Here is a 55,905-nt window from a genome sequence, read left to right as displayed (position 1 = left end):
CGGGCATGGAGGTGTGGGGGCAGGTGAGCGGGGGTGCGTGCACCCTGCTCTCGCAACTAAGCTCCCGGAGATGGTATGAGAGGCATCGCCGTCCGTTGCTGTGGCTCGACGCCTTCCGGGTGCGTGGGGCTGCGCCTTGCAGCTGAGACAGGCCTTCGGCGAAGAGATCCCGGCCGACCTCCAGGGCTCGGCCGACGGGGAGGTCGGGTAAGCTGCCCGCACGCTCTCCTCATGCGTCGCTGTCCGGCATGAGCTCGAAGCCGATCCCCGCGTGCTCCACGACACGGTTGCGCAGCAGCGCGCCCATCGCTGCCGCCGGGGTCCAGAAGCCGCCGTCCACGGTGAGGTCGTCCTCGGCCAGACAGAGCGCTGCTTCGGTCAACATCAGCGTAGTCGACCGCACCCCGGGATCGCCCTGCCCTGTGACACGCGCTTTTAGGATGGTGCCGTCGGGCGTCTCTCCCACCAGCACCAACTCGTAGGAACCCGACTCGCGCACCTCTTTGCTCGGTCCTTCGCCCGACTTGGGCAGCACGTGGCGTTGGAGCAGGCCGCGCGTGGCCGGGATTGCCATGACGGTCAAGAACGAGCGCCCGACGACCGACTGCCGCAGCGCCGCCCACCAGCCGCCGACGCCGCCCCGGGTCAGCGCGGTCTCCTGGTAGCGGAAGGCGCGCCCGTACGGATACCCTAGGATCGCGTTGGTGCGGCGCACGACCTTGGCGTTCATCGGCCCCATGAAGTAGGGCGTCGTCCAGGCCCGCAGATCACGGTCCCAGGTCACCTCGATGGGCATCATGCGGTCCGGCCCATCCGGCCCCGGCGGTTTGCCCTCGGGGCAGAGCGCGTAGGGGTCTTCGGAGAGCCGACCGAAGTCCGGGTCGGTCTCGCGCAGCCGCATGGCGTTCACGAAGCTCGCCGCGGTGCCACCGCTGAAGCCGCCTTTCATCCGCGTCACCCGGGTTGCGACGCGCGCACACGGCGTTCCGAAGCGAGCCAGCGCAGCGTCTTGCAGGAACTGCACGCCGAGGTCGGACGGGATCGAGTCGTGCCCGCAGGCATGCACGATCCGCGCGCCCGTCTCCCGCGCCCGCTGCTGGTGCGCATCGATCATGGCCCGCATCCATTGGGCCTCCGCCGCCAGGTCGCAGTAGTGCGTGCCGTGCTCCACGCAGGCCGCGACGAGGTTGCTGCCATACAGCGCGAACGGCCCGACCGTCGACACGACCACCCGCGCCTGTGCAGCCAGTTCGCCCATGAACGCTGCGTCGTGGCTGTCGCCCACCAGGATCGCGACCGGGCGCCCCGCATCGGCCAGGTCGTTCGCCTCGGATAGACGGCCACGCACCGCTTCCAGTTTGACGCGGTTTCGACCGCCGATGGCAAGCTGCAGGTCGACTTCTCCGCACCGCCTCGCCAGGTGATGCGCGGCGCGGCGCCCGGTGGCCCCGGTCGCCCCCCACAGCACGATATCGAATGCTCGTTCCGCCATGAGCTTGAACGCTTCAGCTTTCCCTCTTTCCCGAGCGTGGCATGCCTAGCACGGCTCGGTCGCGGCCCACGCTGAGGATGCTGCCGCGGCACTTCACGCTCAGGATCGAGCCGACGCTGCCCGTGCTCAGGATCGAGCCGACGCTCGCGAAGCTGAGGATCGAGCCCACGCTCGCGATGCTCAGGATCGAGCCCACGCTGGCCGCGCAGAGCAGGCAGCCTATCGAGAGCGCGCTTCGGCGACTGCGGAAGCTGCACCAGTTCTGCGACGATGAGGAGGTAGGACGAGGTATGCGCATGACTCTAGGGGAAGTAGTGGACACGGGGGAAAGGAGGGCGGGGCACGCAATGGGGACAAAGCACGGGTGTTCGGAGCGCCGCTATGGGCTACGGAAGCGTCTGTTTGCTACTGCATAGACCTGTCGAGTGAACCAGCTGAGTCCACAACTTCTCACCGCACACCTCATCATGCATGGCCTTGTCAGGCTTCTCGACCCGCTGGCCTAGCTTGAACAGGGCCCCATTGATCTCGCGCCGATCCCGATGGGAAAGCATCAGGTCCGCAATGGGCTCCCCCGCAATAGCAGGGGGCTTCGCGAACAACACCGTCATCATGCGCCAGAGGAGGCCTCGCAACCCAGAGGGCCACCGCTGTGCCAAGGTGGGGTCTGTTTTGTCGATCACGTACGTTGGATCAAAGGCGACGGACGAAATCCTTCCGGCATATCGCCGCGCCAACTCTCCAGCGATGACGCGATTGCAGGTCTTGGTCCGGTTGAAGGCCTTCATCGACCTGTGCTTCTCGATGCTCTCCAAATCGTCCCAGTCTATCGTTTCGCTGAAGGGGGCAATCACGTGGAGCACCAGTCCGCCTGACGCTTCCATCCGCTCCAACAGCAGCTGCGTGAAGAGGAACGGGCCCATCACGTTGGTGGCGAACATCACCTCGTGCCCACTGGGGAGCACGGTGGGTCCCCCCTGGAGATAGGCACCGACAGACAAGACTAGACCGGTGATGGTCGGGAACCGGCCGAGCACCTCTGACGCCGCGGCTCTCACCGACTCCATGTCCGCGAAGTCCACGACCAACGTGGCGACGGTTGGATCTCCACCACTCGTAGGCTCCTCAGAGAGGGCCTTCCGGATGTAGTCGGCCTTCGCGTTCAGTCTGTCGGAGCGCCGCCCTAGCAGGACGACGTGGGCCCCACGCTGTGCCAGCGCCAGCGCCGCGCCGCCGCCGATAGACCCGGTCGCGCCGGCGATCAGGATCGTCTGTGTGTCGGTCATGCCGGTATCCCTCTGATGCCTAAAGCTTGTTAGTAATCTCACAGGCACGTAGCCCCGTGTCGGCTCAGCCGTGCCGTTCACCTGGGTGACCTGCGCAGCGGTGAGCTACCCCATGAGCTTGGCGAACTCCTTCGGGGCGATGCTGGCGGCGGCGAGCATCCCTCCCCAGAGCGCGCCGGGGACGCCGGGGCTGGCGACATCCTGCCCGGCGAGGTAGAGCCCTGGGATCGGCGTCTTAGCGCGGAGGGCGTCGCTCATGACCCGCTCGGGCGTCACTTCGAGGCCGTAGAAGGCCCCCTTGTGGTGGCCCGTGTAGGTGACCGTCGTCAGCGGCGTCGCCAGTTCGTGGAAGACGATGAGGTCGGCAACAGCCGGGAAGGTCTCTGCGAACTGCGCGATCAGCGTCTCCTCGGCCCGGCGCTTGAACGCTTTGTAGTCGTCGGGGCGCTTGCCGGGGCGGGTGTCGGCCCAGCGGGCGACCGTCGACCAGTCGGCCCAGACATACATCTCGCCTGCGTGCCGCTGCCGAGGCCCGGGGTCGTGCGTAGGGTCCTTGAGCGACTCGAAGGACACGAACATCCCAGGGGGGACCCCATCGGGCGCATCCGTCCACAGCGCATCGACCTCCCCGCTGGGGTAGACCCAGTGGTTCGACCTCGTCGCCCCCGCGGCCTCGATGTCGCCTTCGAAGCCGAGGAACAGGTTGAAGTGCGCGATGCTCGAAGACAGACCGCGCACCTCGCTGATCCAGTCCTCATGCCCGCAGTCTGCGGGGAGGAGGGTGTCGATGGTCTCGCGCGCGCCGATGTCCGAGATCACAGCGTCGGCGTAGAACTCGGTGCCATCCTCGGTGCGGACCCCGACCACGGCGTTGCCGTCGAAGAGAAGGCCGTCCACCCGGACCCCGGTCCGCGCTTCGCCCCCGTGCTTAGTGATCGTGGGGATCATGTGCTCGGCGATGGCGACCCCGCCGCCCACGGGATACCACGCGCCGCAGTCGAGATAGCCCCCGGCGGTCACCGCGTGCATCGCGAAGCTCCCCCTGCTCGGACGGCCGCCGTGATCGGGCCACTGCGCGGCGAATACCGCCGCGAGCTCCGGGTGGTCCGTGATGTCGCCGATGACCTCTTCGGTCGTCCGGCCGCACCATTCGGCGATCGTCCGGTGGTTCCACCACTGCACCACCTCGCCGGCCAGCTTGGGCATCGCGCGGGTCGGGAAGACCTTGTCCATCGCCGTCCGTCCTTCGCGGAGCGCGGCGGTCCACGCCTCGATGGCCTCGGCCTCGTCGGGGAAGCGGTCCTTCAGGTCCCGCTCCTGCGCCTCGTAGGGGCGCGAGAGCGGCAGCGGCGCGGCCGACCCGATGTGCAGGGTGTCGTAGACGGCTCCCATCGACGCGAACTCGATCGGGGTGTCCGCCAGCCAGTCGAGGAGCTCTCGGATGGGCTCGCCGGGGGCCACGTAGTTCAGGTAGTGGATGCCGACATCCCACGTGAATCCGTCGCGGGAGAAGCTGTTTGTCAGCCCGCCGAAGGCTTGGTGCTGTTCGAGGAGCAGCACCCTGCGCCCCATCTTGGACAGGGCCGTGGCTGCCGCCATGCCGCCCATCCCTGAGCCGATGACGATGGCATCCCAGTGCGCTCCGTTCTGATCGATCATGACATCTCCCCTTTGTTTGGTGCACCATTTTGGGTGTTTCACCTCCAAAGTCGAAGCGGGCCCTATTTCTTGATGAAGGGTCGGATCGCCTCCCCCTGTGGGGGTTTCACGGCAGCGGAACGGGTCCGCAACGGGTGCCTGCCAAACGACGCCTCGGCAACCCCAGCTAGGCCGACGCCAGCTCTGCGACGCCGATTGGCGCGCGCGTATGCAGGCCCGGCTTGGGCGGGATGCGGCTCATCGCCAGTTCGGCCATCGCGGTGATAGTCAGGCTCGGGTTCACGCCTGGGTTGGCTGGCACCATCGCGCCGTCCACGACGAAGAGGCCAGGATAGCCGTGCACCTGCGCGTCCATACCGAGGACGCCCTCGGCAGCGTCGCGGCCGTAGGGGCAGCCGCCAAGGATGTGCGCCGTCATGGGCATGTCGAGCAGCCCCTCGTTGATCGTGCCGTTCGGGATGCCGTCGGTCTTCGCGGCGAAGCGGCGGGTGACCTCGTGCGCGATGGGCAGGTGTACCGGTATTGGCTGGCTGGGGTCGGCCTCGGAGACAAGGTCGCGCCGCCCGCCCGTCCAGAGGCTCCGGCCGAAGCGCATCCGAATACGGTTGTCCTCGGTCTGCATGACCAGCAGGATCGTCGTGCGTTCGGCCCAGCGCGGCAGGACGTGCGTGCGCAGGAAGTCGTTCGGGCGGCGCGCGATGTCGGCGACGGACTTGGCAAGGCGTGCGGCGAAGCTACGGGCCACCACGGGCGGCCCCGCGAGCAGCCGCATCAGCGACGACCCCGCCGGGTAGCGCACCGGCTCGACCGTCGTGACGTCGTCGGCATAGAAGATGGACGTGATCGCGACGCCCTCAGAGTAGTCGGGCGTGGGCGCGCGGCTGACCGAGCCCATGAGCGCCTCGCTGTTGGTGCGGACGCCCTCGCCGAGCCGTGGCGAGACGGCCGACAGCGAGCCCGTGACATCGCGGCAGCGGAAGAGCAGCCGCTGCGTGCCGAGGGCCCCGGCGGCGAGCACCACGTGGCGGGTCCGCGTCCGCTGCACGTCGCGGCGCAGTGGGCGCGTCGAGCGGCGGTGGACGACCTCGTAGCGCGCGCCGTCGGGCTGGCCTGGGGGGAGCGGGCGCACGTCGCGCACGAGCCGCTCCGGCGTGACCTCCACGCCCAGGCCCTCGGCCAGGAAGAGGTAGTTCTTGACGAGGGTGTTCTTGGCGTTGTGGCGGCAGCCCACCATGCACCCGCCGCAGTGCGTGCAGCCTGTGCGCGGCGGCCCGGCCCCGCCGAAGAACGGGTCGGGCACCGTCTCGCCCTCCTCGCCGAAGTAGACCCCGACGGAGGTCGGCTCGAACGTGTCCGCGCGACCGAGCTCCTCGGCGATCTCGCGCATCACCTCGTCGGCGGGGCAGGTGCGCGGGTTGCGCGCCACGCCGAGCATGCGGCGGGCGGTATCGTAGTGCGGCCGGAGCGCCTCGCCCCAGGCGATGGGAGTGGTCCAAGCCTCCGTTGCAAACGCCTCGTCGGCAGGCTGCGCGAGCACGCCGCCATAGCCGAGGCTCCCGCCGCCGACGCCCGCGCCGTGGAGCACCACGACGTCCTTGAACGGGCTCACCTGGAGGATGCCGAAGCAGCGCGCCAGCGGGGCCCAGACGTAGCGCCGCGCGTTCCAGGTCGTTCGCGGGAAGTCGTGGTCGCGGAAGCGCCGGCCGCGTTCGAGCACGCGCACGCGGTAGCCTTTCTCGGCCAGCCGTAGCGCCGCGACGCTCCCGCCGAAGCCAGAGCCGACGATGACGTAGTCGTAGCACGCCGCCGAGTCAGGGGACGACGAACTGCCAGACGCCGAAAAGCGAGGGAGTTCCATACAGCAAACGCGGAGGTACGCAGAGAGTGGAGGAGGCGCCTCAACATCGCGGCTGCGCCCGGCCCCAACGAGAGCCGACGGCGGGCCGCGCTGTGGGACCACCCGCGCCCAGGTTGTGGGGGCGCCGACTACAACGCAGCGGCACCCTCCAGCCATCGTCCCTCTCGTTGCCCTATCGCCCAGCCCTCTCGCTGCCGGACCGCGAAGGAAACGCGAACACCCAGTCCCCTCCCCGCCGAGCGTGGGTGACGACCCCTGCCTGCACCAGCGCCTCGAACCCGTAACCGCCGTCCACCAGCACCAGGTCTGCGCCTCGACCAGACGCCACCTCCAGCGCCACGTCGAGATCATCGACTACGATGCGCGCTGTCCCCCCTTCTGCTCGTGGCTCCGCCTTCAGTGGCTGCGCCTTCAGTGGCTGCGCCTTCAGTGGCTGCGCCTTCAGTGGCTGCGAGGCGGTCTCGCGGACCGTAACGAGGTCCACCGAGGCGCGCTGCTGAGCAGCCAGGGCACCCACCAGGTCGCCGACAAGTGAGGTCGCCGCCGCTTCGGGCCGTACCAGCACGAGGTGCCGGAGCGCCGTGGGGACGCGCGGCGACTCGGCGCGGTACACAGCCAGCACGCCGCGCCCACTCCGCTCCACGACCTGGGCGACTTTGCAGGAGAACGACTGCACCTCATGGCGCCCGAGGCACGGCGCCCCCATCACCACAAGATCCGCCTCGACGTCAGCCGCCGCCTCGGCGATCCCGGCGGGCACATCGACCCGGCGAATCACATCGACTTCGACGGAGAGCCCCGCGTAGTAGAGCCGCTGCGCCGCGGCGACGAGCCGGTCCACCCGCCGCTCGTCGGCATGCCGCGAGGTGGCGGCGGCCCGTGCGTCTTCGGGCTCCCACAAGGACCAGTCTTCCGGCACCGCCGCGACGCGCACGAGCACCACCCGGCTACCGCCTTGCCGGGCCAGCCAGGCTGCCGTGCGCAACGCGGCGTCTTCCGACGGGTGCGTTGAAGGGGAGTCCGACCCCACCGGCACCATGAGCGTACCGAGGTCGCTCGCCGTGTTCGTTTGCGGAAGGGGGACGGGGTCGGTCATGGCAACTCCGGAGGGTGAGGAGCAGGCTGTCGTACGGCGGCCGCGCGTGCCTCCTGCGCTACACGCTTCTCGCGCAACGGGTTGAAGCAATATGGGAGGGATGGATCGGATGCAGGAGCAGGCCGCTGCCGCATGGACCGCCGGGGCCACTGCCCAGCTGCTGTCGGGGTTTTTCTCACGCGACAGCTGGGACTTGCGCTCACGTCGCGCCCTCGCCTTCCACCCAGCGGATGGCGTGCTTGATCAGCTCCGTGCCACTCTCGTAGCCTAGCTTGCCCTTGATGCGCGTGCGGTAGCTCTCGACCGTCTTCATCGACAGGTGCAGCCGGTCGGCAATCTCACGGGTGGGTAGGCCACGGCCAGTCATCTCGAACACCTCCAGTTCACGGTCGGAGAGCGACTCGAAGAAGGAGGCCGGGCCGGAGGCACCGGTGGCAGCACGGAGGAGGAGGTGGTCCTTGAGCGCCTCGGAGAGGTAGATCCCGCCGTCGAGCACTCGCCGGACGGCGCGCACGATCTCGTCGATGGCGTTGAGCTTCGAGACATAGCCCCGCGCGCCCGCGCGAAGGGCGCGCTCGGCGTAGAGCGCCTCGTCGTGCCGCGACACGATCAGCACGAGCAGGCCGGGGCGCAGGTGGGCGAACTGCTTCACCAGTTCGAGGCCGTTCATGCCCGGCAGCGAGACGTCGACAACGGCGAGGTCCGGGGCGAGCTCGTCGAGGCGGGCGACGGCCGCTTCGGCGTCGGCGGTCTGCCCCACCACCTCCAGGTCTGGATCGTCTTCGAGCGCGTAGACGAGCCCCCTGCGCATGACCGGGTGGTCGTCCACGATGAGAATGCGAGTAGGCATGGTCCTCGGCGTTGATGAGAAGGAGCTACGGGTCTAGCGGGACGGTGCAGGACACCACGGTGCCGCCCTCGTTGCCGGGACGGATCTCGAAGCGCCCACCGAGCAGATGGGCGCGGTAGCGCATGATGCGGACGCCCATGCCCCGGTTGTCGAACGGCGGATCCGAGGGCGGCCCCGAGGACTGCGGCACGCTCGCGGGGTAGCCGCGCCCATCGTCCGTGACCTGGAGCGTGACCCGGCTTGGCTCGTAGCCCAAGTCGATGGTGACCTGGTCGGCCTTGCCGTGACGGACCGCGTTCGACACCGCCTCCTGGGCGATCCGGAAGACGTGGATCGGCACCGTCTCGGGAAGCGAGGTGGGCAGCGTGCCTCGGCACGTCATCGTGCACGCCACCTCGAAGAAGTGCGTGGCGTTGGCCGCGAGCCGCTGCAGGGCGGCCTGGAGGCCGTTCGCCTCCAAATCGACGGGCACCAGACCGCGGGCGAGGGCGCGGGCCTGCGCGTCGGCTTGGCGCAGGAGCGCCACGACCTCTTCGGCCTGTCCGGCCTCTGGGCGGTCGTCCCGGTTCAGCTTGCGGGCCACGCTCTGCGCGATCATCGCTGTGCCGGTGAGCAGTTGCCCGAGACCGTCGTGAAGGTCTTGCCCGATGCGGAGGCGCTCCTCGTCGGCGATGCGGAGCACCTCCCGTTCGAGCGTACGCTGCTCGGTGACATCGCGCACGAAGCCGGTGTAGAGCGTCCCGGTCGGCTGCGCAATCTGGCTCAGCGAAAGCCGCATCGGGAACGTCGTCCCGTCGGCGCGGCATCCCACGGCTTCCTCGGCCAGCCAGTCCAGCGGACGCACCTCGCCTGCGGCACTGCGGGCTGCGCGGTCCGACGGCGAGGGCAGCAGCGCATGGATGGACAGACCGAGCAGCGTCCCGGCCTCGTAGCCAAACATCCGCTCGGCGGCCGGGTTGGCCGACTCGATAGCGCCGTCCTCGTCGAAGGTGAGGAGGCCGTCGGCGGAGCCTTTGAGGATGGCGCGCATCCGGGCTTCGCTCTCCCGCAGGGCGGCCTCCGTGTGGGCCTGTTCCAGCGCCCGGGCAAGCACCTGAGCGACGGCGTCGAGAAACTCTGGTACCTCATCGTCGACGCCGCTGCGGTCCAGTTTGTAGGTACCCAGCACACCGAGCGGCGCATCGGCGTCCCCGACCCGCACCGACAGGCCGCTCTCGATCCCGGCACGCGACAGACCGCGGGGAACGACATCCGGAAGCGACACGGGCTCGTCTGCAGCCAGGATCTTGGCGAGGTGCGGGTCGTCGTTGCAGACAATCGCCTGCACGGCGAGGTAGGGCGGCCACCCTACGCCTGCCAGGAGGTGGAGCGCTCCTTCCCGGAGTTCGAAGACGCCTACCAGCGAAGCCCGGCACGCATCCGCGACGGCGTGTGCCGTGTGGTCGGCCAGCGCCTCGACGCCCTCCTTCGTCGCCGCACGCAGCCCTAACTCCGTGAGGATGACTTGCCGCAGCAAGCGCTGGATGGAGGAAGGACGTGACATGAGCAGGGGGTGGGGAGCTGCCCGCCACCAACCGGCGTTGGCGCAGGTGCTCGGCGTTGGCGCAGGTGCTCGGCGTTGGCGCAGGTGCTCGGCGTTGGCGCAGGTGCTCCCAATAGAACAGAGGTCGCTGGGCTGTATGCTATCACGCGCCGCTATCAGGAGCATGCGGACGGCGTAGCCCCAATTCTAGGTAGGTCACGCCGTCCGCGGTTGCTGTGCTCGTCTCCACGCAGCGGGCGTCAGGGCGTACGGAGCGCGCTGCGTAGGCACCGCCCCCACACCCGCTGGGCACTCACTGTTGGAGGGCCAGCCGCAGGGTCTCTGCCCGGCCTGGCGTTTCGAGGCGGACCACGTAGAGCCCGCTCGGCAGCGTGCGCGCGTCGAGCCGGAGGGTGTGCAGCCCTGCCTCCATCGGCGCCTGGGCCAGCACGGCGACCTCGCGCCCGAGCATGTCGTAGACCGCGACGCGCACCGGCGTGGCTTCCGCCAGCCCGAAGCGAACGTCGGCCGAGGCGTGCGCCGGGTTGGGATAGGCCGCGGACGGGAGCCTCGACTTCGGCAAGGTCGGCCTGGGCCGCAGCGCTACTCCCGGCTCGGCCCTCCAGGAACACCTTCGCGAGCGGCGTCACGGGGTCGCTCGACGCGATCTCAATGCGGGACCGCGCCTTCCGGCGGACCGGTATGTAATGCGCCCTCAGGTCCACCGATGCGCCCGGCACGAGCACGAACGGAGTCGACGGAGCACCGAGACTAAACTGCGGGGGCACGAGGTTCTGCCGAAGCCGGACGTCGTCAACGGTCAGGAAGACGCCGCCGGTGTTGGTGAGCGTGATCGTCTCTGGGTCGGAGAGGGTGAAGCGGGGCACCGCGCCGAAGTCCACGCGGCCGGGCGAAGCGGTGAGAACCGGGGGGTCGGTCTCGAAGAGGAAGGCCGCGCCGACGGAAGAGAACGGCGCTACGTCGACGGTAGGTGCTCCGACCAACAGGTCGGGAACGCGGTCCCCGTTGAGGTCACCTACGTCCTCGATGCGGCTACCAAACTGCCCCGAGACTGGTGCCTCCAGCGTCGTCAGCAGCGCGCCGTCGGCCCCGCTGAAGAGGTAGACCCGGTTCGCGCTTAGGTCGCCGATGGCGTGGTCCTGGATTCCGTCCCCGGAGAGGTCCCCGATGGTCGTGGCATCCTTGCCCAGGAACGCCGTCGTCAGATCCGCCCCGTACGTTCGCAGGACGGCGCCATCGGCCCCCGAGAAAATGTAGGCTCGGCGCTCTGAGCGGGCGCCGATTAGCACGTCCGTAACCCCGTCGCCATTGATGTCGCCTGCGTCGTCCAGCGCATTGCCGAACCGCCCTGGCGTCCTCGGCGAGGGCGAAACGAGCGTCCTGATGAGCCGACCGCTCGCGCCCGAGAAGATGTGGACGCGTCCAGCATCCGGCGTGCCCACGGCGTCTTCGATCGTGGCCCCCACCACGATGTCGGGGACGCCGTCGTTGCTCAGGTCGCCCACCCCGGCGAGGAACTCGCCGAAGAACCCTTCATCTTGCGGGTCGGGCGACTCCAGGGTGTAAAGCAGCCGCCCCTCGGCCCCGGAATACACATACGCGCGCCCTGCATTGGGCACACCGTTCGGGCACTCGCCACGCGCGCCGATCATGAAGTCCGGGGTGCCATCCCCATTGATGTCGCCGATGCTCCCGACGCCCAGCCCATAGAGCGGGTTTATCCAGGGACAGAGCGGATCGTCGGCGTTGGGCGTTACGAGGGTGCGCAGCGGGATGATCGCTCCCGTGGCGCCCGAGTACACGAGCGCGCGCTCTGGCGGAGTCCCCACGAGGAGATCATCAACCTCGTCGCCGTCGATATCGCCTACGTTGGCGATGTCCGATGCGCTCCCCGGCGTTGCGGTTCGGATGAGGCTATGGTCGCTGCCGGAGTAGAAGTAGACGCGCTCCCGGTTGGTGATCGCGAAGTCAGGGACCCCGTCGGCGTTGATGTCGCCGAGCCCTGCAGCAGTCCGCCCAAAGTTGCTAGAGGAAAACTGATTCGGCGCTTCGATCAACGTGGGGTCGAACGACTGCGCCTGTGCTGGCAGAGCCAAGAGCGCGGCTAGAAGCAGGACGGCTACGCGTCCGGCGAGTCTGTTGCACGTGTGCATGGCGTACCTCGTGTGTTTGGTGTCCGGAAACCGACTGCCTGCCGCAGTGCCCGTGTCTCGGTGCAATCCTACCACGAAGCGTCGCCGGGCGAGCGCCTACTGCGGCGGGCCTGACTCATCCTACCTTTGTTCTGGGTGCATTACTGCCGTCCTCCTGCGGCAGGGGGTGCGCGGATAGGCAGGCGGCCTATGCCGGGGATCGCCGTACGCTGTCCGTCGCACCAGCGCACGTTGCTGTGCGAACACGTGGCCAATGGCTGCATGCTGTTTCGGCCGCACGCTCTACCCCAGGCTCTGCCTTACGGCCATCGCCGCGACGCCCTGGCTTGGGAAGGGGCAGGAGGCGTACAGCCGCGCCGTGGCCGCTGGGCTACCCTGTGGCTGTCCGCTCTTCCTCTCTACCGGTTTCTGTCATGACGATTCGCGACCTAATGACCCGCACCGTCGAGACCGCTTCGCCCGACGAAACGGTGCTCGACGCCCGCGACCGCTTCCGCGAGAGCGGCTTCCACCACCTCCCCATCATCGACGACCGAGGGCGGCTCGTCGGGCTTGTCTCCGACCGCGACGTGCTGCGCGCGGCCGGGCCGTCCCTCGGCGCCCACCGCTACGACAGCGACGCAGGGCCAGGCATCGACCGCGCCTTGCGCGAGATCATGGCACGGGACGTCGTCACGGCTGACCCGCTGATGTCTATCGAGGAGGCTGTCGACACCATGCTCACCGACGACATCTCGTCGCTGCCCGTCGTCGACAACGAGGCCCTGGTCGGGATCGTCACAACGGCCGACCTGCTGCGCTACGCCGCCGGCCAGGAACGCGCGCTGTCGCCGTGACCAGACTACGTCGATCAGGGGAATGTTGTCTGTCGAGAAATAGAGGCACTTGGAGGCACAACGAGGCAACGGTCCCGGCTGAGCGGTGACCGGCTGAGCGGTGACCGGCTGAGATCACCAGGCTCGACCCTACATCCAATGTGGGCGTTGGCTGTCAGCCCCAATTCCTGGGGCTTCCGATCCTGCTTTCCATACTCGCCATGCCCCTGGGATGTCGCTGTCCACAGCCCCTGCCAACCCCGTTCAACGCACCCCTTCTGGTGACCGCTCGGCTGTCTTCAGCGCGCGTGGCGTCACGAAGGTGTATGGGCGCGGCGACGTAGAGGTGCACGCGCTGCGAGGGGTCGACCTTGACCTCTTCGAGGGCGAGTTCGTCGTGCTGCTCGGCGCCTCAGGCAGCGGCAAGTCCACGCTGCTCAACATCCTCGGGGGCCTCGACCGCGCCACCGCCGGGACCGTACGCTACCGCGACCAGGACCTCACCGGCGCCTCCGAGCGCGCGCTCACGGCCTACCGCCGCGACCACGTCGGCTTCGTCTTTCAGTTCTACAACCTCATCCCGAGCCTGACCGCGCGCGAGAACGTGGCCGTCGTCACCGAGATCGCGCAGGACCCCATGCCGCCCGAGGAGGCGCTCGGCCTCGTCGAGCTCGGCGACCGGCTCGACCACTTCCCGGCGCAGCTCTCCGGCGGCGAGCAGCAGCGCGTCGCCATCGCCCGGGCCATCGCCAAGCAGCCCGCCGTGCTACTCTGCGACGAGCCCACGGGGGCGCTGGACTCCCAGACGGGCATCCTCGTGCTGGAGGCGCTCGCGCATGTGAATGCCGAGCTCGGCACGACGACGGCCGTCATCACACACAACGTCGTCATCGGCGAGATGGCCGACCGCATCATCCGGCTGAGCGACGGCCAGATTGCGTCGGTGGAGGCCAACCCGCACCGCCGCGCCCCCCACGAGCTCACCTGGTAGGCTGCTTCCATGCGCGCCCTGGCCAAGAAACGCTGGCGCGACCTCTGGTCGCTGCGCGGCCCTGCCGCCGCCATCGCGCTCGTGCTCGCCTGCGGCGTGGTCGTGTTCGTGGCCTCGGCAGGCATGCTCGACGCGCTGCGGACTTCGCAGGCGGCGTTCTACCGCGCCGAGCGCTTTGCCGACGTGTTTGCCTCGGCCGCCCGTGCTCCGGAGGCGGTGCGCACCCGCATCGAGGCCATTCCCGGCGTGAGCGTCGTGGACACGCGCGTCAAGGCGATGGCCAAGCTGGAGGTGCCAGGCTACACGGAGCCGGTCTCGGGGCTGTTCGTCTCCCTGCCCGAGACAGGCCGTCCCGCGCTCAACGGCGTTCACCTACGCGCCGGACGGCTGCCCGACCCGCTGCGCGCCGACGAGGTCGTGGTGAGCGACGCCTTCGCCGAGGCGCAGGGCCTGCGGACCGGGAGCACGATCGCGGCCATCCTCAACGGGCGGCGGCAGCCGTTGACTATCGTCGGGCTAGCGCTCGCGCCCGAATTTGTCTATCAGATCACGCCGGGGGCGGTCTTTCCGGACGTCGAGCGCTTCGCCATCGTGTGGATGCGCCGCCCCGCCTTGGCGGCGGCCTACGACTACGTGGGCGCCTTCAACGACGTCGCGCTCACGCTAGCCCCCGGGGCCGACGCCGAGGCGGTGCTCGCCCGCCTCGACGCGCTCCTCGACCCCTATGGCGGCACGAACGCCATCGCACGCGAGGACCAGCCCTCACACTACTTCCTCTCCGAGGAATTCCGGCAGCTCGAACAGTCGGCGACCATCCTCCCTGCGCTCTTCCTCGCCGTGGCCGCGTTCCTGCTCAGCGTCGTCGTGACGCGGCTCGTGCAAACGCAGCGCGAGGAGATCGCCACGCTCAAGGCATTCGGCTACAGCACGGCCGAGGTCGGGCGACACTACGCTGGGCTCGTGCTCGTGATCGCGCTCCTGGGCGCGCTCGTGGGCGTCGTCGTTGGGCTGTGGGCCGGGCGCGGCCTCGGCGAGATGTACCTAGAGTTCTACCGCTTTCCGACGCTCATCTACGAAGCACGGCTCGGGACGGCGCTCTTCGCTGCCGTGCTGACGGTGGCCATCGCCCTGGCCGGCACGGCGCGGGCCGTCGCGCAGGCCGTCCGGCTGCCGCCCGCCGAGGCGATGCGTCCGCCCCCACCGCCGCGCTACCATACCTCGTTCGTGGAGCGCCTCGGGCTGGGCCGCTGGCTCGGCGCGCAGGACCGCATGATTCTCCGCTCGCTCGAACGCCGCCCTGGCCGTGCGCTCCTCTCAGCGATCGGCATCGCCATGGCCTGCGCGATCGTGCTCCTCGGCCGCACCTCTGGCGACGCCATCGACCTCATCCTGGACGTACAGTTCGACCGCGCACACCGTGAGGACGTGCAGGTAATGTTCGTGGAGCCGCGTGCCGCCCGCGCCGGACTCGAGTTGGAGCGACTGCCCGGGGTGCGCCATGTGGAGCCCTTCCGGATGGTGAGCGCGGAGCTGCGCCGGGCCCACCGCACCTACGACGCTGGGATCACCGGCATGGCCGCCCGCAGCGACCTCGCCCGCGTGCTCGACGCCGAGCTTGTGCCCGTCGCGCTGCCGCCCGAAGGCCTCGTCCTCTCCGCCTTCATCGCCGACTACTTCAGCGTGGCCGTGGGTGACACGCTCACGGTCGCCGTGCAGGAGGGAGCACAGCCCGTGTGGACGGTCCCTGTCGGGCGCGTCGTCCACGAGTTCATCGGGGCGGGCGTCTACATGGAGCGGCGCGCGCTGAACCGACTCCTCGGCGAGGGCGACGTGCTCTCTGGGGCCTGGCTTGCCGCCGACGCCGAGGCCCTGCCCGCGCTCTACGACGCGCTCCGCGAGCGCCCCGTTGTCCTCAGCGCCACCGCGCTCTACGACGCCCGCGCCTCGCTCGAAGAGACGTTCGCCGAGAACCTGCTCGTCTTCACCCTCATCCTGAGCGGCTTCGCGGCCGCGATCGCCTTTGGCGTGGTCTACAACACCGCGCGGCTGTCGCTGGCCGAGCGGGGCCGCGAACTCGCCAGCCTCCGCGTGCTGGGCTTCACGCGCGGCGAAGTGGCCTACCTCTTCTTCGGCGAACTCGCCGTGCTCGTGCTTATGTCGCTCCCGCTTGGCCTCGCGCTTGGGACGGGCTTCTGCACCCTTTATATCGACGCGCTCCAGACGGAGTTCTTCCGCATGCCGTTCGTGCTCACCCGAGGGAGCTACGCCTTCGTGGCGCTCGTGATCGTGGGCGCAGCAGCCGTCTCGGCACTCGTGGTGAGCCGCAAGCTGCACCGCCTTGACCTGATCGCCGTCCTCAAGACTCGCGAATAGCGCGCCTCAACAAACAGCGCACCCCTGCCATGTCGATCCGCAAACGCCTCCTCCTGATCACCGCCGCTGCTGTGCTGGTGCTGGTCCTGCTCTGGGCGTTCCGCCCGCAGCCCGAGCGTGTCGAGACGGCCACCGTCGCGCCGGGCCCGCTACTCGTCACCATCGATGCCGAGGGCATCGCGCAGGTCGAGGAGCGCTACGTCGTCGCTGCGCCCGTGTCTGGGTTCGCGCAGCGCGTAACCCACGAGGTCGGCGACGCCGTCCAAGCGGGCGAGGTACTTGCCGTGCTGGAACCCGTCCCAACGACGCCGCTCGACGCACGGACCCAAGCCGAACTGCGTGCGCGCGTTCAGGCCGCCGAGGCCGCGATGCGATCCGCCGAGGCGCAGGCCGCCGCCGCTCGCTCGCAGGCCACCCTCGCTGCTGCCACCCGCGACCGGATGCGCCCGCTCGCCGCCGACTCGATCCTCGCTGCTGTCGAACTCGACCGCTACGAGGCCGAGGCGCGCCAGGCTGCCGACGCACAGGCCGCCGCCGAGGCTGCCGTCGAGGCCACCCGCCAGGAACTGAGGGCGGTGCGAGCGTTGCTGCAGTCCAGCGCTGGAGCCCGGGGAGGCGGGGCCGTCGCCGTACGCGCTCCGGCGGGCGGGGCTGTGCTCGCCGTCCACCATGAGAGCGAGGGCGTGGTCGCAGCCGGTCAGCCGCTCGTGGAGGTCGGCGACCCATCTGCACTGGAGGTCGTAGCCGACGTGCTCTCGGAGGAAGCCACGCGGCTCGCCCCGGCCATGCGGGCGCTCGTGGAGGCGGGCGGCCAGACGGCCGAAGGGCGCGTGCGCGAAGTCGAGCCTGTCGCCTTCACCGACGTGTCCGCGCTCGGCGTCGAGGAGCAGCGGGTGTTCGTCCACGTGGACCTCACCGAGGCCGCACAGGCCGAGACGCCGCTCCGGCTGGGCCACGGCTACCGCGTTCGCGTCCGGTTCGTCGAGTGGGAGGATGACGACGCGCTGCGCGTACCGATGAGCGCGCTCTTCGAGCAGGACGGCGGCTGGGCCGTCTTCGCCGTCGAGGAGGGACGCGCCCGGGTGACGCCCGTAGAGGTAGGGTACCGCGCGGGCCTGTGGGCCGAGGTAGCCGCAGGTCTGGACGCAGGCGCCCTTGTGGTGACGCACCCCAGCGACGACCTAGCCGATGGCCTGCGCGTGGAGACGGACTGACGTTGGACAAGTCGCCGCGGGCAGCACAAACGCAAGGCGCCCGGGTGGGAGCCAATGCCCTCGCGCCCGGGCTAGGCCGCGTGCTCTAGCCTACTCTCTCAACGCACCACGTCGTCGAACGGCCGCCGCGCCGAGGGCGGGACCGTCGCCCCGAAGCCGAGGCGCAGCAGCACCTGGGGGCGCCAACCGGGGCAGAACGTCCGCTCGACTTCCTCGCGGAGCGCCGGGACCTGGATGGGCTGATTGAGATACGACGCCTGCATCCCTTCGAGCTGGGATCGTAGGAGCAGACATCCGAGCGCCTCCCCCGTTCGCAGCCAGGCTAGCGGGGTGTCCTCCCGCGAGGCGAGCAGACCGAGCAGCGGCGCACCCGCAGCAAGTTCGCGATCGCGCGCAGCCTGCCCACGTCCCAAGTCGAAACGTCGAAGCACCGCAGCAGCAGCGGGGGCTAACCCGTCGAGCGCGGCAGGCACGCCGAGGCCGTGCAACGTGAGCCCGTCGCCCGCGGCCGGGGGGCGGACCCATGCAGCGAGTTCTGCGCGGAACGCTGGGTCGGCGAACTGCGCTCGGTCGCCCTCAGCCACTAGGTCGGCGAGAGCGTTCTTCTCTGAACCGTCCTCGAAGAGGGCGAGGCGGCTTCCCTCCTTCCAGACCGCGCGCCGGAGCTCATCGGTCAGCCCTGGACGGAGCGGCGCGCCCACGAGTGGCCCGCGGTTGGTGCGTCGGTGCGGGATCGCTGCGAAGAGGGCGTTAGCGTCGGGCCTCGTGCAGCACAGCCCTCCGAGACGCACCACCGCCAGCAGATCGGGGTGAATGGGATCGGGGAAACGTTGCACCTCGGGCGTCCGGCCGTAGCGCATTGCAGCGATGCGGAGGAAGAACAGCGCTGCGCCGCAGCTGAGCGTGAGTTCGCGGTCGTCCGGGTCCGACACCGGCAGGCGGCGGCTCCAGTCGGCATAGAGGGTGAGTGCGCCGTCGCCGATCAGGAACCGCCAGGGCTGCGTGTTGTGGCTTGACGGCGCCAGAGCGGCGTACCGCGCGAGAAAGCGCAGCTTGGCCTCGTCGTCCTCCCCATACGGGAAGGCGGTGGGATCGATGACCCAGGGGTCCGTGGAGGAGGTGTACGTGACCATCATTCTCACCGGAATCGGTGTCACTGACGAGGACGCAGGCGCATGGACTAGGATCCGGCGATGGACGTGTCCTGCTCTTCCGCGACTCGCTCCCCGGCATCAAGGGTGACAGCGGACTCGCCGAACGCAACAGCAGGCGCGGACGTGGCGGCTTTTGCTAGAGGGAGGAGTTTCCGCCCGAAGCTCTTCACGACGAAGACCGGGCACGGGGCGCTCCGCACGACTTCGCCGGAGACGCTGCCCATCAACAGGCGCTCCATGCCCGTCCGGCCGTGGCTCCCCATCACGAGGCAGTCGGCCATGACCTCCTCAGCCACCTCCACGATGGCACTCGCCGGGCGGCCGATCTGCACATAGGCGGTGATCGGGGGGAGCTCGGGAAACTCGCGGCGGAGCGCGGCCGCCTGCTCATCAAGGAGCCGCTGCGCGCGGGCCTCCAGGTCGTCCGTCGGAATGTGGTAGACATCCAGGTACGGAGCCGATGCCGTTGGAAGCACCGCCATGTCTACGACGGTGACGAGCGTAAGCGAGGCCCCGTAGGCCTTGGCGAGGGCCGCCGCATGGCGTGCGGATGCCCGAGCGTGCTCGGAGAAGTCCACCGGAGCAAGGACGTGGCGAATCGTCCACGCCTCCTGGCATGCCTTACCCCCGCCAATGGTGAACACGGGGCACGGGGCGGTCTGCATCACTTCCTCCGCGACGCTGCCCATCACGAACCGCCGCATACCACGCCGTCCATGGGTCCCCATCACGATGAGGTCGATCTCGTGCGCGTCCGCGTAGCGCAAGATCGCCGGGCCTGCGCGCGGCGCGGTCTCGGTGGCACTCACGAAGCGGGCAGGCGGCATTCCCTTGGCTTGGGGCTCCACGGGGAGATCGAGGTCGATGGCAATGTCGAGCGGGGTGATTCGAAGATCGGCGACCCAGTCGCCGGGGTCGTCACGGCCCTCCTCGATCACATGGAGGACGTGGAGCTCTGCGCCGAAGTGGTTGGCGAGGTAGGAGGCGTGCCGGTAGGCAGACTCGGCACAGTCGGAGAAGTCGGTCGGGAAGAGAAGGCGGCGGATCTGGAGCATGGTTCTGCACGCAAGCGCGCGGGCTGGATGGATGGGGTGAGGGCGTAGGTCAGCGCACGGATGCGGACGGCGCGCGCGGGGGCGGTAGATGCGCGTGCTGAGCCACACCGAGTTCCGCGTAGCGGGCGGGCGTCTTGACCGTGAGCACGGGGCAGGGAGCGGCGGCCACGACGGCCTCCGCGATGCTGCCCTCGACGAGGCGGCCGACGCCGCAGAGGCCCTTCGTGCCGAGCACCACGAGGCCGCTCGCGCGGTCCGTCGCCGTGCGCACGATCACGTCGGCGGGGGCGCCCGTCTCGACCCAGATGTCTCCGAGCCGGTCGGCACCCTCGTGGCGCGTCCCATCCAGCGCGGCACGAGCAAACGCACGCACCCGGTAGGCGCGCGCCGCCCGGACAGTGTGTCCAGGGTCGGGTGGGCTCTCCGCGACCGGGCCGTCGAGGTTGACCCGTGCGGGTACGTGGAGCACGTCCACGCGCGCGGCGAGGGCATCTGCTAGATCGGAGGCCTGGCGCACGGCCTCCGCCGAGGCCTCGGAGAAGTCGATGGCGACGAGCACCGACCCGCCAGCTAGCGTCGGCAGGACCGCCTCCTCGGCACCAGGCCGCGCAGTCACGACGGGGCACGGGGCACCCCGCACGACCTCGCGTGCCACGCTGCCGAGCACGAAGCGCGCGAGCCCGCGTCGCCCGTGGGTGTCCATCACCACGAGGTCGACGTCGGGGGCCGCCGCATGCTCCAGGATGGCCGTACTCGGGGTCATCGCATGGGTCACTGCCACGTCGACGGGGCATGGGGCCTCAGCCCCGAGCGCTTCGAGGCGGTGCCGGGCATGCTGCACGTGGCTGGCGCTGCCCAGGATAGAGTCGACGTAGAGCAGACGGATGCGCTCGGCGCGCCGACCTAGCTCAAAGGCTAGGGGCTGGGCAGCCCCGGCAGGCGCTGCGACATCGACGGGGTACAAAATGGTGCGGTAGTGGAGCATGGGTCTGGCCTGGCTGTCAACGGTCCCCATCCTGCGCGAGCCTGCCAGGGCAGGGCCTGCCAGGACGGGGCCTGTTGCTTAACGTGGCTTGGAGAAAGACGTACGGCTAGCCGTGACACCGCTAGACATGGACCGGCGTCTCGCTCTGGTTGCTCTAGCCAAGGTGCACCGATGGCGCGCCTGCGTTTGTCCTCCCACCTAGGCACGGTGGGTAATAGCCGCACGGCCCCTGGTGTACGGGATACCCTCACACGCCTTAGCCAGGCCGCAGCGACTTAGAGGCGAGTCGGAGGCTACTCGGCGCTCACGACGCCGCCCTACCCCGTCGCCGCCAGAGCTGTAGCAACGCCTACCAGTGAGAGCGCCCCGGTACCGCGGGTGGCTACCGGGGCGCTCTCACTGGTACTGGGGGCGACAGGCGGACGCCGCCCCCGAACTAGGTGGACGGCCCTAGCGCGACACGGTGAAGCGAAGAGTCGTACGCGCCGCTTCGCTCCGTGCCCGTACGATGTAGACGCCCGGTACCCACCCTCGCACGTCGAGGTCGAGGCCGCTGTGAGGGACCTGATCGAGGGCCATGAGGCGGCGGCCTAGCAGGTCGAAGACCTCGACCTGCACTGCGGCCTCGGGCTCGGCGAAGTCGAGCACCAGGCGCGCTGTGGTCGTCGCCGGGTTCGGGTAGACCGAGGCGTCGGCGGGCTGTGCCCCCTGCGCTATCCGGGCCGCCGCGCCCTGCCCGAAGGTCTGCCCCCGGTTTTCAGAGCCGCGTGTGTGTTGCTGAGCCGCCGCCCACGTAAAGTCGGCGTAGCTAGTCCCTGTCCCCACGAGTTGGAGACTCTGGCTCTCTTGGGTGCCGCTCGTCTCTTGCACGCCGATGTCTGTCGACGTGAGCCCGACCGCTGAGCCGTCTATTGCCGTAAGAGTGCCCTCGTAGGAGAGAAACTGAAGGACGGCACCGTCTGGGTCCACGAGCGCGAGCCCGTCAGGGCTGCCGTTCTGGAGCCCGCTTATGGCGAACCATGCGGCGCCGAGCCCACCGCCTTCGGCATCGAGCGTGCCCGATAGCGCGCGCGTCTGGTAGACCGCTCCGCCGTTGCCGTTATACAACGCGAGCGTGTAGCCCGTGAGGTCGGCCCCGGCCGTGCCTGCCACCTCCACGCCCTCGTCGCGGTCCGCGCCGGAGTTGTCGTAGTGCAGTTCGTTGATCCAGAGCACGACCTCAGGAGCGGGAGCCAAGCCGTCGCCGAGCGTCTGGTTGGCGTTCGGCATTCCCGGCGTGGCCACCTGCGCCGCCTCCCACACGAAATCGTCTGCGGTCGTCTGGGCTGGATTGCCGCTACCGCCGACTTGGAGGCTGTAGCCCGCAGGCGTCGCGACGCCTTGCTCCACACCGAGGTCCGTCGAGGTCATCCCCGACGCAGGCCCTCTGGTGGCGGTGAGGGTGCCCTCGTAGGAGAGAAACTGCAGCACCCCGCCGTCTGGGTCCACGAGCGCGAGCCCGTCGGGGCTCCCCTGCGGCGGCTTCCTGGCGAGCCCGTTCTGCAGTCGGACCGGAAACCAGACCGTGCCATAGCCGCCCTGCTGGTCCGCGACCACGCCAGCGAGCGTGACCGTCCGGTACGCCGTACCGTTGTCCCCGTTGTAGAGCGCGAGCGTATAGCCCGTGAGGTCGGTCCCGGCAGGCCCGGCGACCTCGATGCCTTCGCCGGTGTCCGGGCCGTTGTTGTCGTAGTGCACCTCGTTGACCCACACGAACGGACTGGCGCCCGGCTCAGACGGGGTCCCAGATCCAGCCAGGGTTCCAGACCCATCGATGCCACCAGCCGGTAGCCCGAACGCGCGACGCGCGAGCGTGGAGTCGAGCACAAACGGATTCTCCCCGCCCTGGCGCACGGCAATCCAAGCGGAGCGATCACGCTCTGTCTGGTCGGCAGGATCCTGATAGTGCCACTGCACGAGGTCGTCCTTCTGGACCGCGAAGAAGGAGGCGTCGGCAGACGGATAGATGGCGTAGAAATAGAAAACGGCCCGGGCCACATCGCCAGCGCGCCCTTCGCGCGGCTCAAACCGCCCCGAGTAGGCGGGATCGGGGTGGCTGTTGGACTTTTCGCTCCACGCCTCGCTGTCGGTCGTCGGCGTGTTGCTCTGAGACGCGGCGTCGCGGTACCACGCGTCTGCCTCATCGTCGGGGATCTCGGCGAACGGGTGGTTACTTCGCGAGGAGTTGACGTTGGCCCGCGCCGGGAACAGGCTGTGCATGTCGCTCCGAGCGGGCTCGCTACCCGCCCCTAAGGACTGCGGGTAGGTGTGCTCCGCGTTGATGTTCTTGCCAAAGGCGTCCGTGGACGGATCAGCGCCGGGGGTGAGTTGGATGCAGTACTGCGTGTAGATCCCACAGACCGCCCCCTTCTCGCGCTGCTCGTAGGCGTACAGCGAGTCGCGGGCGGGGCCATAGCCGAGCGTGTTGGCTGGCGTGAAGTCAGCACGGATGGCATCCATGAGCGACTGACCTTCGAGACCCGGGTAGAGCACGGTCTGTGCCTGGGTAGCTGGGGAGATCACGAACCCGAGGAGGGCCACAAGGGCACAGGCGGTGAGGGTGCGGGCGGCGAGCCTTGTTGCGCCGCGGGTATGTACCAAGAGCGGAGACATGGAGGTGGGATAGAGGTGGGTAGAGGTGGTGGCCCACTTCTCTCATCCGCAGTCAAGCGACGGTCAGGTCCCCTAAGGCGACGCCGGTCTTGGCTCTGCTCCCGAGGAAAGACGCAAGCCCGTGTCGCTGTTGAGATGCGGCGTGCCCTACCGTGTTCAAAGTGGGTACTTTCCCGCTGATTTCAACTACCGTTCCGTATGTATCTGCCCTAACCGATACCGTTTGATCCGGCGGACCTCGGTCCTCCCCTTCTTTTTTCGAACCGCGAAATGTCGCGAGAGCAGTCGTTTTGGGGCCTCTATTGGCTCGCCTCACCCCAGAGCCACGCCCCCTGAACGTACCGTGCCTTTCCCCTTCGGCGAGCATTTTTTCTGGGATGAGCTGCCCGCGCCAGGGCACCGGACCAGGGCACCGCACCCAATCGGCGCAGGACGTGGCCGGAGTGTAACCATCTTGCCTGGCCATCCAAGCGATGTGTTGCCAAGGATCACCGCCGGCCCCGGCCCCGTCGAAGACCCCTCACCAACGCCTACGGCCATGCTACTCCCCACCCTCCTCGCTGTGTTCTTCCTTGCGGCCGCATCCGACCCTGCCGATGCGGATCCCCAGCCTAGCCCGGACCTCTCGCCCGAGGACGTCATTCGCCTTCAGGTAGAAGCCCTTCAGCGCAACGACGAGCCCTACCCCGACGCAGGCATCGCGGCGGCGTTTCGCTTTGCCTCACCCGCCAACAAGAGTGCGACGGGCCCGCTCGAACGATTTTCGGCGATGGTCAAGGGGCCGGTGTACGGGGCCATGCTCGGCTTCGAGCGCGCGGAATATGGCACGATGCGCGTGCAGGGCGACCGGGCCGCGCAGCGCGTCACGCTCGTGCAGGCCGACGGACAGCGGGTGAGCTACGTCTTCGGCCTCTCGAAACAGACGAGCGGCACCTACGAGGGCTGCTGGATGACCGACGCCGTGATGCGCGACGAAGCGCCTGCGCGCGCCAACGGGGTACGGCGGATCTAACTCCTGGACGCGAGCCTCCGCAGCCCTACGTCGAGGAAACGCGGACCAGCACCCAGCCTTCACTGAAAGCGCATTCGGATGTGGGCGAAGCGGTTCCATTTCCGATGGCAGCGCTTTTATTGCCGCATCGCAGCAACACCGTGCTTCAGGTTTTACTTCCGGAAGCGTTTTCAGCGATTATGGCCCAGAAACAAGGGTTTTTACGGTTCGATACAAGCTATCCATTGAGCGAGGCGAGACTGCTCGCGCCCCACTCAGTCCCAACCTTGCCGCAGTGCGGTATCTACACCTGAACCCATCCTGACCCTGAATCTCATGCGCACCTTTTCCCTGCTTCTCGCGCTGCTCGTGGCCGCTCCGGCCTTCGCCCAACCCGCTCCGGCCGACCGCGCCGTCACCGACCGCCTCGGCACGCAACTCGTCACGCTGCTCGTCAACCCCGTGCAGCGCAGCGCCGCACTCGACCTCACGCTCGTCGTGGCCGAGCAGCGCCCGGACGTCGACCTCCGCCCCACCGTCGATGCGCTCCTCGACATCTACGAGGCCGACGCTGACGTCCGCCACCGCCGCGCCGCCGCTGTGGCGCTCGCTGCCATCGGCGACCTGACCAGCATGGAGCAGCTCGCCGACCGGTCCCGCTTCGAGGAGGACGCGTCGGTCCGCCGCACGACCGTCCAGTTGCTCGGCGCGTACGCGGCGTCGCTCCCGACCCGCCAGGCCGAGTCGCTCAACTTCTACATCGCCGACTAAACACGGCCCTTCGACGCCAGTCGAACCCTTCTGCATCGAGCGCGCTCTGTCTTGGACGGGGCGCGCTCGTGCTTGGTAGGGACCGGCTCAACAGCAACCGCGCGCCCCTCCGAGGAAGAGCGCGCGGTGTGAGGCAGGTTCACCCCCAACCTTGCCCCACGAGCGGGCGGCGTGCGGCAGCCTTCGCTGCAGCGCTGGGGGCCCCTAGGACGGCTAGCGGATCGCGTCCACCGACTCGGCCTTGGTCACAGCGATCATCGCGTCGGGGGCGGCATCCTCGCTGCTCGTGCGGCTGAAGATGTTGTTGAACCACAGCACGCCGTCGTTCGACTTCTCCGCGACGTAGGCGGCGCCATTCGAGAGCACCACGTCCACCGGGTTGCCGAGCATCGAGTTCGGCCCGCCGATCTGCGCGACGACTTCGGTGAGGCCCGACGCCGTGCTGGCGTTCATGATCGTGAAGAGCTGGCCGTCGGTCGGGTCCGCCGGGCTGCCCACGTCGGTGAGGACGAGCATGTCCGAGGCGAGGTCGTAGTCGATGCCGTGGAGGTTGACCGAGATGCCGGTGCCGTCGATGGCGGGCGTAGCCGTGCGCGTCGGCGCCTGCGGGCCGGTGGCGGCGAAGTCGTCGTAGACAAGCAGGACGCCGTCGGTGCCAGCGACGTAGAGGCGGTCGTTGGCCGGGTCGTGGACCACGTCCCAGACGCTGCGCTCGCCGCCGAGGTCGGTGATGGCGAAGACGAGCGGCAGGCGGCCGTTGACGGCGGTGTTGCTGAACACCTGGATCGCCTTACCGCCGAAGTCGGCGACGACAGTCACGCCAAACTCCTCGACCACGTCGAAGCCCTTCGGCGCGACGAGCATGCCGTTGTTCGTGATGTCGATGATGTCGCGGCCGTCACGGGTGACGCGGACGAGCGCGCCCTTGCTGTTGGGGCGGTCGACGGTCGCGTAGACCTGCGTGCGGTCATCGCTCACCTTGATGGTCTGGATGCTGGAGCCTTCGCGGACGGGCTTGCCCGTCTCGTCGGTGTAGGCCCAGGCGAGGTCGAGCTCGAAGCGCGTCTCGCTGAGGTTCTTGCGGATGAGGAGGCCCTGGTCGGCCTCGAAGCCCGACGGGTTGGCGGCGGCCACGATATCGCCGAGGGCGCTGGCCTCGGCCAGCGTGGGGGCGGCTGCGGTGATCGGCGTGGATTCGGTGACGGTGTCGCAGGCGGCGAAGGAGACGCCGAGCGCGAGCGCGAGGCCGCCATTGCGGAGCGCGTTGGAGAGGAGGGACATGGACGTAGAGGAGATGGTTATTGGGGGCGAATCGCGGGCGGAGTGCGTCGATAGGCACCGTTGTGTGCCGCGGCACGTGTTCGACACACCAGCGTTTGGCGCGACTGGTAGTAATCAACCCATTCCCCGGCCCAGCCCCTGAACGGCGATCCACCGTCGATGCGTAGGATTGGTGCCAGGACGCTGTCCGCCATTCCGTCGGGACCGTGTAAGGATTTCCTTACAACGTGGCACCGTACAACGCGGGACCTCTCTGCCCCGCTGCGTCGGTGAAGCTGTGGCCTAGACCTCGCCGCGTCCGAAACCATCGGCGGCCTCGCTCTTTCGAGCCCGTCGTTGCATTCCTGATACCGATGTCTCCCCTGCTCATCGTAGACAGCCTCACGAAGCGGTTCACGCCGGACGGACTCCCGGTCGTGGACGCGCTGGCGTTCGACGTGGCGCAGGGCGAGCTGTTTGCGCTCCTCGGCCCGAGCGGCTGCGGCAAGACGACCGCGCTGCGGCTCGTGGCGGGCTTCGAGCACGCCGACGCGGGCACGATCCACCTCGACGGCCGGGTGCTCGCCGACGCGGCGACGTTCGTGCCGCCGGAGCAGCGTGGTATCGGGCTCGTCTTCCAGGACTATGCGCTCTTCCCCCACCTGAGCGTGGCGGCGAACGTCGCCTTTGGCCTCCGCCGATGGGCGCGGGCCGACCGAGAGGCGCGCGTCGCCGAGGTGCTGCGGCTCGTCGGGCTCAACGGCATGGAGAGCCGGGCGCCGCACCAACTCTCCGGCGGCCAGCAGCAGCGTGTGGCGCTGGCCCGCGCCCTCGCTCCGCGCCCGCGCCTGCTCCTCCTCGACGAGCCGTTCTCCAACCTCGATGCGCTCCTGCGCTCCGAGATGCGCCGCGACGTACGTGCCTGGCTCCAGCGCGAGGGCACCACGGCGGTCCTCGTCACGCACGACCAGGAGGAGGCGATGGCGTTCGCCGACCGGGTAGCCGTGATGCAGGGCGGGCGCATCGAGCAGATGGGCACGCCGGAGGACGTCTACCACCGCCCCCGCACGCTCTTCGTGGCGCAGTTTCTCGGGCAGACCAACCTCATGCTCACCGAGGCGCACGGCATCCAGGCCGACTCGGTGCTCGGCCACCTGACGCTCCACCGCGAAGCCGAGGGCACGGTGCTCGTGTCGCTCCGCCCCGAGCACCTGAGCCTCACGCTCACGCCGGAGACCGACCACTGCCGCCAAGGCCTCGTGACGGCTCGCTCCTTCAAAGGCCACGACGTCACCTACCGCGTGCAGCTCGGGGCCGTGGACTGCCTCGTCCATACCGACAACCGCCATGCGTTCGCGGTCGGCGATACGGCCTGGGTGCGCGCGCTCGAACCCGCGGTGGTCCTGGAGAAAGCCGCCCGCTGAGGCGCTACGGAGCACGATTGTGGGCACTCAAGGCGGGGCAGCGCGAACGTAAGTTGCGCGGCGTTGCCTGTTTTCCCTTCTGGTGCCCCCTGTGCCCCGCTTCGCCGCCCTCCTTCTCGTTGCCGCTTTGCTTCACGCCACTGCGCTCGTGGCCCAACCCGCGACGGCACCGGACACGACAGCACCGGACACGACAGCACCGCTGACCGTCGCCGAGATCATGCAGGACCCGGCGACCTGGATCGGTGCATGGCCCACGGACGTGTTCTGGACCGACCAGGGCGAGGCGGTCTACTTCCGCTGGAACCCGAGAGGCAGCTACGAGGCGGACTCGCTCTTCCGCTTCGACGGCGGGGCGCCCGAGCAGGCCACGACGGAGGAGCGCCGCGCGCTGCCGCCTCGCTTCGGCGGCTGGCACGCCGACCGCCTCGCCTACAGCCCTGACTTCGCCCACCGCGTCTTCGCCCGCGACGGCGACCTCTACCGCTACGCTCTGCCGATGGACGGGGGCGACGCCGACCGGCTCACGCGCCTGACCGCGACGACCGCCCGCGAGTCCGACCCGCGCTTTACGCCCGACGGCACGGGCATCGTCTTCGAACGCGACGGCAACGTCTTCCGGATGGACCGATCGAGCGGCACGCTCGCGCAACTCACCGACCTCCGCAGCGGGACGGCACCGAGCGACCGCGAGCCCAGCCAGCAGGACGCCTATCTCGCCGAGCAGCAGACGCGCCTCTTCGATGTGCTCCGCGAGCAGGACCGCCGCGACACGCTCGCCGAGACCGCCTCGGGCCGCGAGGCCGCCGCGCAAGGCCTGCCGATGCCCTACTACTACGGCGGCAAGCGCGTCAGCCAGCTCCAACTCAGCCCCGGCGGGCGCTACGCCACGTTTGTCCTCGCCGACCCCGTCGAGCAGACGCGCACGGGCATGACCGACTACGTCACCGTGTCCGGCTACGCGGAGGAGATCAGCGCACGCCCGAAGGTGGGCCGCCCCGGCGCGAAGCCCGTGCTCCACATCCAGGACCTCACGCGCGACACGACCTATGCCGTCGACCTGACCACGCTGCCCGGTGCCTTCGACGCGGCTGACTACGAGCGGGAGCAAGGCCAGGAAACCGACTCCTCACGCGTGCTCACTCCCTATGGCCCGTTCTGGAGCCCTGACGGCGCGCACGCCGTCGTGATCGCCCGCGCAGACGACAACAAGGACCGCTGGATTGCCCGCCTCGACGCCGTAACGGGCGGCGTGACGCTGCTCGACCGGCAGCGCGACGAGGCGTGGATCGCCGGGCCGGGCATCCCATGGTTCGGCTTCGAGAACACCGTGGGCTGGATTCCCGAGCGAGACGGGAGCTACGCCCGCTTCTGGTTCCAGAGCGAGGCGACGGGCTTCAGCCACCTCTACGACGTGGACATGACAACGGGCACTGTGACCCAGCGTACCCGCGGCGACTTCGAGGTGTTCGACCCGCAGCTCACGCGCGACGGCCGGACGTGGGTCTTCCAGTCGAGCGAGGGGTCGCCGCACGAGCGGCACGTCTACCGGGTGGGCGTCGATGGCGGCGTGCGGACGAAGCTCACAAGCCTGCGCGGCCGCAACGACTTCGCGCTCAGCCCCGACGGCCAGACGCTCGCGCTGCTCTACTCCGCCGCGAACTACCCGCCCGAGGTCTACATCCAGGAACTCACCCGTGACGGTGCCCGCGCGCCTGTCCGCGTCACCGACTCGCCCACGGAGGACTGGCTGAGCCACGGCTGGCGCGCGCCCGAAATCATCGAGATCCCGGCGTCCGACGGCGCGCTCGTCCCCGCACGGATCTACCGGCCCGAGGAGTTCGGCGCGGAGCCCAACGGCGCGGCGGTGCTCTTCGTCCACGGCGCGGGCTACCTCCAGAACGTGCACCGCTGGTGGAGCAGCTACTTCCGCGAGTACATGTTCCACCACCTCCTCGCGCAGCGCGGCTACGTCGTCCTCGATCTCGACTTCCGCGCCTCGGCGGGCTACGGCCGCGACTGGCGCACGGCGATCTACCGCCACATGGGCGGGCGCGACCTCCAGGACTACGTCGATGCAAGCCGCTGGCTGGGCCTCCGCGAGGGCATCCCGTCCGAGCGCGTGGCGATCTACGGCGGCTCCTACGGCGGCTTCATCGCGCTGATGGCGCTCTTCACCGAGCCCGAGCACTTCGGCGGCGGCGCAGCGCTCCGCAGCGTCACCGACTGGGCGCACTACAACCACGTCTACACGTCGAACATCCTCAACACGCCCGCCGAGGACCCCGTCGCGTTCGCGCGCTCCAGCCCCATCGAGTTCGCCGACGGCCTCGAAGACCCGCTGCTGATGTGCCACGGCCTCATCGACGACAACGTGCAGCCGCAGGACATCTTCCGGCTCTCGCAACGCCTCATCGAGCTCGGCAAGGAGGACTGGGAGCTCGCGATCTACCCCGTCGAGCCACACGGCTTCACCGAGCCGACGAGCTGGACGGACGAGTACCGCCGCATCCTCAAGCTGATCGAGGAGAGCGTCGGGCCGGAGCGCGGTGCGGAGGGCGAGGCTGCGGATTAGCCAGCGCTCCTGTCGAGCGGGAGCGCGGTTGAGAACTTGACGCGGGACCAGACGAGGTGCGTGTCGTAGCGACGAATCGTCGGGTCGGCCATCAGGACGCGCTTGCCCCAGGACTCGTAGCTCGCCAGGTCCGGCGCGTGGACCACGAGCACGTAGTCGACGTCGCCCGCGACGGAGTAGCACTGCTGCACTTCCGGCGCAGCGCGCATCCGCTCGCGAAAGGCGTCGTCCCCTTCGACGGACTCCTCGCCGAAGGTGACCAGCACGATAGCCTGCACGCCGACCGTCTCGGGCGCGAGGATCGCCACCTCAGCCTCGATCACGCCGCGCGCGCGCAGGGCCGTCAGCCGGCGCCGCACGGACGACGCCGAGAGTCCCACCTTCGCGCCCAGCTGCGCGTGCGTCTGCTGATTGTCGGTCTGGAGTTCGGTCAGCAGGGCGCGGTCGAGGGCGTCGAGCATGAGAGCGAGGCGTCTGGTGGCGAATTGCACCGAGCAACCTACGTATCACGGCGGAATTCAGCGGCTCGATGACGATTTCCGGCTCAACTCGTCAGGGGTGTTCACGTAGCCTGGGTCATCTCAACACACTCCGATCCCGATTCTGATGCGCTTCTTGTTGCTCCTACTCCTCGTAGCTCCCACAGCCCTCTCGCAAGACTGGCGCCCCGCTGAGACCGCCGACGGCTTCGCCCCAGATCTCGTCGGCACCTGGCAAAGCCGAGGCTACGGCTGGGTCCTCGACATTCAGCCCGACACTGTTGCGGTCTACGACGTGGGCGCTGCGGGCTGCCTCCGCGACCCGTTCACAGAGGAATATGCCGACGACATCGTGCGCGTCTATGCCCTCCGCACCGACGCCGACGGGCGAGACGTGCTCACCGCGTCCTTTCGCGAGGCCAACTCGACCCGCTACACCCTCGACCGCATCAACGCGGTGCCGGAGGCCTGCGCCACCTCGCCCCCCTCCGACCCGCGCGCGGTCTTGGACTATGCCTGGACCGTCATGAATGAACACTTTGCCTTCTTCGACCTCCACGGCGTCGATTGGGAGGCACGCTATGCCGAGGTAGCCCCGACGGTGACGGACTCGACCTCGGACCGGGCGCTCTTCGACGCGCTCGTGGCGCTCCTTGAGGGCCTGGAGGACGACCACCTGACGCTACGCGGTGAGTCCGACGGGGAGACCCGGCGCTACGGCGGCAAGCCCGCGCCCGTGCTCTGGCCCGCCCTACGAGCCGGGTTCGCTGCCCAAGACACAACCGCGGAGGACTACGTCGACTCGCGCGGCGCGTTTGGCAACCGCTGGTTCTTCGACAACCGCACGGCCATCCGCGACGAGTTGTTGGGCAGCGCCTATGAGACGGCCAGCGGCGGCAACGTCTTCTGGGGACGCTTTGGAGGAGACGAGGGACGCATCGGCTATCTGAGCATCGCCGGCATGGGTGGCTTCGCCGAGGAGGCCGACGACGGTGAAGATCCATCCTTCGCGGAGGAGGTGGCCGCGGTCGCCACCGTCCTGACCCAGGCTCTCACCGACCTCGCCGACACAGACGCGCTGGTTGTAGACGTAGCGCTCAACCAGGGTGGCTACGACGAGATTAGCCTAGCCATCGCCGCGCACTTTGCTGCCGAGCCTACCCTCGGCCTGACGAAATACGCCCACCGTGCGGAGGCCGACACGCGCCAGTCGTTCACCATCACGCCGGCAGCAACGGTCTACACGAAGCCCGTCGTGGTGCTCACGAGCGACGTGACGGTGAGCGCCGCCGAGACGTTCACGATGGAGATGCGTGCGCTGCCGCAGGTGACGCATGCCGGCTACACCACGCGGGGGGCGCTCTCCGATGTGCTCTTCCGCGTGCTCCCCAACGGCTGGCTCCTCACGCTCTCCAACGAGGTCTACCTCGACGCCGAGGGCCAGCTCTGGGAGCGCGTCGGCATTGCGCCGGAGCAGCCGCTCCCCATGTTCAAGGCGGGCCTCGACGGGCACCTCGACGCGCTGCGCGCGCTGACCGATCGATTGGAATCAGGGTCGAACTGAGCGTCAGTATGTCCAGCGCGGGCCGTTGAGCACGGTAGGCCGCGGCCGTATCGCCCTGTCACTCACGAAGATCCGCGAGCAGCGCCAGCGCATCGCGGAGGGGCGTGCGCGGCCCCGCAGACGCTTCGAGTGTTGGCCACGCCTCGGTCAGCAGCGCCTCAGCGTCATCGGTGCGCTCCTGCCCAATGAGCGCCCGCGCCAGGCTGACCTGCGTCAACGCGACCTCGCGGTGGACCGCCTCGAACAACTCGACGTGGCGGGCGAGGGCGTCGCGCAGCACCGGCTCGGCGGCGGCGTGTTGGCCCGCCGCGGTCAGGATGTCGCCCAGGGAGCGCAGGTCGCGGGCGATGTCAGCTTCGCGTTCGAGCGCACGGCTCATCGCTAGTCCCTCGCGCTGGGTGGCCTCGGCCTCGGCATGGCGCCCCTGATCGGAGAGTGCCTGGGCCAATCCGTGCAGGCTTGACGCAATCCGATGGTGCGGAGCCTCGTATACGTCTCGCCGCACATCAATCGAGGCTAGAAAGTCACGTCCGGCTTCGGCTGCGCGCCCCTGGGCCGCACGAAGGCGTCCCCGGTGCGCGAGACTTATACCGACATCCGGATGCGCATCGGGCAAGGCCGCCTCGCTAATGGTAAACGCCTCGGCGAGTACCGAGTCGGCAGCAGCGTACTTCTCCTGGCTCATCAATGTGCTCGTGAGGTTGTTCAGGTTGCGTACCAGGCCTGGATGATCGGGTCCGAGCAGGCTGCGCTTCGCCATGATCGCCTCGCGGTAGAGCGCCTCGCTCGCCGGGAGGTCGCCGAGTTGGCCCCGGATGTAGGCGCGGTTGTTCAGCATCGACGCGACGCCGGGGTGGAGGTCGCCGGCGGTGCGCCGGAGGACGCCCGTCGCCAGCGCGTAGAGCGAGTCGGCTTCCTCCATCTTGCCCTGCAGCGACAGGATGACGGCGAGGTTGTTCATCGAGCCGGCCACCTCCTCGTCATCGAAGCCGAGAAACTGAATGCGCTGCGCCAGCGCCTCCCGGGCGAGCGTCTCCGCGCGAGGCAGGTCGCCCTGCCGACGGACGACGACCGCGAGGTTGGTGAGCGTCTCGGCGATGTCGGCGTGCTCGGGGCCGTAGGTGGCCTGCTGGATGGCGAGCGCGGCGCGGTAGGCCGAGTCGGCGGCGGCATAGTCGCCTTGCACGCGGTGGGTGATGCCGAGCTGGGTGAGCGTCGTAGCCACCTCGGCAGCGTCGGCGCCATAGACATCGCGCTTGGTCGTGAGCGCCTGCTGGAGCAGCGACGCCGCGTCGTCGTAGAGGCCGAGTTCGCGGTAGACGCTCCCGACGACGTCGTACATCGTGGCGCGCACCTCGGGCTGGTCCGCGAGGTCGGCGTCGAGCCGCTCCGCGCCGCGGTCAAGGAGTTCGCGCGCCGTGACCGTCTCGCCGCGCGACTGCGAGGGACTGGACACCTCGAAGAGATCCTGCAGGAACGCCGCGACTTGCTGCGCCTTGGCGGCCTCGATCTGGGCCCGGTCGCGCTCCTCGGCTAGCCGCGTCGTGTAGAACCCGACGAGCGCTGCGATGACGAGCACTGTCACCGTGGTGAGCGCCACGCCGGTGCGATGTCGCTGGACGAACTTCCGCACACGGTAGCCGACCGTGTCCGGCCGCGCGAGCACGGGCAGGCCCACGCGGTGGCGGCGTACGTCCTCGGCGAAGGCCTCCACCGAGCCATAGCGGCGCTCCGGCTCCGAGCGCAGCGCCTTGAGGCAAATCACGTCGAGGTCGCCCGCGAGCCGCTGCCGGAGCTTATCGGGCTGCGTGCGCCGCGCGGTGCTGACGGTCGTGGCCTGCTCGCCCGGGGACTGGCTCACCGCCGTGGACGGCCGCTCCGGCTCCGTCGTCGCGAGCGTCTGCGAATAGGCTTCCCCGGTTGCGGCAGGCGGTCGTTGTCCGGCGAGGAGTTCGTAGAGCACGACGCCGAGCGAGTAGATGTCGGACGCCGTGCCGATCACCTCGCCGCGGAGCTGCTCGGGCGAAGCGTAGCCCGGGGTGAGGATTCGTCCGCCAACCTGCGTGAGCCGGGTGACATCGTCGTCGTCCTGCAGCACCTTGGCGATGCCGAAGTCGAGCAGCTTCACCGTGCCGTCGGGCGTGACGAGGATGTTCTCGGGCTTGAGGTCGCGGTGGACGACGAGGTTGGCGTGCGCGTAGACGACCGCCTGGCAGACCGTCGCGAACAGGTTGAGCCGCTCGTCGACCGTGAGCCGGTGCGTGTCGCAGTAGACGTCGATCGGCTCGCCGTCCACGACTTCCATCACGAAGTAGGGCCGCCCGTCGTCGGTGAGGCCGCCGTCGAGGAGGCGGGCGATGTGGGCGTGCTGGAGCCGCGCGAGGATCTGCCGCTCGACCTCAAAGCGGCGCACGATCTGCGCCGAGTCCATGCCCCGCTTGATGAGCTTGAGCGCGACCTGCTGCTCGTAGAGCCCGTCGGCGCGCTCGGCGAGGTAGACCAGCCCCATACCGCCCTCGCCGAGGAGCCGGAGGAGCCGGTACGCGCCGATGACGGTGCCCTCGAACGCGGGCACCTCGTCGTCGGGGGTGGCGGTTGGCAGGAGGTCCTCTGCGTGTTCGAGGGCAAGCCCGTCGAGCATCGGGAGGCTATCGTTGTCCGCGTCCAGCAGCGAGGCGACCTCCTCAAAGAGCCCCGCATCGCCGTCGCAGGCCGCGCGGAGGTAGGCCGCACGGTCGGCCGGGGCCTGGCCGAGCGCGGCCTCGAAGAGCGCCTGCACACGCGTCCAGCGATCAGGAGTCATGGCTGTGACGAGGTCAAGGTTCGCGGGTCAGTTCGCGGGTGAGCCATGCCTTCGCGATGCGCCAGTCGCGGCGGACGGTCGGCACGGAGCAACCGAGCACGGCGGCGACCTCCTCGTGCGTCAGCCCACCGAAGAAGCGGTACGTCACCACCTGGCTCTGTCGCTCGCTCAGCAGGGCGAGCCGGTCGAGGGCCTCGTCGAGCGCGATCAGGTCGTCGGCGCTGGTCGTGCGTCCGCCCATGAGCGCCTCGTCGCCCATCAGCTCGTCGTTGAAGGTGGCGAGAGCCTGGCCGCCGCCACGCTTGGCCGCTCGGCGCTCGCGCGCGTAGTTGATGAGGATCTGCCGCATCGCAATCGCGGCCACCGAGAGGAAGTGCGCGCGGCTCTCCCACGTAGCCCGGTCCCGATGGATGAGCTTGAGGTAGGCCTCGTGGACGAGCGCCGTCGTCTGGAGCGTATGCCCGGCGCGCTGGTTGCGGAGCTGGCGGTGTGCCAGCCCGCGCAGCTCGTCGTAGACCAGCGGCAGCAGCGCGTCTACCGCCGTCCGGTTGCTTCGGCTAAGCTCGACGAGCAGCGCCGTGACGTGGTCCCTGCGGTTGGACATGGGAATTCGGGACTGAGGCAGACCACGCGAGCGTGGGCTAGGTGCGGGGCCAAGACTACGCGCAGACGGTGCGTGGTGCAAGGCGCACGAGGTCTGCGCCCTGGCTTTTATCAAGAAACCATGAAGCGTTATCACCTTAGCGGCAATCTGGTGTGTCCCCCTCTGAGCGCGGCCTCTGCAACGGCGGCGCGGCCACCACCTCCGATCAGCCAACCCCGGCCAGCTATGACCCTCCCTCGCTTCCCCGTCCTTCGATCTGCGCTCGCGTTCGCCGCTGCGCTCTCCCTCGTGCTCGTCGGCTGCGACGCGGCCGATCCCGACCCAGGCGGGCCCGGCGCGGGCGACGCCTCGGTCGGCGCCTTCATCCAAGGCCTCACCTACGACGCCGAGGCGCTCCTCAACACCCAGCCGACCACGGGCGCGGGCGCGGCCGGCGACTCGGAGACAGAGACGGAGCAGATCGGCAACGAGACGCTGACGTGCGTGGCGACGCCCTTCAGCCTCCGGACCAACTTCAGCGAGGTCGCCATCCTCGGCAACCCCGGCGAGATCTGGCCCGGCGCGCTCGTCGAGGCCAACCAGAGCCTCCTGGACGGCATCCCGCAGCTGGCCCGCTTCGAGCGCGCGCCGATGAAGCTGCTCGTCGACCTGCCCGGCATCGGCGCCGAGGGCAACGTGATCGTCGAGGACCCGGACCAGGGCAACGTCAACGCCGCCGTCGACGAGGCACTCGACTTCTGGCTGACGAACCTCGCCGCGAGCCAAAACAACCGCGACGGCGGCTACGTCAACTCCGGCGCGTCCACGAGCGAGGTGCAGACCGCGTACTCCTCGGAACAGGTCTCGCTCGACATCGGGCTCAACGTCGCGTGGGCCACGGGCGACGTCGAGTCGCAGTTCAGCTACACTGCTTCGTCCGAGCGCCAGGTCGTGTTCGCGTCGTACAAGCAGGTGTTCTACAAGGTGAAGTACGTCATCGAGAACGGGCAGCGGCCCGAGGACGTGTTTGCGCCGAGCGTGTCGCTCAACCAGGTGGAGGCGGCGTTCAGCAGCAGCGCGCCGCCCGCCTACGTCTCGGAGGTGTCGTACGGGCGGATCATCCTCTTCAAGATGGAGACCTCGTCGTCGTACCAGGCCGCCGACGTGGAGGCGGCCTTCCGCTATGCCACGGGGGCCTCGGTGACCGACGGCGACCTAGCGGCCACGTACGAGAACATCCTTCAGGAGTCGTCGGTCGAGGTGACCGTGCTCGGCGGCAACCCCGGCGACTACCCGAGCGCGTTCTCCAGCCCGAGTCCGGGCGACCTCGCGCAAGTCATCGAGGGCGAAAACGCGATCTTCTCGGCCAACAACCCCGGCGAGCCGATCGCCTATGCGGTGAAGTTCCTTAAGGACGACAGCCTCGCGAAGCTGGGCTACACCACGGAATACACCGCCCGCGAGTGCTCGTCCGCGCAGACGTTCGACTCGGTCACCGTGACGCTCCTGCGCTACCGCGCCGTCCGCGACTGCGACGCGGGCCCCGGCGACTTCGAATTTGACGTAGACGTGCTCAACGGCGGAGCACGGGAGGGCGGGGACAGCGCTGGGTCGCGAAACTCGCCGCTTGAAATCGAGGCGCCGGGCACGGAGGACATCGACGAGGAGATCACGTTCAACGCCGAGCGCCGCGACGGTAACACGTTCGCGGTCAAGTTCAGCGCGAAGGAGTGGGACGACCCGCCGTTCGGCTCGCCTAACACGAACGACCTCAACCGCAGCAGCACCCGCACGCACGTGTTCGGCCCGACGGGATGGACCAACCTCGCGGATGAACCGACGCAGCCGCTCACGATCCGCGTGCGCAACGACGACACGTGCATCGTCGAGCTCGACTACACCGCCGAGGTAGAGTGATCGGCGTGCCCGTCGCGTTGCCTTTCGGAGCACGCGGCGACGAACTCGCGGGGCTACGGGCAGGCTGCTCGTAGCCCCGCGTCGGTGTTAGCCCGTACGGCGGAGGCGCTGCGGCGCGACGGCGGGCGCCTCGGCGTAGGCCTGCCACACGTCCGGGTACTTCCGGTCGAGGCGGCGGACGAAGACGAACGGGCTGCTGTCGTTGGCCGCGTGCCAGAGGTGCTCCTCTGCGACCACGGGGTCGGCGTAGTCTTCCGACTCGGGATCGACGACGTAGGTGACGAGCGCCGACGGCTGCTCGGGGCGCAGGCGCAGCGTCTTGGCCTCCCACGACGCGAGCGTGGTGAGGTTGATGCGGCCGCGCTCGGAGAAGACGTGGTCGTCCCAGCGGCTCGCCATGAAGAGCACGTCTTCGAGGTGGTAGACGAGGTCGGAGCCGCGCAGGCGGTAGAGCGCGTCCACGGCGCCCGAGGCAAGCAGCGTGGCGTCGCGGCGGAGGCGCAGCCGCTCGGCACGCGGGTCGCGCGCGCCGCCGATCTCGATGGCGATGCGACGCGGCCGCCCCTGCGAGCGCGGCTCTACCATCGGCGGCGGGGCCTCGATCAGGAAGTCGACGGTGAAGAACGCGCCGGGCGTCTCTAGCTCCGCCCCTGCGTGCACGACGGCGTCCTCGTGGAGGTACTTCACGAGGTGCCACGCCAGCTCGTCGTGGAGCGGCGACTCGTAAGGGGGCGCGTAGGCTGGGCCGCTGTGGAGGCCGTGGAAGAGCGCCTTCGGATCGACCGTGCTAGGATCGACCGGAGGCGTGCTCTGGGGCGCGTTGGCTTGCTGCGAATCGAGGGGGCGAACGGGCTGCGACATGGGTCGGAGGCGTCGGGTTGAAGGAGGCAGCACGAGGTAGTTGGAGGGGACCTCGCGCGCGCGTGTTTCTAAGGTCAGGATAGCCGGTGTCATCCGTGTGTCACAGGGCGTACTCCTTTGTTTTTAGTCGAGGGTCCCCGGCCCTTTGTCCTGGGTAGGCCGTCGTTTCCTTCGTCCCTTCGCCGTCGGCTCCGATCTTCCAGAGCGCGCTCACGTTCACGCGTCCACACTGTCCACACGTCCATACCTCTTCCCCCATGGCCCTCGTCGCCATCGTCGGTCGCCCCAACGTGGGCAAATCGACGCTCTTCAACCGCTTCACTGAGGAGCGCCATGCCATCACGCACGACGAGCCCGGCGTGACGCGCGACCGCGTCTACGGCGACGTCGAGTGGAACGGCCGCACCTTCGATCTCACGGACACGGGCGGCTTCGTGGCGCGCTCTGACGACCGCTTCGAGGCCGCGATCCGCGAGCAGGTGCTGCTGTCCCTGGAGGAGGCCGACGCGATCCTGTTTGTCCTGGACACGACGGTCGGCATCACCGATCTCGACGCGGAGATGGCGGACGTGCTGCGCCGCACTGAGAAGCCGGTCTTTGTGGTCGCGAACAAGGCCGACAACGACCGCCGCCGCATGGACGTGCATGAGTTCTACCGCCTCGGCCTCGGCGAGGTCTACCCGGTGAGCGCAATCAACGGCTCCGGCACCGGCGAACTGCTCGACGATCTCGTGGCAGCGCTTCCCGAAGACGAGCCCGAGCCCGAGGACGACGCGCCGTACGTCGCCTTCATCGGGCGGCCCAACGTCGGGAAGTCGTCGCTGACGAACCAGTTGCTCGGCGCGCAGCGCTCCATCGTCACCGAGATCGCCGGGACTACCCGCGACGCCGTCGACGCGCGGATGGACTTCCACGGCCGCGAGGTCGTGCTCGTGGACACGGCCGGCCTGCGCCGCAAGGCCCGCGTGCGCGAGAACGTCGAGTTCTATAGCACCCTCCGCACCGAGCGCGCCATCCAGCGCTGCGACGTGGCCGTGCTGCTTATCGACGCCGTGGACGGGCTGGAGGCGCAGGACGCGCGCGTGCTCCAGCAGGCCGAGCGTATGAAGAAGGGCCTCGTGATCGCGGTCAACAAATGGGACCTCGTCGAGGACAAGGAGACGAACACGGCGCGCAACTACGCCGCCGCCATCCACGAGCGCCTCGGGCTCTTCGACTACGTCCCGGTCCTGTTCATCTCGGCCTACACCGGCCAGCGCGCCCACCGCGTCCTCGAAACAGCGCTCCGCGTCTACGATGAGCGCTCGAAGCGCATCCCGACCGCCCCGCTCAACGAGGCGGTCGCCGCCGCGATCAACGCGCACCACCCGCCGAGCCACAAGGGCAACTACGTCAAGATCAAGTACGCCAGCCAGGTCCGCGCCGAGCCGCCCGTGTTCGCGTTCTTCTGCAACGACCCGAAGGGCATCAAGGAGGACTACGCGCGCTACCTAGAGAACCGCCTCCGCGCGTCGTTCGGGTTCCAGGGCGTCCCGCTGACGCTGTCGTTCAAGCGGAAGTAGTTGCTCCGCACGACTCCCCCCGCTTGTACGCCTGCGACGGCGCACAAGCTGTCCCCCTCACCCGTGAGGGGGACAGTTCGAAGAGCGACCGAAGGGAGACGATGAGAACGGGGGGAGTGTCACACGGCGAGGCATGCGCCTTAGTCACGCCTCGGCCTGCTCGTCCTTCCGGTGCTCGCACGTCTCGCGCTGGCAGTGGCCGTACATGTGCAGCGCGTGGTGCGTGATGTCGAACTGGAAGATTTCCGCCATCGTCTCCTTGATGCTGTGGAGGCGCGGGTCGCAGAACTCCAGCACCTCGCCGCAGTCGACGCAGATGAGATGGTCGTGCTGCCAGTAGGCGTAGGCGCGCTCGTACTTCGCCTGCGCGCGGCCGAACTGATGCTTCACCACGAGGTCGGAGTCGAGGAGCAGTTCGAGCGTGTTGTAGACCGTGGCGCGGCTGACGCGGATGTCCCGCTGTGAGAGGCGGACGAACAGTTCGTCGGCGTCGAAATGCCCGGCCTCGGCGTAGATCTCGTCGAGGACGGCGAAGCGCTCGGCGGTATGCCGCTGCCCGTTCTCCTTGAGGTAGACGCTGAAGAGGCGACGTACCTCCTCGATCTGGGTCTGGGCGGACGCGGGCTTGAGCCCCGGCAGGGGCGGCGTGGAGGTCGACATGGCAGCAAGGGGATCCGAGGTCGAAGCTCAACCAGACGGGGTCAATACGGTTCCGAGGCTAGCGCGTGGCTACGAGCGTGTTCAGGTCGGCAAGGACCTCCGCGTGCAGCGTCTCGATGGGCTGCGTGGCGTCGAGGACGCAGATGCGGTCCGGCTCGGCCTCGGCAAGGGCAAGGTAGGCTGTGCGCACGCGTCCGAAGAACGCGTCGTCGGAGCCTTCCATGCGGTCCGGCTCGCGGTCGTTTCGCCGCTCAGCGAGGACGTCGAGCGGGGCGTCGAAGTAGTAGGTGCGGTCCGGCAGCAGCCCGCCTGTGACGCGCTCTTGGAAGCCGCGCAGCCAGCCAAGGTCCGCCACATCGCGCCCAGCGCCCTGGTAGGCGAACGTCGAGTCGAAGAAGCGGTCGGCGAGGACGATAGTGCCGTCGGCGAGAGCGGGGCGGATCTTCTGCGCGACGAGCTGCGCCCGCGCTGCCGAGAACAGCAGCAGCTCGGCGAACGGCACGATGTCGAGCGCGGGATCGAGGAGCAGCGTGCGGATATGCTCGGAAATCTCGGTGCCGCCCGGCTCGCGGACGCGCAGCGTGTGGCGACCCTGGCTGCGGAGGTGCGCGTCGAGCAGACGCACCTGCGTCGACTTGCCAGAGCCGTCGAGGCCTTCGAAGGTCAGAAACATGAGCAGAGAAAGCGCTGAAAGGACGGGCAAAGGTAGCCCCGTATCCAGGATGTAGCGGATGCGCCCTCGTCGCGGCGTTGTGCGCGTCCTGGGGTAGCGTTCTCTCCCACCAACCTGCTCGACCCATGGGCTTCTTCTCCTCGCTCAAGAAAAACCTCACCGGCAGTTGGGCCGACGTGGACATCCGCGCCGACGATGCCGAGCGTGGCGGCACCCTCACGGCCACCGTCACCGTGCGTGTCCGCGACGACGCCATCGACGTGAACAAGATCACGGTCAAGCTCCAGTGCCAGGAGGAGATCCACATTCCCGACTACCGGGGTGGTGGCACGAGTCGCCCTGCAGGCAGTACCGGCGCCGCGATCACGCGCGACCGCCTCGACGTACGCAAGACGGAGACGCTCCACACCGACGAGCAGACGCTCGCGGGCGCGCAGCAGCTCAGCGCCAACTCCAGCCACGACTTCGAGGCCACGTTCCGCCTCCCGGATCACCTCCCACCGACGCTCGAAGGGCGGCACGCGGCGTTCTCGTGGCGGGTCTACGCGAGCGTGGATATGAAGGGCAACGACCCCGACAGCGGCTGGCAGGAGATCACGGTGCGGTAGCGGGTCGAGGGTCGAGGAGATGTCGCGATGGATTTGGGGCGTCAAGCCAGATCCTCGTGGCGCTCCCAGCTCTGCGGCCCACTGCTTCGTTTTTCGCTAGCCTTTCGCCCCCGGCGCGGCGCGGCGGGCGGCTTCGCGCGTAGACTATCGGCTCCATTCCTTTTGCCGATAGCCGACGGCCTACTGCCGATAGCCACCCGATGCAGATCCACCTCCCCGACGGCTCCGTCCGCGACCTCCCCGCGAATGCCACCGGCCTGGACCTCGCCCAGGATATCTCGGCGGGCCTCGCCCGCAACGCGCTCGCCGTCAAGGTCACGCTACCCGGCGAGAAGGAGGGCGAGGTGCGCGACCTCAGCCGCCCGCTCCCCGACGGCAGCACGGTGCAGATCCTCACCTGGCGCGACGACGACGGCAAAGCCGCCTTCTGGCACTCGTCGGCGCACCTCATGGCCGAGGCGCTCGAAGCGCTCTACCCCGGCGTCCAGCTCGGCATCGGCCCCGCCATCGAGCGCGGGTTCTACTACGACGTGGACCTCTCCGCTGTCGAGGGCACCCCGACGCTCACGCCCGAAGACTTCCCCGCCATCGAGAAGAAGATGAAGGAGCTTGCGCGGCAGAACAACGCGTTCGAGCGCCAGCCCATCGGCAAGGCTGACGCCATCGCCCACTTCGAGGCGAAGGGCGACCCGTACAAGCTCGAACTCCTCCAAGACCTCGAAGACGGGAGCATCACGTTCTACACGCAGGGCGGCTTCACCGACCTCTGCCGCGGGCCGCACATCCCGTCCACGAAGCCCATCAAGGCCATCAAGCTCACCAAGCTGAGCGGGGCCTACTGGCGCGGCGACGACTCCCGCCCGCAGCTGACACGCCTTTACGGCATCACCTTCCCGAAGCAGAAGGAACTCGACGCCTACCTCGAGATGATGGCGCTCGCCGAGCAGCGGGACCACCGCAAGCTCGGGAGCGAGATGGGGCTCTTCATGTTCTCGCAGACGGTGGGGCCCGGCCTGCCGATCTGGCTGCCGAAAGGGGCCATCCTGCGCGAGACGCTGACCAACTTCCTCAAGGAGGAGCAGACGCGGCGCGGCTACCAGCCTGTCGTCACTCCGCACATCGGGCGGCTCGACCTCTTCAAGACGAGCGGGCACTACCCCTACTATGCCGACTCGCAGTTCCCGCCCATGTTTGAGGACGACGCGGAAGGCGCGCCCGAGAGCGAGCGGGAGGGCTACCTGCTCAAGCCGATGAACTGCCCGCACCACGTGCAGATCTACGACCGGCAGCCGCACTCCTACCGCGAGCTCCCGATCCGCTACGCCGAGTTCGGGACCGTCTACCGCTACGAGCAGTCCGGCGAGCTCGGCGGCCTCACCCGCGTGCGCGGCTTCACGCAGGACGACGGCCACCTCTTCTGCACGCCCGACCAGGTCAAGGACGAGTTCAAGAACGTCATCGACCTCACCCTGACCGTGCTCCGCGCGCTCACGTTCGACACCTTCACGGCGCAGGTGTCGCTCCGTGACCCCGAGAACACGGACAAGTACATCGGCGAGGCCGCGCTGTGGGACTCGGCCGAGCAGTCGATCCGCGAGGCCGCGGCCGAGATGGGCTTGGAGACGATCGAGGAGGAGGGCGAGGCCGCGTTCTACGGGCCGAAGCTCGACTTCATGGTCAAGGACGCCCTCGGCCGCCCCTGGCAGCTCGGCACCATCCAGGTGGACTACAACCTCCCCGAGCGCTTCGACCTGACCTACATCGACGCGGACGACACCCGCAAGCGGCCGGTGATGATCCACCGTGCGCCGTTCGGCAGCCTGGAGCGCTTCATTGGTGTGCTCATCGAGCACTGCGGCGGGCACTTCCCCGTGTGGCTCGCGCCCGTGCAGGTGAAGGTGCTCCCCGTCAGCGACGCCTTCAGCGACTACGCTCGTGAGGTTGCTTCGGCCGTCCGCGCCGCTGGCTTCCGGGTGGAGACCGACCTGCGCAGCGAGAAAGTCGGCCGCAAGATCCGCGACGCCGAAGTCGAGAAGGTACCCTACATGCTCGTCGTCGGCGGCAAGGAGGTCGAGGCGGGGACCGTCGCCGTCCGCCGCCAGGCCGAGGGCGACCGCGGAGCCGTGCCGACCGCCGAGTTCATCGCCGCGCTCCAGCAGGAAGTCGCCGAGCAGCTAGGCCGCGCGTAGGCGCTCAGTCCGAAAGCACAAACCGAGCGAACTGCGGAGACTGTCCCTCCCGGGTGAGACGCACGACGTAGCTCCCGGCTGGGTGGCGCTCCATGCTGAGTGAGGTTTCGTGCGCCCCAGCCGCCTGCCACCCGAGCGTCGTGCCTGCGACACGCCGCCCGAGCAGGTCGTACACGTCCAGCGCCACCTGCCCGGGCGCCTCCAGACCGAACGCGACGCGCATCGTGGCCTGCACGGGGTTGGGCCAGACCGAGACCTGCATGTGTGCCTGCTGCGGTTGGGGATCGGCCGCAACGTCACTCACCACCTCGAAACTGCCCGCACCCAGGCTGGTCCGCACCGAGTAGCCATCGTCCGCCGTGACGGCCCACTGGTAGCGTCCTTCGGCGAGGTCGGGCTGCACCCACTGGGGCTCCGTGGTTTCGAACTCCTGGTCGCGGCCATCGTCTGAACTGAGGTAGAGGGTGTAGACCACGCCCTCGTCCGTGGACGGCTCCCAGGCGAACGTGACCGGGTCGAGGTTCGAGACCACGCTCTCTTCTGCCGGCGTGAGGAGGCGAAACGGAGCGGGCGGCGCGTCCTCGCCGACCCCTTCCACGAGCGTTAGCGTTTGATTCGGATCGATGCCCTCGTAGACGTCCACCTGCCCACTCGGCCAGCGCACCGTGACGGACGCCGAGGAGGCCGTACCGAGGCCGAAGTGCGCAAGGCGGCCCTCGCTCTGCGACATCATGCCGTCGCCGATCTGCACCTCGCGCACCATTGCAAGGTCGCCCGCGGTCACCTCAATGCGCGCGCCAACGCCTTCGCGGTTCGACGTGACGCCTCGCAGCCGTACGCGCAGCCACCCGTTAGTGCCCCCGTCGTTGAGGTAGAGTCGGAACCGGGAATCTGGCGTGTAGAGGTCCATCCAACCATCCCCGTTGACATCGCCTGCGGCCGCGGGGGTAGTCGTGATGTCGGAAAGGTTGGCTCCACCCGTGACGTCGGTGAAGGTGCCGTCGCTGTTGTTGCGATAGAGGCGGGAGACGCCTGGGCTGTTGGCGACGAAGAGGTCTTGCCAGCCGTCGTTGTCGAAGTCCGCCACCGACACGTTCCATCCCGAATCGGTGCTCGGACCGTCGACGCTGGCGGCTTCCGCTACGTCGGTGAAGGTTCCGTCCCGCTCATTGCGATAGAGGCGATTCTTTCCCGAGAGACCTTCGCTCGGCATATTGGCGACGAAGAGGTCTTGCCAACCGTCGTTATCGAAGTCGAGCCAGGCGACGCCCCAGCTCGGGCGCTCGTCCGCCACCCCCACGGCCACCGATGCCTCCTCGAAGGCGCCCCCGTCGTTGCGGTAGAGGAGGTTTTCCGTGATGCCCAAACACAGGCCGATGTAGATATCGCTGTCGCCGTCCCGGTCGTAGTCGGCGGCGGCCATGCCGTAGGTCCCCCGTTCGAGCACGGGGACCCCGGCTTGGATGAAGTCGAAGCGCCCGGCCCCATTTCCTCGGTACAGCAGATCGAAGTCGAGATCGTTGCCCAGCAGAAGGTCGAGGCTGCCATCCTGGTTGTAGTCGAACAGCACGGACCCTTGCGTGAGAAAGTTGCTGTTGAGGTCAATCCCCGTATTCCTGAAGCTGATTCCGTTTCGCCCCTCAAACAGCGTCAAGCGCTCACGGGCAGGCTGATACTGGTAGAAGTTGGGGTCAAACGCTTCCATGAGAAAGAGGTCAGCCCGCCCATCGTCGTCCACATCCCCAACGAGGGCTCCTATGGGGAAGACGGTCCCGAACGACCTGAACTCGAACCCCTCATCCCGCTGCAGCAGCCACCCCCCCTGCCCTACGAGATCCGCCCGCCCGTCCCCATCCAGGTCGGCGATGGTGGCCCCGAAGGTGGAAAACACGTTGTTGTCAGGGACGAGGTCGTTAGCGTTGGTGAAAGTCTGTGCTGCGAGTCCGGGAGCGAGCCCGAGCAGCAGAAGAAGAGGCGTCAGGAGAAAGGCGACGACGCGAAGCATAGGAAGAGCCGTTTGGTGAGGTACTCTCCTAGAAGCTATTGCAGAAGTCGGTTGAGGCAGAGCAGGCTCAGCGCAAAGAGCACGAACCCGCGATACACCCCCACATGACGCTCCCACCGCACCACCACCCGCCGGTAGTTGAACAGCCACGCGAACGTGCGCTCCACCTTCCAGCGCTGCCGATACGCGCTTGCGTCACACTCGGGGGGACGCCCACGCCGCGCCTTCCACCTCTTCGGACGCCGCCTCGTCGGGATCGCGTGCCGGATGCCCCGCCGCGTGAGGTAGCGTCGGAAGGCCCGGCTATCATAGCCACGGTCACAGGTGAGCCGATCTGGGCGTGTGCGGGCTCGACCACGGGCGCGCGCCACTCGCACCGTCGCCAGGGTCTCTTCGGCCAAGCGCACCTCGCTTTTCTGCGCGCTCTCGACGAGCAGGCCAATCGGCAGCCCTTCGCCGTCGGTGACGAGCATCAGCTTGGTCCCCTTACCCTTACGCGTCTTGCCTACGCAGCGGCCCCCCTTTTTGCCGGGACAAAGCTTCCGTCGAGGAAGGCTTCAGCCCAGCGGAGCTTGCTCTCCGCCCCCGCCTCGGCGGGGCGGGCGTCGAGCGAGGCGAGGAACGCCCGCCAGAGGCGTTCCCACGTGCCATCGGCTTCCCAGCGACCCAGCCGTCGCCAGGCGGTGGAGGGATTGATGCCGTATGTGGCAGGAAGGTCACCCCAGCGGCAGCCGGAGCGCATGACAAAGAGGATGGCTTCGAGCACAGCGCGGTCGTCGGCGCGGGGTCGGCCCATCTTCTTGGGAGGCGGCAAGTGGGGCCGAATGGCGTCCCACTGCGCCTCGGAGAGTCGGACAGGGTTCATGCCCCGAAGCTATCACGTCCTCCCACTTTTGCAATAGCCTCTAAGCTCAGGCACACATATCGATTACACAAGGACAATTATATGTGCCTGCCGCTGACCTCACCCGTAGCGGCGGCGGTAGTCCTCGAAGTCGTCGTCGTCCTCGTCGTCGCCGAAGGTGCCGAGGCTGCCGAGCACCGAGCCCATGATGTCGGAGTAGGACGTCTGCTCGACGAGCGCGTCCTTGCCGACGAGCGAGTGCTGGTGCAGCGCCTCCAGAACGAACTCCATCGCCGAGGCCGTCTCAGCGGGCGTGGCGGGGTCGGAGTGCTTCTTCACGAACGTGCGGAGGCCCTCCACGCGGTCGAGCGTCTGCGCGTACGTCTCGAAGCCCATCTCGGGTGTGAGGTCGATGGTGTTGCCCTTCGAGAACCAGCCGAGGATCTTCGCATAGGCGGCGCGGCCCTGATCGCCCTCGCCTTTCGCGGCGGGGTCGGGGAAGTAGCGCTTGAAGATCGCGGCCACGGCGCGGCCCACGAGCACGCGCGCCACGTTCTGCGCGCCCTCCTGCTCGCCCTCGTAAACGAGCTCGACCTTGCCCGTGATTGCGGGCTCGACGTGGACGAGGTCGCTGATGCGGAGCGTCGTCTCAGCCTCGCTGTTGAGCAGCGCGCGGCGCTCGGCGGCGGAGACGAGGTCTTCGAGCGCGGCCCTCGTTAGGCGCGCGGAGACGCCCGACTTCTGGTCGATGTATTCGCTCTGGCGCGCCTCGACGGCGATCTGCTCGACGACCTCGCGGAAGTAGTGCGGGACGCGCACGGTCGGGCCGCCGCGCTCCTGCCAGGCCTCCTGCGCCGTGATCGCCACCCCAATCTCAATGGAGCGCGGGTAGTGCGTGAGGATCTGGCTGTCGATGCGGTCCTTGAGCGGCGTGATGATCGAGCCGCGGTTGGTGTAGTCCTCGGGATTGGCCGTGAAGACCATCACCACGTCGAGCGGGATGCGGAGTTGGAAGCCCCGGATCTGGATGTCCGACTCCTCCATGATGTTGAGCAGGCCGACTTGGATGCGCGGCTGGAGGTCGGGCAGCTCATTGATGGCAAAGATGCCGCGGTTGGTGCGCGGGATGATGCCGTAGTGGATGACGCGCTCGTCGGCGTAGGTGAGCTTCTGCGTGGCCGCCTTGATGGGGTCGATGTCGCCGACGAGGTCGGCGATGGTCGTGTCGGGCGTGGCCAGCTTCTCACCGTAGCGTTCGGAGCGGTGCAGCCACTCGATGGCCGTAGCGTCGGCGCTCTCGATGAGCATCTCGCGCGCCTGGCGGGAAACGGGCGCGAGCGGGTCGTCGTAGAGCTCGGTGCCCGCGACGTAGGGGATCCACTCGTCGAGCAGGCTCGGCAGCATGCGCACGATGCGGCTCTTGGCCTGGCCGCGCAGGCCCAGCAGGATGAAGTCGTGCCGGGCAAGGATCGCGTTTTGGAGCTGCGGGATGACGGTCCGCTCGAAGCCCAGGATGCCGGGGAAGACGTTCTCGCCCGCGCGCAACTTGTGGATGAGGTTGGCGCGCATCTCGTCCTTGACGGAGCGCGGCCGGTACCCGGCGGCCTTGAGGTCGCCAAGCATGGATATACGAGGGGGGCGGGTGGCAGCCATGGAGCCAGGGAGACGGGCGAACAAGAAAGGGCGACTCCCACGCGACCCCCACGGGCGCTGTTCCTGTTGCCAGGTTTGCGGTGGCTCTCGCCTAGTCATTGAGGCGAAGCGCGGTTTATTCCAGGGAACCAATCTCGGGTATCCTTCCTTGGCTAGCCCCGCCGCCCCAGCGCGAGTACCTTGGGGTCTTGGCGTTTTCGGTCCCCTTACCACCGCTCCCTATGTCCTTTCGTACTGCTATCCTCACCGTTGCCCTGCTTGGCGCGGCGCTCGTGAGTGTCCCGGCGCTTGCTCAGCCCGCTGTTTTCCAAACCTATCAGGCGGCGGCGGCGGCGGCCCACCCGCACGACCACAGCCACGGCACCTACGAGGTCGTCGGCATGCCCGATGGCACGGTGATGTGCCGCCCGGCAGCAGACGCGTCGCTGGAGCAGCTTCAGCGCACGGCAGCGAGCGACCTCAACCTCACGCTCGTCTCCTCGACCAACAACCCCGCCACGATCGACGGGATGCGCATCTTTCTGCGGGCCACCGATCAGCTGATCGCACGCCCGGTGGCCCTCCTGGCCTTCCGGCGCGCGGCCGCGCTCTGGGAGCGGCGCATCACCAACCCCATCACGGTCATCATCGACGTGGACTTTGGGCCGGAGCGCTTCGGCTCAGGCACCTTCCCACCAGGCGTCATCGCCAGCGCAACGTCAGCGCTGGGCACGGCCACCATCGGCGGGCAGGCCGTAGGTCCCAACGAGCTGCGCGACGCGCTCCTCGCCGCCAACGGCGACGCCCAGCTCCAGCAGCTCTACAACACCATCGCGGAGCCGGTCTCAGCCACGACGGGAAGCCCGCTCGGCTCGGCGCTGATGGCGCTGCCCAACCGCCAGGCCCTCGGCTTTGCCCCCGCCACGCTTGACCCCAACCCGTCTGTCAACCCGTTCGGCAGCGTCGCCAACATCGGCTTCAACTCGGCGTTCAGCTACGACTTTGACCCGGCCAACGGCATAAGCTCGGGCTTCACCGACTTCGAGGCCATCGTAGCGCACGAGATGGGCCACTCGCTCGGGTTCAACAGCGCGATCGGCTTCGGCGGGCCGCCGAACAACTTCTTCACCACCTGGGACCTCTTCCGCGTGCGCCCCGACGCCGTGGAGCCGGGCGACTACGACAGCTTCGCCGCCGCGGACCGCGTGCTCACGCCAGGGCCGCCGCCGAACCGCGTCCTCGTCGTCGAGGGTGGCACCACCTACTTCGAGCCGGAGCACGTCTTCTTCGACGGCCTCGTCGAGCTCGCGACCTCCACGGCCACCGGCGGCCGCGAAGGCGGCGACGGCCAGCAGGCCTCGCACTGGCAGGACGACGCGCAGCGGCCCCCGTCGCTCGGCGAAGACCGCCGCATCGGCATCATGGACCCCACCTTTGGTGGCGGCCGCGTGCTCCTCGAAGACGCCGACATCCGCATGCTCCAGGTCATCGGCTACAACGTCGACTTCGACCCGGTGACTACCTCGGCCACGCTCTCCTTCGACGGCAGCGAGCTCGACATCTCGACCGCTACGCCCGTCGTCGAGATTGGCGACACCCCCGTCGGTGAGAACGGCACGGCCGAGTTCGTGCTCACCAACACAGGCACGGAGCCGCTCTTCTTCGAGGCCGAGGTCTTCAGCACGTTCTCCGTACCCGTGGGCGTATCGTCCACCCTCTCCGTCGTGGAGAGCGGCGAGATCGCGCCGGGCCAGCAAGGCTCGGTGGCGGTCACCTTCGGGTCGGACGCACCGGCCACGTTTGGCGGGCTCCTGCGGCTCATCACGAACGCGCAGGACCGCCTCGTGATCGACGCGCCGTTCGAGTTCACCACCGGCGGCGCCGCCCGCCCCGAGGCCTCCATCGATGATGACCTACTGAACTTCTCGACCATCTTCACGGACGAGCCCGCGGTGTCGCAGACGGTCAACATCTCGAACGAGGGCGGTCTCCCGCTCGAATACGAAGCACGGATGACGCTCGCCGCCCAGGCCAGCGCCGCGCGGTCGTCGCTGAGCCACTTCGTCGGCGCCGAGCGCGCGGCCCAGGCGCAGAACCTCTTCACGGCCAACTTCGAGGACGACTTCAACGGCTTCACCGCCAGCGGCGGCGAGGCCGAGGACTGGCGGCGCGTCGACATCGGGCCGGCGGCTCTGCCAGGCCACTCCGCGCCGTTCGCGGCCTACTTCGGCCAGACCGATCCGCTCGGCTACCGCAACAACGCCGAGGGCTTGCTCCTCAGCCCGCCCATCGACCTCAGCGGCGTGCCGACGAGCGACCTCGTAACGCTCACGTTCTCGTACTACCTCCAGGTCGTCCAGAACGACATCGCCCGCGTCGTGCTCACCTACGACGACGGCGCGACCCTCGTCGAGCTCGCCACCTCGGACGGCGGCGCGCTCGTCAACGGCGACGAGTGGCAGACCATGATGATCCCGCTCAACGACGCCTCGGGCCAGGCCAGCCCGCTCCGTATCGGCTTCGAGTTCGACAGCAACATCACGGCGTCGGACGAGGGCTGGTTCCTAGACGACATCGAGGTGTCGGCGCTAGTCGGGGCGAACCCCTTCTACACGGCGCCCCGCTTCGGCAGCATCGCCGGGGGCACCACCGAGCCGCTCGTGGTCACCATCGAGCCCTCGCTGCTCGTCCCGGCCCGCTACCGTGGCAACGTGCAGCTGGTCACCAACGACTTCTTCCAGCCAGAGATCGACATCCTGGTGGGCTTCACGCTCCGCGAGCCGGTGTCGAACGAGAACGAGGCCGCCCCGGTGCAGTTTGCGCTGCACAGCGCCTACCCGAACCCGTTCGACCAGCAGACGACGCTGCGCTTTGACCTCCCGGAGACTACAGAGGCAACGCTGACGGTCTACGACGTGCTCGGCCGCGAGGTCGCCCGCCTGCTCGACGGCGCATCGCTTACGGCAGGCAGCCACACAGCCACGCTGGAAGCGAGCGCGTTCTCCGCCGGGGCCTACCTCGTGCGGCTGAGCGCCGGTGACGACACGGCAACCCAGCGCATCCTGCTGGTCCGATGAGCCATAGTCCCAAGCACCGCGCCCCGGCGAGTCCGCTCGCCGGGGTGCTCTCGTTCGCGGCACCCCTGCTGACGGCTGCGTTGGTTGCCGGGCTTCTGTCGGCGTGCTCGCCCGCAGGTCCCCTCGACGGGAGCCGCGCTGCGACGCCACCGCCCACGCCGACGTTCACGCTGCTCCCGACCGCGCCGAGCTACCTCGCCGTGGCGACCTTCCGCGGCGAGAGCGCCGTGGCCCTCGGCGACAGCGCTGCCATCTTCGAGATCGGCGAGGCCGTCTACCGCGCCCCACTCGCCAACGGCCCCAGCGACTACGAGGAGCCCGGTGGCACCACCGTCACGCAAGCCACCTACACGCTCGACCAGGACAGCTACGGGGCACTCACTACCAACCCAGCGGATTCGGTGAGCGTGCAACTTCCGATCGGCGGGGCCATGCTGGAATTCCCGTTCCGCCGCGGCGATGTGGTTGAATAGCCGCTATGCGTCCGGCGCGTCTAGCGTCGGCGGTGCTTCCAGCACCAGCACGCTCACCTGCGGGCCCTTCAGGAGCACCGCAAACGTGAGCGTCCCATCAGCAGCTTGGCGCACGTCGAGGTCGGTGGGGAAGAGCGCGAGCGGGTCTTGCTCGGCGGGCACGGCCTGGAACTCGTAGACACGCTGCAAGCGGGCCGCACCGTCTTCCTTCGTGTACGCGTCGATGCGGAGGACGCCGGGGCGGAGGTTGAGCACGTAGAGCGTGTCGCCGAGCGCCCGAGCGGCGGCGCTGAGGAGCGGCGGCTCCCGGACCTCGTCGCGCATGAACCGCAGCGAGGTGTTCAAGAGAGGCGAGTCGAAGCTGACGAGCGCGAGCGTGTCGAGCGTCGCGCCGGAAGCCGTCTCGGGCGCGAGCACGTCCACGACGGGGCGGTAGCCGGAGAGGCTAAGGACATCATCGTCCCACGGCCGGACGTAGCCGATGTGCCGCCACCACGGACCACCGAGGTCGTAGCGCGCGCGCTCCGCTCCGTTGTGGTCCAGCACGGCGACAAACGTGCCCATCGTCTCGTCCTCCGTCCCCGCGTCCTGGTCCACGCTCTTGAGCACGATGGTGCTGTCGGTCACGAACGCCGTCGCATAGCCCGCCTCGGGCAGGTCAACCGTCCGCGTCACCTGCCCTTCGTGGACAAAATGCAAGCGCGTGTCTTCGCGGCTCAGGACTGCCAGCGTGTCGCCGCGCTGACCCGCGAGCAACGGAAACGCAAACGTGTCCGGCGTGACGATGCGCGTCCGGTCGCCCGTCCGCACGTTGAACGAAGCGAGGTGGCCGTCTTCCTGGTCGAGGACGTGCAGCTCCGACCCGTCCGCGCTGAAGGCAAGCGTCATCGGATACGCCAACTCGGGCGAATCGGGCGGCACGATGCGGCGTGCGAGCGCGAGCGTGTCTACCGGCACCGCCGCCGCGACCTCCATCGAGAGCGAGTCCGCCGGCGTCACCCCGCGCGTCTGCTGCCGCTGCGAACCGGGCAAGCACGACGTGAGAAGTACGAGGTGAGAGGTGAGAAGTAGAGCGACGAGAGCGTAGCGCATGGCGGGAGCGGGCCAACCCTGAAGAGATCCGAGGCGACGCTCACACACAGCTACCTCTGTGGAGGTTGCCCCGCGTCGCCTTTCTCACTTCAAACTTCCCACTTCAACCCTTCCCTCACCCGGTGCGTGCGATGGCGAGCGTCAGCGTCTGCTCAGTGCCGTCGCGCAGGAGGCGGACGGCGACCGTCTCGCCTGCGCCGATGCTGCCGAAGAGCGCCTTTGCGTCCTCGGCGGTGCTCACCTGCTGCTCCGCGATGGCCACGATCACGTCGTAGGGGCGGATCCCCGCGCTCTCGGCGGGCGAGGCCGGATCGACGCTCTCCACGATCAGCCCGCGTGCCGAGGTGAGGCCGAGCGCCCGTGCGATGCGCGCGTTCATGGCGCGCACGTTGAGCCCCGTGTAGAAGGAGCGGTCCACGAAGCCGTTGGCCTGCAGCTCGTCCACGATGCCGCGCACGCGCGTGGCTGGGACCGCGAAGCCGAGGCCGACCGAGCCGCCTGATTGCGAGAAGATGAACGTGTTCACGCCGATGACCTCGCCGAGCGCGTTCACGAGCGGCCCGCCCGAGTTACCGCGGTTGATGGCCGCGTCGGTCTGGATCATGTCGCGGAAGACGCGGCCCTGCTGCGGCGCGAAGTCGCGGCCGGTGGCGCTCACCACGCCGACGGTCACGGTCGGCTCGGCGGCCTCGAAGAGCCCGAACGGGTTGCCGAGCGCGATGGCCCACTCGCCGACCACGATGTCATCGTTCTGACGAAACTGGAGGTACGGCAGCGGCGAAGGCGGCTCCACCTTCAAGAGCGCGATGTCGCTCTCGGGGTCAGAGCCGATGAGCGTCGCGTCGAGCTCGCCGCCGTCGGGGAAGGCAACGGTGATCTTGGTCGCGTTGCCGGCCACGTGGTCGTTGGTGACGATGTAGCCGTCGGGCGAGATCACGAAGCCGGAGCCGAGGCCCTGCACCTGCCGCTCGACGACGCGGTCGCGGCGGCGGCCGAAGAAGTATTCGAAGAACGGGTCGCCCGCGAACGGGTCGCGGTAGCGCACCTGCTGCACCTCGATCACGTTGACCGACACCACCGCCGGAGCCACGACCTCGACGGCGTTGACGATGGCTGTGCGGCGCGTCGCGCCGATGTTCGCGTCGGCGGTCTCAGCGAGCCGGTCGGCGCTGACGCGCTGCGGGGCGGGCTCCTGCGGCGCGTCCTGCGACTGCGCGGGCTGCTTGCACCCAACGAGCGCAAGCGCGAGGAGAATGAGGACGTGGACCTTCATGGAGGGGCGACGCATCAGCAGAGGCTTCGGAGAAACAACAGCAGGGTAAAAACAACGACAGGCGGCTCGTACGGAAGCACCGCCTGGCTGTTTCCCCGGCTGTCTCTCTACGCCACCCCTCTGCAGCGCCTCCCGATAGCGCCGCTCAGCAGCAGCCTCCGCTCGCCTCGCCGTCGGCGCTGGCGGGGGCCGGAGCGCAGTCGAAGAGGCCGAAGTGCGTGCTGCGGTTGCCGAGCACGTCGAAGTAGCGGCCATAGCGCGTCTCTTGCACCATCGCGGCGGAGTTGCCGCAGACGAGCATCGGTCGGTCCTTCTCGAAGAGATGGTGGTCGTCGAGGAGGAAGGCGTGCGGCTGCTCGTCGATACCGCCGCGGTAGAACGCGACCTGGCCGTAGTCCTCGCAGCGGTCCTCCAGGCTCGTCACCTTGAACGCGCGCACGGTCTTGGAACTGAACTGGATGCCGCCGGTCTTCGCGGCGATGGCCTCGTCCTCCACGACGATGGGCCGCGACGAGACGATGCGGTAGTCCGGGATGCCGAGGTCGATGAGCATGCGGCGGAAGTCTTCCTCGTAGAGCGCGCCGCCGAGGCACTCGCCGTGGATCACGGGGTCGGCGGCCACGTCGGCGGGAATGCGGCGGTCGGCGAACACGTCGGAGAAATAGAGCTCGCCGCCGGGCTTGAGCACGCGCACGATCTCGGCGAAGGCGGCGCGCTTGTCGGGCGTGAGGTTGAGCACGCAGTTCGAGATCACCACGTCTACGCTGTCGTCCTCGATGCCGAGCGCCGCGAGGTCTTCGATGGTGCCGAGGCGGAAGTCGGTCGTGACGGTGTCGAAGCCGAAGCGCTCGGCGTGCGTGGCCGCGTGCCGCTCGGCGACCTCCAACTGCTCGGCGGTCATGTCCACGCCGATCACGCGGCCGTTCGGCCCCGCGAGCGCCGCCGCGAGAAACACATCGCGCCCCGTGCCGCAGCCGAGGTCGAGCACCGTGCAGCCGTCGAGCGCAGGCGGGAGCGGCGAGCCGCAGCCGTAGAACTTGGCCAGCACCTCGTCTTCGAGCTGGCCGAGGATGGCCTTGTGCTGGGCGGGCAGGTCCTCCGTGGAGCAGCACGCACTCGTCTTGAGATCGGCGCTGGTTTCGAGGGTCGAGCCGTAGTAGTCGCGGACGGCGGCGTGGACCTGGTCGGCGGGGAGCGGCGCGGGTGTGGTGGGGACTTGCATGGCGGGCGCGAGGCGTGGTAGAAGCGAGAACGGAAAAGGCGGACGAACATACGGGCCCGCCCCTTACGTCACCCACGGCATTTTGCCCACCGCGCTGTCAGCGAACCGCGACGGTCAGCGAACCGCGACGGTCAGCGAACCGCGACGGTCAGCGAACCGCGACGGTCAGCGAACCGCGACGGTCAGCGAAC

Annotated in this window: 42 protein-coding genes; 15 read left to right on the top strand and 27 right to left on the bottom strand. The window is 68.6% G+C overall.

Translation table 11 applies throughout. The annotated features are described in order from the left end of the window. Positions 1 to 229: 229 nt before the first annotated feature. The 9 genes from AAFU51_16380 to AAFU51_16340 form a co-directional block, all read right to left on the bottom strand. Positions 230 to 1,492 (bottom strand): saccharopine dehydrogenase NADP-binding domain-containing protein, encoded by a 1,263-nt coding sequence (locus AAFU51_16380; GenBank protein ID MEO1572837.1) that lies wholly within the window; start codon positions 1,490 to 1,492, stop codon positions 230 to 232. Positions 1,493 to 1,505: 13 nt separating this feature from the next. Next, complete coding sequence (locus AAFU51_16375) at positions 1,506 to 1,790, bottom strand: hypothetical protein (protein MEO1572836.1); 285 nt, start codon at positions 1,788 to 1,790, stop codon at positions 1,506 to 1,508. 88 nt (positions 1,791 to 1,878) lie between these two features. After that, positions 1,879 to 2,778 carry an SDR family NAD(P)-dependent oxidoreductase gene (locus AAFU51_16370; protein ID MEO1572835.1) on the bottom strand — a complete coding sequence of 300 codons (900 nt, stop codon included), beginning with the start codon at positions 2,776 to 2,778 and terminating at the stop codon, positions 1,879 to 1,881. Positions 2,779 to 2,883: 105 nt separating this feature from the next. After that, the gene (locus AAFU51_16365) at positions 2,884 to 4,437 is read right to left on the bottom strand and encodes an NAD(P)/FAD-dependent oxidoreductase (protein MEO1572834.1); all 1,554 of its coding nucleotides are present in this window, start codon (positions 4,435 to 4,437) and stop codon (positions 2,884 to 2,886) included. Between the two features lie 166 nt (positions 4,438 to 4,603). Beyond that, entirely contained in the window at positions 4,604 to 6,295 is a 1,692-nt protein-coding gene (locus tag AAFU51_16360; protein ID MEO1572833.1) for a GMC family oxidoreductase, read from the bottom strand. A 172-nt stretch (positions 6,296 to 6,467) separates the two neighbouring features. Continuing rightward, entirely contained in the window at positions 6,468 to 7,391 is a 924-nt protein-coding gene (locus AAFU51_16355) for a universal stress protein (GenBank protein ID MEO1572832.1), read from the bottom strand. A 199-nt stretch (positions 7,392 to 7,590) separates the two neighbouring features. Beyond that, positions 7,591 to 8,241 carry a response regulator transcription factor gene (locus AAFU51_16350; protein ID MEO1572831.1) on the bottom strand — a complete coding sequence of 217 codons (651 nt, stop codon included), beginning with the start codon at positions 8,239 to 8,241 and terminating at the stop codon, positions 7,591 to 7,593. A gap of 25 nt (positions 8,242 to 8,266) precedes the next feature. After that, positions 8,267 to 9,784 (bottom strand): PAS domain S-box protein, encoded by a 1,518-nt coding sequence (locus tag AAFU51_16345; protein ID MEO1572830.1) that lies wholly within the window; start codon positions 9,782 to 9,784, stop codon positions 8,267 to 8,269. A 239-nt stretch (positions 9,785 to 10,023) separates the two neighbouring features. Beyond that, positions 10,024 to 11,937, bottom strand: coding sequence for a hypothetical protein (locus tag AAFU51_16340; GenBank protein ID MEO1572829.1), 1,914 nt, complete (start codon positions 11,935 to 11,937; stop codon positions 10,024 to 10,026). Between the two features lie 413 nt (positions 11,938 to 12,350). Here AAFU51_16340 and AAFU51_16335 point away from each other — a divergent pair, with 413 nt between their 5' ends. From AAFU51_16335 to AAFU51_16320, 4 genes are all read left to right on the top strand, one after another. Beyond that, positions 12,351 to 12,773, top strand: coding sequence for a CBS domain-containing protein (locus AAFU51_16335; protein ID MEO1572828.1), 423 nt, complete (start codon positions 12,351 to 12,353; stop codon positions 12,771 to 12,773). Positions 12,774 to 12,984: 211 nt separating this feature from the next. Beyond that, a complete protein-coding gene (locus AAFU51_16330) occupies positions 12,985 to 13,743 on the top strand; it encodes an ABC transporter ATP-binding protein (protein ID MEO1572827.1) in 759 nt (252 codons plus the stop codon). A gap of 9 nt (positions 13,744 to 13,752) precedes the next feature. Beyond that, the gene (locus tag AAFU51_16325) at positions 13,753 to 16,116 is read left to right on the top strand and encodes an ABC transporter permease (GenBank protein ID MEO1572826.1); all 2,364 of its coding nucleotides are present in this window, start codon (positions 13,753 to 13,755) and stop codon (positions 16,114 to 16,116) included. Between the two features lie 29 nt (positions 16,117 to 16,145). After that, positions 16,146 to 17,330, top strand: a complete 1,185-nt coding sequence (locus AAFU51_16320) for an efflux RND transporter periplasmic adaptor subunit (GenBank protein MEO1572825.1) — start codon at positions 16,146 to 16,148, stop codon at positions 17,328 to 17,330. 98 nt (positions 17,331 to 17,428) lie between these two features. Here the strand turns inward: AAFU51_16320 and AAFU51_16315 are convergent, their stop codons facing one another. The 4 genes from AAFU51_16315 to AAFU51_16300 all read right to left on the bottom strand — a co-directional run bounded on the left by AAFU51_16315 (position 17,429) and on the right by AAFU51_16300 (position 23,176). After that, entirely contained in the window at positions 17,429 to 18,466 is a 1,038-nt protein-coding gene (locus AAFU51_16315) for a nitroreductase (GenBank protein MEO1572824.1), read from the bottom strand. 44 nt (positions 18,467 to 18,510) lie between these two features. Beyond that, the gene (locus tag AAFU51_16310; GenBank protein ID MEO1572823.1) at positions 18,511 to 19,539 is read right to left on the bottom strand and encodes a universal stress protein; all 1,029 of its coding nucleotides are present in this window, start codon (positions 19,537 to 19,539) and stop codon (positions 18,511 to 18,513) included. 49 nt (positions 19,540 to 19,588) lie between these two features. After that, positions 19,589 to 20,524: a universal stress protein gene (locus tag AAFU51_16305; GenBank protein ID MEO1572822.1), complete on the bottom strand. Its 936-nt coding sequence runs from the start codon at positions 20,522 to 20,524 to the stop codon at positions 19,589 to 19,591. Positions 20,525 to 20,974: 450 nt separating this feature from the next. After that, complete coding sequence (locus AAFU51_16300; GenBank protein MEO1572821.1) at positions 20,975 to 23,176, bottom strand: endonuclease; 2,202 nt, start codon at positions 23,174 to 23,176, stop codon at positions 20,975 to 20,977. Positions 23,177 to 23,714: 538 nt separating this feature from the next. On the opposite strand from AAFU51_16300, the gene AAFU51_16295 reads away from it, so the two are divergent. Both AAFU51_16295 and AAFU51_16290 read left to right on the top strand, forming a co-directional pair. Continuing rightward, positions 23,715 to 24,188: a DUF4864 domain-containing protein gene (locus AAFU51_16295; protein ID MEO1572820.1), complete on the top strand. Its 474-nt coding sequence runs from the start codon at positions 23,715 to 23,717 to the stop codon at positions 24,186 to 24,188. A 315-nt stretch (positions 24,189 to 24,503) separates the two neighbouring features. Beyond that, positions 24,504 to 24,938 carry a hypothetical protein gene (locus tag AAFU51_16290; protein ID MEO1572819.1) on the top strand — a complete coding sequence of 145 codons (435 nt, stop codon included), beginning with the start codon at positions 24,504 to 24,506 and terminating at the stop codon, positions 24,936 to 24,938. 213 nt (positions 24,939 to 25,151) lie between these two features. On the opposite strand, the gene AAFU51_16285 is transcribed toward AAFU51_16290, so the two are convergent. Continuing rightward, the gene (locus AAFU51_16285) at positions 25,152 to 26,219 is read right to left on the bottom strand and encodes a hypothetical protein (protein ID MEO1572818.1); all 1,068 of its coding nucleotides are present in this window, start codon (positions 26,217 to 26,219) and stop codon (positions 25,152 to 25,154) included. 353 nt (positions 26,220 to 26,572) lie between these two features. Here AAFU51_16285 and AAFU51_16280 point away from each other — a divergent pair, with 353 nt between their 5' ends. Both AAFU51_16280 and AAFU51_16275 read left to right on the top strand, forming a co-directional pair. Then, on the top strand, positions 26,573 to 27,622 hold the full coding sequence (locus AAFU51_16280) for an ABC transporter ATP-binding protein (protein MEO1572817.1): 1,050 nt from the start codon (positions 26,573 to 26,575) through the stop codon (positions 27,620 to 27,622). Between the two features lie 127 nt (positions 27,623 to 27,749). Beyond that, entirely contained in the window at positions 27,750 to 30,197 is a 2,448-nt protein-coding gene (locus tag AAFU51_16275) for a prolyl oligopeptidase family serine peptidase (GenBank protein MEO1572816.1), read from the top strand. Here the strand turns inward: AAFU51_16275 and AAFU51_16270 are convergent. Then, a complete protein-coding gene (locus tag AAFU51_16270; protein ID MEO1572815.1) occupies positions 30,194 to 30,658 on the bottom strand; it encodes an Lrp/AsnC family transcriptional regulator in 465 nt (154 codons plus the stop codon). The two genes, AAFU51_16275 and AAFU51_16270, sit on opposite strands and share 4 nt — an antisense overlap. A gap of 145 nt (positions 30,659 to 30,803) precedes the next feature. Between AAFU51_16270 and AAFU51_16265 the strand changes: the two genes are divergently transcribed. Next, the gene (locus AAFU51_16265) at positions 30,804 to 32,240 is read left to right on the top strand and encodes a S41 family peptidase (GenBank protein MEO1572814.1); all 1,437 of its coding nucleotides are present in this window, start codon (positions 30,804 to 30,806) and stop codon (positions 32,238 to 32,240) included. A gap of 58 nt (positions 32,241 to 32,298) precedes the next feature. On the opposite strand, the gene AAFU51_16260 is transcribed toward AAFU51_16265, so the two are convergent. Further along, a complete protein-coding gene (locus tag AAFU51_16260) occupies positions 32,299 to 35,043 on the bottom strand; it encodes a serine/threonine-protein kinase (GenBank protein MEO1572813.1) in 2,745 nt (914 codons plus the stop codon). A gap of 13 nt (positions 35,044 to 35,056) precedes the next feature. After that, positions 35,057 to 35,647, bottom strand: a complete 591-nt coding sequence (locus tag AAFU51_16255) for an ECF-type sigma factor (protein ID MEO1572812.1) — start codon at positions 35,645 to 35,647, stop codon at positions 35,057 to 35,059. A 225-nt stretch (positions 35,648 to 35,872) separates the two neighbouring features. Between AAFU51_16255 and AAFU51_16250 the strand changes: the two genes are divergently transcribed. Continuing rightward, complete coding sequence (locus AAFU51_16250; protein ID MEO1572811.1) at positions 35,873 to 37,543, top strand: thiol-activated cytolysin family protein; 1,671 nt, start codon at positions 35,873 to 35,875, stop codon at positions 37,541 to 37,543. An 87-nt stretch (positions 37,544 to 37,630) separates the two neighbouring features. Here AAFU51_16250 and AAFU51_16245 read toward each other — a convergent pair whose 3' ends face one another. Then, positions 37,631 to 38,404 carry a hypothetical protein gene (locus AAFU51_16245; protein ID MEO1572810.1) on the bottom strand — a complete coding sequence of 258 codons (774 nt, stop codon included), beginning with the start codon at positions 38,402 to 38,404 and terminating at the stop codon, positions 37,631 to 37,633. Between the two features lie 257 nt (positions 38,405 to 38,661). Between AAFU51_16245 and der the strand changes: the two genes are divergently transcribed. Then, positions 38,662 to 39,966 carry a ribosome biogenesis GTPase Der gene (der, locus tag AAFU51_16240; protein MEO1572809.1) on the top strand — a complete coding sequence of 435 codons (1,305 nt, stop codon included), beginning with the start codon at positions 38,662 to 38,664 and terminating at the stop codon, positions 39,964 to 39,966. Positions 39,967 to 40,110: 144 nt separating this feature from the next. Here the strand turns inward: der and AAFU51_16235 are convergent, their stop codons facing one another. Then, positions 40,111 to 40,626 carry a Fur family transcriptional regulator gene (locus AAFU51_16235; GenBank protein ID MEO1572808.1) on the bottom strand — a complete coding sequence of 172 codons (516 nt, stop codon included), beginning with the start codon at positions 40,624 to 40,626 and terminating at the stop codon, positions 40,111 to 40,113. A gap of 58 nt (positions 40,627 to 40,684) precedes the next feature. Further along, complete coding sequence (tmk, locus tag AAFU51_16230) at positions 40,685 to 41,299, bottom strand: dTMP kinase (GenBank protein MEO1572807.1); 615 nt, start codon at positions 41,297 to 41,299, stop codon at positions 40,685 to 40,687. A 125-nt stretch (positions 41,300 to 41,424) separates the two neighbouring features. Between tmk and AAFU51_16225 the strand changes: the two genes are divergently transcribed. Next, a complete protein-coding gene (locus AAFU51_16225; protein MEO1572806.1) occupies positions 41,425 to 41,907 on the top strand; it encodes a sporulation protein in 483 nt (160 codons plus the stop codon). A gap of 200 nt (positions 41,908 to 42,107) precedes the next feature. Further along, a complete protein-coding gene (gene thrS / locus AAFU51_16220) occupies positions 42,108 to 44,096 on the top strand; it encodes a threonine--tRNA ligase (protein MEO1572805.1) in 1,989 nt (662 codons plus the stop codon). Positions 44,097 to 44,100: 4 nt separating this feature from the next. Here the strand turns inward: thrS and AAFU51_16215 are convergent, their stop codons facing one another. The 4 genes from AAFU51_16215 to AAFU51_16200 form a co-directional block, all read right to left on the bottom strand. Further along, a complete protein-coding gene (locus tag AAFU51_16215) occupies positions 44,101 to 46,101 on the bottom strand; it encodes an FG-GAP-like repeat-containing protein (protein MEO1572804.1) in 2,001 nt (666 codons plus the stop codon). Between the two features lie 35 nt (positions 46,102 to 46,136). Next, positions 46,137 to 46,574 (bottom strand): IS5 family transposase, encoded by a 438-nt coding sequence (locus tag AAFU51_16210; GenBank protein ID MEO1572803.1) that lies wholly within the window; start codon positions 46,572 to 46,574, stop codon positions 46,137 to 46,139. A gap of 32 nt (positions 46,575 to 46,606) precedes the next feature. After that, a complete protein-coding gene (locus AAFU51_16205) occupies positions 46,607 to 46,966 on the bottom strand; it encodes a transposase (GenBank protein MEO1572802.1) in 360 nt (119 codons plus the stop codon). 99 nt (positions 46,967 to 47,065) lie between these two features. Next, entirely contained in the window at positions 47,066 to 48,568 is a 1,503-nt protein-coding gene (locus tag AAFU51_16200; protein MEO1572801.1) for a magnesium chelatase, read from the bottom strand. Between the two features lie 251 nt (positions 48,569 to 48,819). On the opposite strand from AAFU51_16200, the gene AAFU51_16195 reads away from it, so the two are divergent. Both AAFU51_16195 and AAFU51_16190 read left to right on the top strand, forming a co-directional pair. Beyond that, positions 48,820 to 51,654 (top strand): NF038122 family metalloprotease, encoded by a 2,835-nt coding sequence (locus tag AAFU51_16195; protein ID MEO1572800.1) that lies wholly within the window; start codon positions 48,820 to 48,822, stop codon positions 51,652 to 51,654. Continuing rightward, complete coding sequence (locus tag AAFU51_16190) at positions 51,651 to 52,127, top strand: hypothetical protein (protein ID MEO1572799.1); 477 nt, start codon at positions 51,651 to 51,653, stop codon at positions 52,125 to 52,127. Before AAFU51_16195 ends, AAFU51_16190 begins: the two co-directional genes overlap by 4 nt. A 3-nt stretch (positions 52,128 to 52,130) precedes the next feature. Here AAFU51_16190 and AAFU51_16185 read toward each other — a convergent pair whose 3' ends face one another. From AAFU51_16185 to AAFU51_16175, 3 genes are all read right to left on the bottom strand, one after another. Continuing rightward, positions 52,131 to 53,219 carry a hypothetical protein gene (locus AAFU51_16185; GenBank protein ID MEO1572798.1) on the bottom strand — a complete coding sequence of 363 codons (1,089 nt, stop codon included), beginning with the start codon at positions 53,217 to 53,219 and terminating at the stop codon, positions 52,131 to 52,133. Positions 53,220 to 53,334: 115 nt separating this feature from the next. Next, entirely contained in the window at positions 53,335 to 54,492 is a 1,158-nt protein-coding gene (locus AAFU51_16180) for a trypsin-like peptidase domain-containing protein (GenBank protein ID MEO1572797.1), read from the bottom strand. A gap of 145 nt (positions 54,493 to 54,637) precedes the next feature. Further along, positions 54,638 to 55,714, bottom strand: coding sequence for a methyltransferase domain-containing protein (locus AAFU51_16175; protein ID MEO1572796.1), 1,077 nt, complete (start codon positions 55,712 to 55,714; stop codon positions 54,638 to 54,640). Positions 55,715 to 55,905: the final 191 nt, after the last annotated feature.

It is taken from the genome of Bacteroidota bacterium (assembly GCA_039821555.1).
In the GTDB taxonomy this organism is placed as follows: domain Bacteria; phylum Bacteroidota; class Rhodothermia; order Rhodothermales; family Rubricoccaceae; genus JBCBEX01.
The sequence above is the reverse complement of the archived record's forward strand: the minus strand, read 5'-3'. Positions and strand labels throughout refer to the sequence as shown.

Coding starts and splice junctions, on each gene's coding strand:
- AAFU51_16370 (MEO1572835.1), bottom strand. CDS start 2,778: ATGACCGACACACAGACGATCCTGATCGCCGGCGCGACCGGGTCTATC.
- AAFU51_16270 (MEO1572815.1), bottom strand. CDS start 30,658: ATGCTCGACGCCCTCGACCGCGCCCTGCTGACCGAACTCCAGACCGAC.
- AAFU51_16355 (MEO1572832.1), bottom strand. CDS start 7,391: ATGACCGACCCCGTCCCCCTTCCGCAAACGAACACGGCGAGCGACCTC.
- AAFU51_16350 (MEO1572831.1), bottom strand. CDS start 8,241: ATGCCTACTCGCATTCTCATCGTGGACGACCACCCGGTCATGCGCAGG.
- AAFU51_16185 (MEO1572798.1), bottom strand. CDS start 53,219: ATGCGCTACGCTCTCGTCGCTCTACTTCTCACCTCTCACCTCGTACTT.
- der (MEO1572809.1), top strand. CDS start 38,662: ATGGCCCTCGTCGCCATCGTCGGTCGCCCCAACGTGGGCAAATCGACG.
- AAFU51_16340 (MEO1572829.1), bottom strand. CDS start 11,937: ATGCACACGTGCAACAGACTCGCCGGACGCGTAGCCGTCCTGCTTCTA.
- AAFU51_16180 (MEO1572797.1), bottom strand. CDS start 54,492: ATGAAGGTCCACGTCCTCATTCTCCTCGCGCTTGCGCTCGTTGGGTGC.
- AAFU51_16345 (MEO1572830.1), bottom strand. CDS start 9,784: ATGTCACGTCCTTCCTCCATCCAGCGCTTGCTGCGGCAAGTCATCCTC.
- AAFU51_16375 (MEO1572836.1), bottom strand. CDS start 1,790: ATGCGCATACCTCGTCCTACCTCCTCATCGTCGCAGAACTGGTGCAGC.
- thrS (MEO1572805.1), top strand. CDS start 42,108: ATGCAGATCCACCTCCCCGACGGCTCCGTCCGCGACCTCCCCGCGAAT.
- AAFU51_16260 (MEO1572813.1), bottom strand. CDS start 35,043: ATGACTCCTGATCGCTGGACGCGTGTGCAGGCGCTCTTCGAGGCCGCG.
- AAFU51_16335 (MEO1572828.1), top strand. CDS start 12,351: ATGACGATTCGCGACCTAATGACCCGCACCGTCGAGACCGCTTCGCCC.
- tmk (MEO1572807.1), bottom strand. CDS start 41,299: ATGTTTCTGACCTTCGAAGGCCTCGACGGCTCTGGCAAGTCGACGCAG.
- AAFU51_16210 (MEO1572803.1), bottom strand. CDS start 46,574: ATGCTCGTCACCGACGGCGAAGGGCTGCCGATTGGCCTGCTCGTCGAG.
- AAFU51_16365 (MEO1572834.1), bottom strand. CDS start 4,437: ATGATCGATCAGAACGGAGCGCACTGGGATGCCATCGTCATCGGCTCA.
- AAFU51_16295 (MEO1572820.1), top strand. CDS start 23,715: ATGCTACTCCCCACCCTCCTCGCTGTGTTCTTCCTTGCGGCCGCATCC.
- AAFU51_16215 (MEO1572804.1), bottom strand. CDS start 46,101: ATGCTTCGCGTCGTCGCCTTTCTCCTGACGCCTCTTCTTCTGCTGCTC.
- AAFU51_16290 (MEO1572819.1), top strand. CDS start 24,504: ATGCGCACCTTTTCCCTGCTTCTCGCGCTGCTCGTGGCCGCTCCGGCC.
- AAFU51_16305 (MEO1572822.1), bottom strand. CDS start 20,524: ATGCTCCACTACCGCACCATTTTGTACCCCGTCGATGTCGCAGCGCCT.
- AAFU51_16245 (MEO1572810.1), bottom strand. CDS start 38,404: ATGTCGCAGCCCGTTCGCCCCCTCGATTCGCAGCAAGCCAACGCGCCC.
- AAFU51_16200 (MEO1572801.1), bottom strand. CDS start 48,568: ATGCTTGGCGACCTCAAGGCCGCCGGGTACCGGCCGCGCTCCGTCAAG.
- AAFU51_16285 (MEO1572818.1), bottom strand. CDS start 26,219: ATGTCCCTCCTCTCCAACGCGCTCCGCAATGGCGGCCTCGCGCTCGCG.
- AAFU51_16380 (MEO1572837.1), bottom strand. CDS start 1,492: ATGGCGGAACGAGCATTCGATATCGTGCTGTGGGGGGCGACCGGGGCC.
- AAFU51_16315 (MEO1572824.1), bottom strand. CDS start 18,466: ATGATGGTCACGTACACCTCCTCCACGGACCCCTGGGTCATCGATCCC.
- AAFU51_16250 (MEO1572811.1), top strand. CDS start 35,873: ATGACCCTCCCTCGCTTCCCCGTCCTTCGATCTGCGCTCGCGTTCGCC.
- AAFU51_16280 (MEO1572817.1), top strand. CDS start 26,573: ATGTCTCCCCTGCTCATCGTAGACAGCCTCACGAAGCGGTTCACGCCG.
- AAFU51_16320 (MEO1572825.1), top strand. CDS start 16,146: ATGTCGATCCGCAAACGCCTCCTCCTGATCACCGCCGCTGCTGTGCTG.
- AAFU51_16205 (MEO1572802.1), bottom strand. CDS start 46,966: ATGAACCCTGTCCGACTCTCCGAGGCGCAGTGGGACGCCATTCGGCCC.
- AAFU51_16330 (MEO1572827.1), top strand. CDS start 12,985: ATGTCGCTGTCCACAGCCCCTGCCAACCCCGTTCAACGCACCCCTTCT.
- AAFU51_16235 (MEO1572808.1), bottom strand. CDS start 40,626: ATGTCGACCTCCACGCCGCCCCTGCCGGGGCTCAAGCCCGCGTCCGCC.
- AAFU51_16265 (MEO1572814.1), top strand. CDS start 30,804: ATGCGCTTCTTGTTGCTCCTACTCCTCGTAGCTCCCACAGCCCTCTCG.
- AAFU51_16310 (MEO1572823.1), bottom strand. CDS start 19,539: ATGCTCCAGATCCGCCGCCTTCTCTTCCCGACCGACTTCTCCGACTGT.
- AAFU51_16300 (MEO1572821.1), bottom strand. CDS start 23,176: ATGTCTCCGCTCTTGGTACATACCCGCGGCGCAACAAGGCTCGCCGCC.
- AAFU51_16255 (MEO1572812.1), bottom strand. CDS start 35,647: ATGTCCAACCGCAGGGACCACGTCACGGCGCTGCTCGTCGAGCTTAGC.
- AAFU51_16325 (MEO1572826.1), top strand. CDS start 13,753: ATGCGCGCCCTGGCCAAGAAACGCTGGCGCGACCTCTGGTCGCTGCGC.
- AAFU51_16195 (MEO1572800.1), top strand. CDS start 48,820: ATGTCCTTTCGTACTGCTATCCTCACCGTTGCCCTGCTTGGCGCGGCG.
- AAFU51_16190 (MEO1572799.1), top strand. CDS start 51,651: ATGAGCCATAGTCCCAAGCACCGCGCCCCGGCGAGTCCGCTCGCCGGG.
- AAFU51_16225 (MEO1572806.1), top strand. CDS start 41,425: ATGGGCTTCTTCTCCTCGCTCAAGAAAAACCTCACCGGCAGTTGGGCC.
- AAFU51_16360 (MEO1572833.1), bottom strand. CDS start 6,295: ATGGAACTCCCTCGCTTTTCGGCGTCTGGCAGTTCGTCGTCCCCTGAC.
- AAFU51_16175 (MEO1572796.1), bottom strand. CDS start 55,714: ATGCAAGTCCCCACCACACCCGCGCCGCTCCCCGCCGACCAGGTCCAC.